At 46.1% G+C, this 57,671-nt stretch carries 46 protein-coding genes (2 of these 46 cut by a window edge); 15 read left to right on the top strand and 31 right to left on the bottom strand.

From position 1 onward, the window contains the following. The 6 genes from AC58QO_RS07495 to AC58QO_RS07470 all read right to left on the bottom strand — a co-directional run. Positions 1-1,332, bottom strand: the 5' portion of a protein-coding gene (locus AC58QO_RS07495) for an extracellular solute-binding protein (protein WP_497264675.1). Its footprint begins 240 nt before the window's first position; only the first 1,332 of its 1,572 coding nucleotides appear in the window; it begins with the start codon at positions 1,330-1,332; its stop codon lies beyond the left edge, outside the window. A gap of 44 nt (positions 1,333-1,376) precedes the next feature. Continuing rightward, positions 1,377-2,249: a carbohydrate ABC transporter permease gene (locus AC58QO_RS07490; RefSeq protein ID WP_497264674.1), complete on the bottom strand. Its 873-nt coding sequence runs from the start codon at positions 2,247-2,249 to the stop codon at positions 1,377-1,379. 17 nt (positions 2,250-2,266) lie between these two features. Continuing rightward, positions 2,267-3,229 carry an ABC transporter permease gene (locus AC58QO_RS07485; RefSeq protein ID WP_497264673.1) on the bottom strand — a complete coding sequence of 321 codons (963 nt, stop codon included), beginning with the start codon at positions 3,227-3,229 and terminating at the stop codon, positions 2,267-2,269. Positions 3,230-3,446: 217 nt separating this feature from the next. Continuing rightward, entirely contained in the window at positions 3,447-4,508 is a 1,062-nt protein-coding gene (locus AC58QO_RS07480; protein WP_497264672.1) for a response regulator transcription factor, read from the bottom strand. A 14-nt stretch (positions 4,509-4,522) separates the two neighbouring features. Beyond that, positions 4,523-6,319 carry a sensor histidine kinase gene (locus AC58QO_RS07475; protein ID WP_497264671.1) on the bottom strand — a complete coding sequence of 599 codons (1,797 nt, stop codon included), beginning with the start codon at positions 6,317-6,319 and terminating at the stop codon, positions 4,523-4,525. Between the two features lie 157 nt (positions 6,320-6,476). After that, on the bottom strand, positions 6,477-9,764 hold the full coding sequence (locus tag AC58QO_RS07470) for a family 78 glycoside hydrolase catalytic domain (protein WP_497264670.1): 3,288 nt from the start codon (positions 9,762-9,764) through the stop codon (positions 6,477-6,479). A 125-nt stretch (positions 9,765-9,889) separates the two neighbouring features. On the opposite strand from AC58QO_RS07470, the gene AC58QO_RS07465 reads away from it, so the two are divergent. Continuing rightward, on the top strand, positions 9,890-10,882 hold the full coding sequence (locus tag AC58QO_RS07465) for an AraC family transcriptional regulator (RefSeq protein WP_497264669.1): 993 nt from the start codon (positions 9,890-9,892) through the stop codon (positions 10,880-10,882). Positions 10,883-11,062: 180 nt separating this feature from the next. On the opposite strand, the gene AC58QO_RS07460 is transcribed toward AC58QO_RS07465, so the two are convergent. Then, the gene (locus AC58QO_RS07460) at positions 11,063-12,022 is read right to left on the bottom strand and encodes an aldo/keto reductase (RefSeq protein WP_497264668.1); all 960 of its coding nucleotides are present in this window, start codon (positions 12,020-12,022) and stop codon (positions 11,063-11,065) included. Between the two features lie 32 nt (positions 12,023-12,054). Further along, positions 12,055-14,757: a UxaA family hydrolase gene (locus AC58QO_RS07455; RefSeq protein WP_497264667.1), complete on the bottom strand. Its 2,703-nt coding sequence runs from the start codon at positions 14,755-14,757 to the stop codon at positions 12,055-12,057. A gap of 220 nt (positions 14,758-14,977) precedes the next feature. On the opposite strand from AC58QO_RS07455, the gene AC58QO_RS07450 reads away from it, so the two are divergent. The 6 genes from AC58QO_RS07450 to AC58QO_RS07425 all read left to right on the top strand — a co-directional run bounded on the left by AC58QO_RS07450 (position 14,978) and on the right by AC58QO_RS07425 (position 21,276). Then, positions 14,978-15,880, top strand: coding sequence for a helix-turn-helix domain-containing protein (locus AC58QO_RS07450; RefSeq protein WP_497264666.1), 903 nt, complete (start codon positions 14,978-14,980; stop codon positions 15,878-15,880). A 480-nt stretch (positions 15,881-16,360) separates the two neighbouring features. Beyond that, positions 16,361-16,942: a TetR/AcrR family transcriptional regulator gene (locus tag AC58QO_RS07445; protein WP_497264665.1), complete on the top strand. Its 582-nt coding sequence runs from the start codon at positions 16,361-16,363 to the stop codon at positions 16,940-16,942. Between the two features lie 251 nt (positions 16,943-17,193). Next, positions 17,194-18,048 carry an alpha/beta fold hydrolase gene (locus AC58QO_RS07440; RefSeq protein ID WP_497264664.1) on the top strand — a complete coding sequence of 285 codons (855 nt, stop codon included), beginning with the start codon at positions 17,194-17,196 and terminating at the stop codon, positions 18,046-18,048. Positions 18,049-18,461: 413 nt separating this feature from the next. After that, positions 18,462-19,481, top strand: a complete 1,020-nt coding sequence (locus tag AC58QO_RS07435; protein ID WP_497264663.1) for a GntR family transcriptional regulator — start codon at positions 18,462-18,464, stop codon at positions 19,479-19,481. A 16-nt stretch (positions 19,482-19,497) separates the two neighbouring features. Continuing rightward, positions 19,498-20,976 (top strand): alpha-N-arabinofuranosidase, encoded by a 1,479-nt coding sequence (locus tag AC58QO_RS07430; RefSeq protein ID WP_497264662.1) that lies wholly within the window; start codon positions 19,498-19,500, stop codon positions 20,974-20,976. Positions 20,977-20,988: 12 nt separating this feature from the next. Then, the gene (locus AC58QO_RS07425; protein WP_497264661.1) at positions 20,989-21,276 is read left to right on the top strand and encodes a DUF6171 family protein; all 288 of its coding nucleotides are present in this window, start codon (positions 20,989-20,991) and stop codon (positions 21,274-21,276) included. 67 nt (positions 21,277-21,343) lie between these two features. Here the strand turns inward: AC58QO_RS07425 and AC58QO_RS07420 are convergent, their stop codons facing one another. Continuing rightward, positions 21,344-22,186: a phytanoyl-CoA dioxygenase family protein gene (locus tag AC58QO_RS07420; RefSeq protein WP_497264660.1), complete on the bottom strand. Its 843-nt coding sequence runs from the start codon at positions 22,184-22,186 to the stop codon at positions 21,344-21,346. Positions 22,187-22,382: 196 nt separating this feature from the next. On the opposite strand from AC58QO_RS07420, the gene AC58QO_RS07415 reads away from it, so the two are divergent. Then, positions 22,383-23,261: a helix-turn-helix domain-containing protein gene (locus AC58QO_RS07415; RefSeq protein ID WP_497264659.1), complete on the top strand. Its 879-nt coding sequence runs from the start codon at positions 22,383-22,385 to the stop codon at positions 23,259-23,261. Positions 23,262-23,330: 69 nt separating this feature from the next. Here AC58QO_RS07415 and AC58QO_RS07410 read toward each other — a convergent pair whose 3' ends face one another. The 4 genes from AC58QO_RS07410 to AC58QO_RS07395 form a co-directional block, all read right to left on the bottom strand. Further along, entirely contained in the window at positions 23,331-24,413 is a 1,083-nt protein-coding gene (locus tag AC58QO_RS07410; RefSeq protein ID WP_497264658.1) for a Gfo/Idh/MocA family protein, read from the bottom strand. Between the two features lie 191 nt (positions 24,414-24,604). Further along, complete coding sequence (locus AC58QO_RS07405) at positions 24,605-25,321, bottom strand: response regulator transcription factor (RefSeq protein ID WP_497264657.1); 717 nt, start codon at positions 25,319-25,321, stop codon at positions 24,605-24,607. Between the two features lie 119 nt (positions 25,322-25,440). Next, the gene (gene pnpS, locus AC58QO_RS07400; RefSeq protein ID WP_497264656.1) at positions 25,441-27,237 is read right to left on the bottom strand and encodes a two-component system histidine kinase PnpS; all 1,797 of its coding nucleotides are present in this window, start codon (positions 27,235-27,237) and stop codon (positions 25,441-25,443) included. Between the two features lie 144 nt (positions 27,238-27,381). Then, a complete protein-coding gene (locus AC58QO_RS07395; protein WP_497264655.1) occupies positions 27,382-28,932 on the bottom strand; it encodes a fumarate hydratase in 1,551 nt (516 codons plus the stop codon). Positions 28,933-29,049: 117 nt separating this feature from the next. On the opposite strand from AC58QO_RS07395, the gene AC58QO_RS07390 reads away from it, so the two are divergent. Both AC58QO_RS07390 and yfbR read left to right on the top strand, forming a co-directional pair. Then, positions 29,050-30,186: a polysaccharide deacetylase family protein gene (locus AC58QO_RS07390; RefSeq protein ID WP_497264654.1), complete on the top strand. Its 1,137-nt coding sequence runs from the start codon at positions 29,050-29,052 to the stop codon at positions 30,184-30,186. 575 nt (positions 30,187-30,761) lie between these two features. Continuing rightward, positions 30,762-31,358, top strand: coding sequence for a 5'-deoxynucleotidase (yfbR, locus tag AC58QO_RS07385; protein WP_497264653.1), 597 nt, complete (start codon positions 30,762-30,764; stop codon positions 31,356-31,358). A 107-nt stretch (positions 31,359-31,465) separates the two neighbouring features. On the opposite strand, the gene AC58QO_RS07380 is transcribed toward yfbR, so the two are convergent. From AC58QO_RS07380 to citZ, 5 genes are all read right to left on the bottom strand, one after another. Next, complete coding sequence (locus tag AC58QO_RS07380; protein ID WP_497264652.1) at positions 31,466-31,900, bottom strand: hypothetical protein; 435 nt, start codon at positions 31,898-31,900, stop codon at positions 31,466-31,468. A 194-nt stretch (positions 31,901-32,094) separates the two neighbouring features. Next, positions 32,095-33,669, bottom strand: a complete 1,575-nt coding sequence (locus AC58QO_RS07375) for a DNA-binding protein (protein WP_497264651.1) — start codon at positions 33,667-33,669, stop codon at positions 32,095-32,097. Between the two features lie 182 nt (positions 33,670-33,851). Next, positions 33,852-34,793, bottom strand: a complete 942-nt coding sequence (gene mdh, locus AC58QO_RS07370; protein ID WP_497264650.1) for a malate dehydrogenase — start codon at positions 34,791-34,793, stop codon at positions 33,852-33,854. 51 nt (positions 34,794-34,844) lie between these two features. Beyond that, a complete protein-coding gene (icd, locus tag AC58QO_RS07365; RefSeq protein WP_497264649.1) occupies positions 34,845-36,143 on the bottom strand; it encodes an NADP-dependent isocitrate dehydrogenase in 1,299 nt (432 codons plus the stop codon). Positions 36,144-36,294: 151 nt separating this feature from the next. Further along, on the bottom strand, positions 36,295-37,407 hold the full coding sequence (gene citZ, locus AC58QO_RS07360) for a citrate synthase (protein ID WP_497264648.1): 1,113 nt from the start codon (positions 37,405-37,407) through the stop codon (positions 36,295-36,297). A gap of 300 nt (positions 37,408-37,707) precedes the next feature. Here citZ and AC58QO_RS07355 point away from each other — a divergent pair, with 300 nt between their 5' ends. Then, positions 37,708-39,246: a Ppx/GppA phosphatase family protein gene (locus AC58QO_RS07355; RefSeq protein ID WP_497264647.1), complete on the top strand. Its 1,539-nt coding sequence runs from the start codon at positions 37,708-37,710 to the stop codon at positions 39,244-39,246. Here the strand turns inward: AC58QO_RS07355 and ppk1 are convergent. Beyond that, entirely contained in the window at positions 39,212-41,353 is a 2,142-nt protein-coding gene (gene ppk1, locus AC58QO_RS07350) for a polyphosphate kinase 1 (RefSeq protein ID WP_497264646.1), read from the bottom strand. The two genes, AC58QO_RS07355 and ppk1, sit on opposite strands and share 35 nt — an antisense overlap. A gap of 237 nt (positions 41,354-41,590) precedes the next feature. Between ppk1 and ytvI the strand changes: the two genes are divergently transcribed. Further along, positions 41,591-42,676: a sporulation integral membrane protein YtvI gene (gene ytvI, locus AC58QO_RS07345; RefSeq protein WP_497264644.1), complete on the top strand. Its 1,086-nt coding sequence runs from the start codon at positions 41,591-41,593 to the stop codon at positions 42,674-42,676. A 39-nt stretch (positions 42,677-42,715) separates the two neighbouring features. On the opposite strand, the gene AC58QO_RS07340 is transcribed toward ytvI, so the two are convergent. The 8 genes from AC58QO_RS07340 to AC58QO_RS07305 form a co-directional block, all read right to left on the bottom strand. Further along, the gene (locus tag AC58QO_RS07340) at positions 42,716-43,111 is read right to left on the bottom strand and encodes an FxsA family protein (RefSeq protein WP_497264643.1); all 396 of its coding nucleotides are present in this window, start codon (positions 43,109-43,111) and stop codon (positions 42,716-42,718) included. A gap of 4 nt (positions 43,112-43,115) precedes the next feature. After that, positions 43,116-43,556 (bottom strand): acyl-CoA thioesterase, encoded by a 441-nt coding sequence (locus AC58QO_RS07335; protein ID WP_497264642.1) that lies wholly within the window; start codon positions 43,554-43,556, stop codon positions 43,116-43,118. Between the two features lie 423 nt (positions 43,557-43,979). After that, positions 43,980-45,734: a pyruvate kinase gene (gene pyk, locus AC58QO_RS07330; RefSeq protein WP_497264641.1), complete on the bottom strand. Its 1,755-nt coding sequence runs from the start codon at positions 45,732-45,734 to the stop codon at positions 43,980-43,982. Beyond that, the gene (locus AC58QO_RS07325) at positions 45,727-46,707 is read right to left on the bottom strand and encodes an acetyl-CoA carboxylase carboxyltransferase subunit alpha (protein ID WP_497264640.1); all 981 of its coding nucleotides are present in this window, start codon (positions 46,705-46,707) and stop codon (positions 45,727-45,729) included. Before AC58QO_RS07325 ends, pyk begins: the two co-directional genes overlap by 8 nt. Then, positions 46,697-47,563 (bottom strand): acetyl-CoA carboxylase, carboxyltransferase subunit beta, encoded by an 867-nt coding sequence (gene accD / locus AC58QO_RS07320; RefSeq protein WP_497264639.1) that lies wholly within the window; start codon positions 47,561-47,563, stop codon positions 46,697-46,699. The genes AC58QO_RS07325 and accD overlap by 11 nt, the downstream gene beginning before the upstream one ends. Positions 47,564-47,629: 66 nt before the next feature. Then, complete coding sequence (locus AC58QO_RS07315) at positions 47,630-47,818, bottom strand: hypothetical protein (protein ID WP_028554922.1); 189 nt, start codon at positions 47,816-47,818, stop codon at positions 47,630-47,632. 169 nt (positions 47,819-47,987) lie between these two features. Then, complete coding sequence (locus AC58QO_RS07310; RefSeq protein WP_497264638.1) at positions 47,988-48,488, bottom strand: phosphatidylglycerophosphatase A family protein; 501 nt, start codon at positions 48,486-48,488, stop codon at positions 47,988-47,990. Between the two features lie 113 nt (positions 48,489-48,601). Continuing rightward, positions 48,602-52,201, bottom strand: a complete 3,600-nt coding sequence (locus AC58QO_RS07305; RefSeq protein WP_497264637.1) for a DNA polymerase III subunit alpha — start codon at positions 52,199-52,201, stop codon at positions 48,602-48,604. 124 nt (positions 52,202-52,325) lie between these two features. Here AC58QO_RS07305 and AC58QO_RS07300 point away from each other — a divergent pair, with 124 nt between their 5' ends. Genes AC58QO_RS07300 through AC58QO_RS07290 form a run of 3 tightly spaced genes read left to right on the top strand, consistent with a single transcriptional unit; the run spans position 52,326 to position 53,524 of the window. Next, the gene (locus AC58QO_RS07300) at positions 52,326-52,658 is read left to right on the top strand and encodes a YtrH family sporulation protein (protein WP_477590243.1); all 333 of its coding nucleotides are present in this window, start codon (positions 52,326-52,328) and stop codon (positions 52,656-52,658) included. Continuing rightward, positions 52,655-53,146 carry a sporulation membrane protein YtrI gene (locus AC58QO_RS07295; RefSeq protein ID WP_497264636.1) on the top strand — a complete coding sequence of 164 codons (492 nt, stop codon included), beginning with the start codon at positions 52,655-52,657 and terminating at the stop codon, positions 53,144-53,146. Before AC58QO_RS07300 ends, AC58QO_RS07295 begins: the two co-directional genes overlap by 4 nt. 18 nt (positions 53,147-53,164) lie before the next feature. Next, positions 53,165-53,524 (top strand): YtpI family protein, encoded by a 360-nt coding sequence (locus tag AC58QO_RS07290; RefSeq protein WP_497264635.1) that lies wholly within the window; start codon positions 53,165-53,167, stop codon positions 53,522-53,524. On the opposite strand, the gene AC58QO_RS07285 is transcribed toward AC58QO_RS07290, so the two are convergent. From AC58QO_RS07285 to AC58QO_RS07270, 4 genes are all read right to left on the bottom strand, one after another. Next, entirely contained in the window at positions 53,521-54,849 is a 1,329-nt protein-coding gene (locus AC58QO_RS07285; protein ID WP_497264634.1) for a DRTGG domain-containing protein, read from the bottom strand. The two genes, AC58QO_RS07290 and AC58QO_RS07285, sit on opposite strands and share 4 nt — an antisense overlap. Before the next feature lie 177 nt (positions 54,850-55,026). After that, on the bottom strand, positions 55,027-55,314 hold the full coding sequence (locus AC58QO_RS07280; protein ID WP_497264633.1) for a hypothetical protein: 288 nt from the start codon (positions 55,312-55,314) through the stop codon (positions 55,027-55,029). Positions 55,315-55,412: 98 nt separating this feature from the next. Then, positions 55,413-56,141 carry an oxygen-insensitive NADPH nitroreductase gene (nfsA, locus tag AC58QO_RS07275; RefSeq protein WP_497264632.1) on the bottom strand — a complete coding sequence of 243 codons (729 nt, stop codon included), beginning with the start codon at positions 56,139-56,141 and terminating at the stop codon, positions 55,413-55,415. 670 nt (positions 56,142-56,811) lie between these two features. After that, positions 56,812-57,671 carry the 3' portion of an acyltransferase gene (locus tag AC58QO_RS07270; RefSeq protein WP_497264631.1) on the bottom strand. 196 nt of this gene lie beyond the right edge of the window, so 860 of the gene's 1,056 nt are visible here — the last part of the coding sequence; the start codon falls outside the window, past its right edge; its stop codon occupies positions 56,812-56,814.

The following is a 57,671-nucleotide window of genomic DNA, read 5'->3' as shown; positions in this document are numbered from 1 at the left end:
TGCTTTAAGCACCAAATCCCCAGCAGGACGATTTTTCATAAATTCTGTATCCGACAAGTGAAGAGGACCTACCATACGCAACCAAGTCAGATGCATTTCTTCACGGTAAATGTCTTCTTGCTTCGCCGGATAGTTGTACTTAATTTTGCCGCCATCCATCGTATAGTCTTTGCCTTCAATGCCATAAGTAAGGAATTTCTGTGCTTCGTCACTATAGAACCAATCTAAAAACTTGATGATATTTTCTGGATTCTTAGTCGTTTTAGGAATAACCCATACATTATTTCCTACCGTCGACCCAATACTATGACCACCTTTGCCATCTGGACCGACAGGGGCTGGAATGATCTCAAGTTGAGCACTGGCCGATCCTGCCTTGATCTCGTTTGACCATTTGTCAGCTAGACGCGGAGCATGTATCCATAAACCTCCAATACCTTGAGCTTTGATTTTAGCATCCCATACTGGCCCTTTTTGTACAAACACCTCATTATCTAAAAGCTTTTCCTCATACAGCTTTCGGTAAGTTGATAGAGCCTGCTTCATCTGTGGACGAATGAGGTTAGGAATTAATTGACCATTCTCCAGCTTCCAATCGGCAGGGATCGCGTCATAGGCGCCAAAGAACGCTTCCGTAAACGCTAGCTTTTCACGCCCGGTGAAAGGAATTTCGTCCTTTTTACCATTACCGTTAGGATCCTTATCACGGAATGCCCGCAACATATCCGTGTATTCGTCGATTGTTTTTGGTGCCTTTAATCCCACTTTATCCAACCAATCCTTGCGAACCATCATGACAAGGCCGTTTGGCGTCGCGTTGACAGAAGGGATCCCGTAGATTTTTCCATCTTTACTAACGCTTGCGAAATCCCAAGCTTCTTTAGAAATATTTTTCTTCAGGTTCGGACCATATTTGTCAATCAGGTCGTTAAGCGGAATAATGACTCCCGTATCTACAGCAGGTGCTACTTCCGGTTTATTAATCCCGTGAGTTTGCAAGAGATCCGGCAGATCACCGCCCGCAAAAAGTAACGTTAACTTCTGATCAAATTCAGCGTGTGGAATAAGTTCGAGTGTGACATCTGTTTTAGAAATTTCACGAAGCTTTTTCGTATATTCATCCTCGTTGATGTTCGGAGATCCCTGGATGTACTGCAAACCTTCCGTACCAATACCTACTTTAAACTTCGCTGGTACAGTCGCACTCTTCGTTGGTGCACTCGAACTCTTCGTTGGACTTTGTGTCGATGTTGCGCTGTCGTTCGAAGAGCAGCCTACAAGAGTACCTGCAACTGTTACTGCTAGTGCTGCCGTTGTCCATTTTTTGTTCATTTGACCTTCTCCTTTTAATTTAATTTTTGTCTTTGTTTCTATGATTAACCTTTCACCGAACCAAGCATCGCACCTTTGATAAAATGCTTCTGGACGAAAGGGTAGACAAACAAGATGGGCAGTGTGGCGACCATGATGGTAGCCATTTTGACGCCCTCCGCTGATTGCAAAGTGAGGCTGACGCTTTGGGTGACGCCTTGCGTATCGCCCTCAACTAATAACTGCCTCAATTTTACTTGCAAGGGGTACAACCCGGGGTCCCGGATGTACATGATGGCACTAAAGTAACCATTCCAGTGCCCGACTGCGTAAAATAACCCAACCGTGCTTAGCGAAGACATAGATAAGGGAAGCACGACACTCCACCAAGTGCGATATTCGCCGGCTCCATCGATTTTGGCGGCATCCACCAAACTCTCAGGAATTTGACGAAAAAACGAAACCATGATGATCAGATTAAACGCGCTGATCGTCCCCGGGATAATGAGTGCCCATAGCGAATTGAGCATGCCTAATGATTTTACAAGCAAATATCCCGGTATCATAGGCACTTGAAAAATCATTGTAAAAACAACAAGAAGTAAGATGAAAGAGCGACCTTTCAGCTCGTTTTTGGCCAAGGCGTACGCCATCAACGAAGTTAGGAACAAATTGAAGGCCGTACCCCCTACCGTTAGCAGCAGTGTAACGCCGAAGGATTTCCAAATTGCCATATTTTTAAGAACGCCAATATAGTTAATCCATGTAAAATCTACAGGGAATATAGAGACCTTTCCTTGCGAAAGCGCAGTTCCTGAGCTTAAGGATCCAGCCACGATATGTAGAAATGGCAGAAGCATGGCGCAGCTTGTTAAGATGAGTATCGTATAGTTAAGGACAGCGAATACTTCTCGCGAGAAAGTTGGTTTTTTGGTCATTGAAGAGCCTCCTTCCTTTAATAAATCGAATTGCCGGTCGTTTTTTTACTGAGCTGATTCGCTCCTACGACTAAAATGAAACCAATAACGGATTTGAACAGCCCGATTGCTGTTGTATAGCTATATTGGCCACCAAGCAAGCCAATCCGATAAATATAGGTATCAATAATCTCTCCTGTAGAAGTGACGAGCGGATTCATGAGCATGTAAACCTGCTCAAAGCCGAGATCGAGAATGTTACCAATTCTAAGCAAGAGCAGCACCATGATCGTAGGCAGTATTGACGGTAGGGTAATACTGAACACTTGTACCCACTTACTCGCGCCATCCACCTCAGCAGATTCATATAACTCTGGGTTAATGCCTGCTAGTGCGGCCAGATAAATAATGGTCCCCCAGCCCACTTCTTTCCATATCCCCGAGGACACGACAATTGTGCGAAAATAGTTAGGCTCTTGCATGAAGAAGATCGGTTCTCTGCCCATCATGTGAAGCACATCATTCAGCATGCCTGTCGTCGGTGACAGGAAGTTAATGACAAGCCCACCAACAATGACCCAGGATAGAAAGTGAGGCAGGTACAGCACGGTTTGGATGATTTTTTTGAAAAACATCTTTCTTATTTCATTCATGAGAAGTGCCAGAATGATGGGAGCCGGAAATCCGATGACAAGCTGATAGATGCTGATTAAGAAGGTATTCTTTATCACCCTCAGAAACTCCGGATACGTAAACAGGTTAATAAAATGTTTCATGCCGACGAATTTGCTGCCCAAAATCCCAGTGAACACGCTATAATCCTGAAAGGCAATGACAATGCCTGCTAAAGGTACGTATTTGAATAAAATAAAGAAAAAAAGTCCAGGGAGTACCATCGTATAGATCTGCCAATATTTAACGACATACAGCTTAGGTTTTACTGACGGCCGTGCCGTTCGCCCAGCTGCTTCTGCCGCAATTTTCTCTTCACTGACATTCATTGCTTTATTTCTCCTCTCCATAATCTTGTGTTAGCCCATCTGTTAGGCTTTTTATTTTGCCTTAGTTGCAACTTTATTGTATACGGTTACATGTTAATTCGACCATGTGATCTCTTGCGAAAGTTGTGTTTTTATATTGCAATTGGTTGCGTTTTCAAATGAAAAGGACCATTCAGTTAAGAACGGTCCCCTATTGTTCGGTTAGTTAACCAATTAGCTAGGAGCTAATTTCTCTTTTTTTGTATTCATTAGGCGACAAGCCAAAATATTTTTTGAATGTTTTCGCAAAATGCGGATAATCCTCATAGCCAACCGCTAGAGCGGCCTCCGAGGTTTTTATGCCTGGAGCCTTCAGCAGTTCCATCACCTTCTCCATACGCAGCTTTATAACAAAATCAGTGAAGCTGAGCCCTAGCTCATCTTTAAAACAGCGACTGAAATAAGAGAGTGACATCCCTGACTTATCCGCAGCTTTCTGCAAGGAGATATCCTCATTGGCATAATTCTGAACAATAAATGCAATCGCCTTCGCAATCGATTGACGCTGCCCCCAATTCCTGGAAGCTCTAACCTTATCCGCCAAGGCTTGCAGGCAGCCTCTTGCTTGAGCGAGCCATCCCTCCAGCGGCATGTCATTGCCCCCTGTCAGAAAGGGCTTGCTCAACTCTGACATCCCGCCGCCTGAGCGATGCTGGAGTTCCGCCTCGACCATGGTCAGCAGATCTTCCGTACAGCTTCGAATGACCTCATTGGAAGCACCTTCTTCCCTAAGCTTTTGAACCATATCGCCCATAAGCCGCAGTGCCTCTTCTTCGTTTAACCCCCATAATTGCTCCGATACGGCTTCACTTCGCGCTTTGGATTGCTTTACCCATCGGCTTCTGCCTGTAGCTAATTTATTTTTTTCCTTGAATTTGCTGTCAATGCTTGCAAGCAGTTCATATAGCTGCTCCTCTTTAAGTGGCTTGAGCAGGTAATCCGTAACGTCCTGCCGTAGTGCTTGTTGCGCATAAGCAAAGTCATCATATCCGGAAATGATAATGGTATCCATGTCCCATTTCCTCCTACGCACCTCGCGAATTAGCTCCAACCCATCCATAACGGGCATCGAGATATCGGTAATCAGCAGATCAGGACGCAGCCTCTCACACAGTGCCAGCGCTTCCATGCCATCATCAGCTTCAGCGATTACTTCGAAATCGTAGGGACTTTCGGCGATAAGTTTAGCTAAACTGCGTTTAATCATAATCTCATCGTCTACAATGAGCACCTTATACATGTTCGGCCTCCTAATTAGTGAGTTGCGTATTTAAGCATCAGCTCTATGATGGTTCCCGTCTCATCCGACTTGACGATGTAAAGACCAAATGGCGATCCAAAGGAGAGGCGAATTCGCTGATGCACATTCCAAAGTCCGATCGACTCTGAGGAGCCATCTGTTAGTACGTCCGATTCTTTATGAGAATTCATCTCATTGCTATTAAATGCTTGATTATACTCATTTTTCAGCTTATTGTCCATGCCTTTGCCCTCATCTACAATCCGAAGCAAATAACCATTCTCTGAGTGTTCACCTGTAATACCAATATACGTAGGCTTGATTCGATGATGACCATAACCGTGCTTGAAGGCGTTCTCCACAATGGGTTGAATCATGAGGCGAAGCGCTAATACATTGTGGATATCCTCATCATGCAGCTTTAGTTCTACGCGTAGCGATTTAAATCTCTCCTGCTGAATTTCAAGGTAGGTGCTAATATAACGAAGCTCCTCCTTCAGTGTCACCGATTGCTGGGGATGGCCAATACTATACCGGAAAATATCGGCTAAGGAAGTTGCCATTCGACTAATCGGTTTAACACCCTCAATAATGGCATACGAATTTATAATTTCCAATGTGTTGTATAGGAAATGGGGATTGATCTGCGATTGCATGACGAGAAGTGCCGATTCTCGTTGACGCAGTTCCATCTCAATCTCTTTTTGCCTAGAATGCTGGATCTCACCAATCAATCTTTGGATTTCTTCAACCATTCGGTTAAAGCTTCGGTTTAAGCCCCCTATTTCATCGTTGCGTTTCTCTGGCGCGCGGATATGCAAGTCGCCTTCTTCCGCTCGGCGCATCAATCGCCGCAAATGCGACAGCGATTGCGTAAGATACACAGAGAAACCTCCCACCAAAAATAAGGCCAAGCTTACCAGCAACAACCCTATCCAAACCGTTACATTACGCCAGCGAACAAGATCGCCATTAAGCTCATTGAGCGGCACTTCTGAAACAAGTGTCCACCCGGTCAAAGGAGAACGGTCGGCAAGGATCAACTTCTTGGTACCGTTAATCTTGACGACAGAGTACCCATTTGGCTCATCTTGCGTTAACGGTATGTTCTGCAGGTTGACGGGCTCTCCCCACTTTGCCTTATCGGGATGATATACGACCTTACCGTCTTGGTCCATAATCCATACAAAACCGCTCTTTCCGAGTTTAATTTTTTCGCATATTTTAATAATTTCGTTCAATCTTAAATGGACAACCAACAGTCCTGTCGACTGATAAGACAATGTATCCACAAATTTTCGGATAATGGTCAGCACCGTTGTATACTCTAGCTCTGACAAACCCGCAATCCTGTAATTCTGGTCGCCTGTCAGCATATCCTTATACTGATCATAGCTAGCCTTGGCAGCAATCGCATTATTATTGGTGGTCACCATACCGTTCATGGACACGATGGATACTCCATAAATATCCGTACGACCAAAAACGATCGTAGGGAACAACTCATCGGATATTTGTTTATTATTTGCAAAACGTTCATATTGATTATTAGGATCCAGCTTCATGAACGTTTGGATTTGAGGATGCAGCAGTAACGGATAGGTCACACGCTGCAAATCCCCAAAATAAGAATCAAGCTGCCCATTAATTTGCCGCACCAGTTGATCACTGTAACCTATTGCATTCTTTTCAATACTCTCGGTTGAGCTTGAATACCACAAGGTTCCAAAGGCGAGTAAAGGAACGCATAGAAAAAATAGTATAATGCATACAAGCTTCGCATTAATTGTTAGCGCTTTCCGTTTTAACATGGGACTCACAGCTCCAGACCGATAATAACTTCTTTCCCTAGTTGTATACGATTTAGTTCATAATTTCAATGATAAATGTTTTAGTCCGTTTTTTGGGGCTCAATTTGAAAAGGCCAAACTGAGTAATCAGCTTGGCTTTAGCTTGCTAACATGGATGTTACAGGTAAAATATATGACTTCCACTCCCTATTTCCTCTGTGATCCCAGGAAGAACCACTGTGGCTGTCGTATTAGCGGGTACCGTACAACGATAGGTAGCTTTGTGTTCTTCAACGTTATAACTGCTTTCAATCCGGCCATACGGGGTGTCAAATCCTCCATTTGCTTTTCTAAAGCCCGACATATCAGGCCTCAGAGTGAAATGACCATAGCCTGGATGCCTCTCATCCCTCTGAATGCCAAGTACATACTCATAGAGCCAGCCCACCACAGATCCCAAGGAGTAATGGTTAAAGCTATTCATCGCATTTCGTTTGCCAAAACCCTTTTGGGCGGTATAGCTATCCCAATGCTCCCAAATTGTCGTCGCTCCTTGCGTTACTGGATAAAGCCAGCTTGGGTATTCGGTTTGGGTGATCATGGCATAGGCTAGTTCCGAATAACCGCCCTCACTCAACATCGGATTTAGTGGACCTGTCCCGAAAAAACCAGTGGATACGGTACATCCCATTTCCTTCGTTTTTCTTGCCAGATTATCAAAAGCCTTCTGCCTAACTGTCTCATCAAACATATGGTAATTCAACCCAATGGCATATCCGCCTTGCGTATCATTCACTGTGCCATCCAAATGCAAGGTTTTTCCTGTTGCAGCATCGACAAAAGTCTGGTTCCAGTAAATCTTCGCCTCATCTGCCTTCAACCTATAGTAGGATACGTCGTCCTGTTTTCCTAATAGCTCAGCATAAACAGACATCAGATAAACATCTCTACCGTAGAAAGCATTCCATACCAGGTTACTATCCGTTTTCTGTGGAGCAAGCCAGTCATCGATAGGTCCCATAAAGACCTCGCCTGGCATCCCTTTATTTTCTAAATAAGTTGTGTAGCGTTTCATGGCTTCATAATTTTCTACGATAACACGCTTATCCCCATATTGTTGGTACATGTCCCACACAATCAAGTGAAGTCCACTGCCATAAGTGATTCCACCGAATCCACCTCCTACAGGTGCAATATTGGGAATATTTCCATCTGGCAATTGAACATCACGAATGGCTTCGAGATAGCGCAGATAAAAAGTTCGCACATCCCCTTGGTAAGATGAGGTACGGAAGAATACATGTGCGTCACCAATCCAGCCCATTCGTTCATTTCGCTGCGGGCAGTCTGTAGGCACACTGATGAAGTTCCCGAGCTGGCTGTACTTCACATTGGATACTAGCTTGTTTACCAATTCATGATCTACTTCCACCTTACCACGCATCGTTGAAAGACTAGAAAGCAGGTAGCTCTGCACGTCTTCTAATTCAGGAGCGTAATCGAGTCCAGTAATTTCAATATAGCGGTAGCCATGAAAGGTAAATTTCGGTATGTACGTTTCACCATCTGCATCACCGCGAAGCATATAAATATCGGTGCTAGAAGCGTCCCTTAGATTTACTTGAAGCATTCTCCCACCCAGTTCCCCATACACATCGAGATTTGGATACAGCATTTCCCCATAACGAATGCGTACTTCAGTTCCTTTTTTACCTCTGAATGTAAGTACAGGAACCCCAGCTATCTCTTGCTCTAAATCATAAATATATAAACCAGGAGCAGGCTCAATCATACTTTTAGCTACAAATGTTTCTACATTCCTGATCGGTGCTTGATAATGACCAATGAGTTCTGGCTCGCTTTCATTAACTGCTGGCCAAGGTAAGAATAATTCAGGCCTGGAATCGAATTCGGCGATGGGGACAGCTTCTACGATCTCAGGTGTTTTCATGCCGTCTATAACAAATCCTGGTTTTGAATAATCCTCATAAATATAAGCCAAATTGGCATCGAAATGTTCCCCTTGGAAAAAGCCAGCGAAGCGGTAAGGACCTTCCCCGTAATACTGCCATTCGTCTTCATTGGTTACGTAAAGATCCGATGATCCATCTTCGTAAGTCAGCACCAATTGTGCCAGCAGGCTTTCTTTATCACCCCAGTAGTTATAGTTCTGCAGAACGAAAGTCTGAGAACCGTTCCACCAGCCCGAAGACAAGGTAAAACCAATGCCATTAACCCCTGCAGACAAAAAGTCCGTAACATCATAAGTCTGATACATCAGGTGTTTGTCAAACTGGCTCCAACCTGGTGCAAAATACTGATTGCTAATCGCTCTTCCATTGATCATGCAGTCATAAATCCCTCTAGCTGTCGCATAAAGTCTCGCTTTCTTAAGCGGTCCTTTGACCGAGAAATCCCTGCGCAGCATGGGGAGTGCATGGCAATCCGGACTTTTGGTAACTCGTAAATCAGTTCCATCTCCATCTAAATCAATTCCGCATTCGGTATCCATTTCAAAGAACTGATTAGACGGATGTCGCAAAAAGCTTAAGCGAATACCATCAAAGTGCGCGCTTGTTCCCGCCCCAACCAAATAACCAATTTCATTTAGTCGCGGGAAGGTTGTGATGTCGTTATCCCCAAGTGGGTTTAATTGTCTCGTAATTAGCCTCGTTCCTATAGATTTAGGATTTAACATGGCATCAACGAGTACGCCATCTACATAAGCGTAAGCCCCATTACCCACAACATCGATCTTGATTTCATGAGGATCGTATTGATTGGCTTCCGTAATCAACTGAACTTTCTCCTCACCCTCAAAGTTGACGATGGGTACTGAAGCAAAAGGAACATTTTTGTTATCATCTTTGTGATAGCCTACCCGATAAATATCCAAAGTTGCTGGCTGATTGCTTATGTTGATTTCATAAGAAATATAGTTTTCACCTTCTAAGAAGGATTCATTTCTTTCCCTGTTTAAGAGTCTGGCATCATTAGCACCAAAAACAAGCCCTGCCCTAGTTCCACCTGATGCTATAGTAATTGAACTTCTCAAAGAGAAAATTCCCATGGAATCGCTGCAGACGTAATATTCCGGCGCACCGATCCACTTCGCCCCGTTCCAGGCATCTAATTTCGGATTCATCAAGCCCGTTTCAAATTTGGTTGAAGCTACAGCTATTTCCGATGTTTGGTTCATCGTTATCACCGTAACATAATATTCCGTACATGGCTGCAAAGCTCTTCCTGCATAAGCAGTTCCTATTGAACAGTCCTTATTCATCCAACCACTGTCCCACATATCAAGACCCGCAGGTTTCTCCCCTACGGTAATCCTTACATCCGTTTGCTTCATGTTCTTCTCATTTGAAATAAATTTCCAAGCAAATACCGGTTTCTTCTCATCCAAACCCATAGGCTCAATTTCATTCATCACAGTAATTTCAGATATAATATAACTGGTCATTTTCCATTTGCTCCCTATGCATTGTATTTAATTTACATGATAATGAAATAAAAGAGTAAAATCATTAGCATCATTCACCTTCAAAAGTTTACATTTTATGTTCTTTTATATGGAGGCTAAGTACATTGAACCTAGTTGAATTGGATACAATGCTTAAGGCGTATTCGGAAGAAGAGTTATTTTATCGTAAGTATTATGATGCCAAAAAGGATCGCAATACGTTTCAAGTTTTTATGGATAACTTGGACATGGATCTAATAAAGGAACTCAAAGAAGAAGACTATTTTTCTTCGAGCGATCGTACAGACATTATCATTCTAAAACACAAAAGATTTACACCCGTTTTCAAACATCGGCATGCGTTTTTCGAATTGATTTACGTATATGCAGGTCATTGCGTCCAGAAAATTAATGGAGAAGTTATTCAGCTAAGTGAATGTGATTTATGTATCATCCCACCCAAGGTGGAACATACCATTGAGGTATTTGATGATAGCATTATCTTAAATGTATTGATAAAGAGAAGTACTTTTAATGAAACATTTCTAGAAATGCTTAAACATGAAACCGTTCTCTCCTCATTCTTTATGAAAGTCCTGTATACAGAGGAATACAATAATTACATTATTTTTCGAACAAATCGAGATCCCAACCTGAAAGAAATTCTCTCCAAGTTATTTATTGAACAGCATGATAACAAAAAATATACCGCGAATATTCTATATAACCTGCTCATGTTATTTTTCAGCTATTTGCTGAGAGAATATGAAAGTCAAGTCGAATTACCCAAAAGTTTAACCAAGAATGATAAGTTGCTTTCGATCTTAGCCTATATGCAGGATCATTATAAAACAGTAACCTTAGGAGAATTATCAAGTACATTTCATTTCACCGAATCATACTTAAGCAAGCTAATTAAAGCTGCCTCTGGCCAAACTTTTCTAGCTATCATCCAAACAATAAAATTAAATAAAGCCATTGAACTACTTACCTCTTCTGATTTAAAGGTTCAAAACATTAGTGAATCGATTGGCTTTGAAAATAACACACATTTTATTAGGACCTTCAAAAAAGTGTATGGCATTTCACCTAATCAGTTCAGAAAAAATAGCAAATAGAGGCGGCTTATGCCCGATGACATTATTATCCTACAACAAAAAAAAAGGAACACGATAGCCCCATTGGGTTCGTGTTCCTTTGCTCTTAGGGACGAGATTATTGTTCCAATTCAATGAATCACCCGAGCAGTTCGGTCACGAATCGATCTAGATGACCATGATTTCCCCTACCCACTAAGCTTATCGATTCTCTTCGGGATCATCCATATCATAGCCAAAGGCATCAAGCGCCTGCCATAGCTCGGGGGCAATCGGGTAATTCGCGAGCTCCAACGTCTGGGCTATCCGTTCCGGTTTACTCATGCCGACGACCGTGCTGGCGATCCGCGGGTCGCGAAGCGAGAATTGAAGCGCTGCTGCGGCTAGTGGCACATCGTATTCCTGACAAACTTTAGCGAACATACGTGCTCTTTCCACTACGATTGGCGAAGCATCGCTATAGGCATACCGAGCGTATGCTTCCGGACCTTTAGCTAATATGCCGCTGCCATAAGGAGCGGCGTTAATGACGGCGACGCCCATGCTACTCGCGACATCAAGCAATGGTTCGGCAGCTCGATTGAGCAGCGTATATCGATTGTGGGTTTCAACCGCACTGAACGCTCTCGTTTCGACATAACGAATGAGCATATCGATCGGTCCGCCGGAGATGCCTATGTGTTCAATGACTCCTTGCTCTTGAAACTTTTGAAGTACTTCTAAAGGTCCGCCGGGTCCCATCACATTTTCGAAGGTGGTATGTTCAGGATCGTGGATGTAAACGTATTGCAGACGATCAAGTCCTAATCGTTCGAGACTTCCTTCAATGGAACGTTTGATCTGTTCGCCGCTGAAGTCGCCGGTCTTGAAGTCGCGGTCGGCTTTGGTTGCCAACACGTAACCTGCGGGAAGACCACCATTTACATGAATAGCCTTACCAATTCGCCGTTCGCTCTCGCCTTCTCCGTATGCTGCAGCCGTATCTATAAAGTTGATCGGGCTTTCGAAGGCTGTGCGCAACGTCACCAATGCCTGTTCTTCTGACGTGCTATATTGAAAGGTCTCCGGCATATCCCCGAGCGGTGCGGCTCCAATACATAGCGGTGATATGAGTAGGCCAGTACTGCCAAGCGGCCGTAGGGATAATAATGCGTTCGTCATGGAGTTTACCTCGCTTTCTGATATTGTCTGCATTATAACGACACCCCCAAAAAGCCCCGTGTCATTTGAAAATCGATATTACCTTGCTGATAGAGACGCGGTACATAAGTATGTTCCAAAATTTCTTTGCTACGCTCGAGTATATGATCCACCCATAAGCTCGGGTTGCCCTCAAGTCCCAAATCGATATCTTGCTTATGGTTATGCAGCACGTCCTGACTCGACGTCACTTGCAGCATGGGGACGAAAGGATGCGCCTGCATTGGACGATCACCGATTAGCACGATTATTAATTCCACACCTGTGGCGGCGAGTCCTGTAATCGTCTCTACCCCATGCGTTGTTGGAGTCTCCATAATGTGGAAGCCGTTTCGGCGGACGTGTTCCCCATAGGCGATAGACGGCCCAACTGGATGAGCACTAAAAAGCTGTTGACTGAACGCTTCCTCGGCAAGCAATTCGCTGTTCTCGGGAACGACGACCATGCCTCCAGCACCGACAATTATCTTGGTCATTGCCCCAAGCTGCTTGCCGGCATCTTTGTTAATGGCACCGACGCTTACGATTCCGATGCGCAGCCCTTCCAAACCGACCGTCACCTTCTCCGCAGGATCGGAAGCAACCACTCGATCGGCGAACCAGGCCTCAACCTTCTCGCTAACCTTGGCAATTCCGCCGTCGAGCTGGATGCTGGCATAACCAAGACGGCTCGCATCAACGCCCATCACATCCATCTGATGGCGCATGTAGTCGTTATGTGTTTTCTCGCAGCCATGCTCCAGCAGCAAACAATGCTCCACCATCGGATGCGTAATATAGCCGATCATCGTGCGGGCAAACAGCGATTCGGCTGGCCCCCCCGAGGTGCCGCAACCTTCCGTGTGGGCCAATGTGACAAAACGCGAGAGCTCAGGCTGCCCTGCTCCTTGCTCGTTCAGGCGTCTTGTGATCATGCCCGCTACCTGTCCGGCACAAAGACTGGTCGGCACGATCAAGCCGATATTGTCACTAGACTGCCGATTGCGATGTCGAGTAAAGGAAAATTGGATCGGGTTAGCCTTCATTATAGCATCATCTTCAATTTCTATCGGCTCTCCTGTCGGTACAGGAGTGTGAAGCAGCGTCTTTAGCTGACTCGCATCGTTCTGCTGCCAGTTGCGCCAAATTTGTACTTGGGCATGGCCCGCCTTCTCTCCGACGCTTCGCTGACCAGAGGCAATTTGGAGCGCCAACTCGAATACCTCTTGGCCCAGCTCATCCATGGACTTGCCTTCCAGATACTGCCCCGCGTTCACATCCATATCGTTCGAAAGCAATTGGAAGCGGCGAGTTGTCGTGACCACCTTGATCGTAGGCACATATGGAAAGTTGGTGATCGAACCATTTCCCGTAGTAAAGAAGATCATGTTGCAGCCTGCGGCTACCTGTCCGGCTATGCTCTCCAGGTCATTGCCAGGGCTATCCATGAAATAGTAGCCGCCATCCTTCATGAGCTCCCCGTACTCAGTTGCATAATCAATCCGCGTTGTCGGATCTTTCTTCATAGCAGCGCCTATAGATTTAAGATAGATGTTGTACAAGCCGCGATACATGTTGCCGCCTGACGGGTTACCTTCCGCACTGGTGCCGTGCCAGGACGTGCGCTCCTTAAATCGGTTCACAAGTTCCAGAAATTTGCGCGCGGTTTCCACGTTGCGTACTTTCGAGAGGATATATGGCTCCGCGCCAATCAACTCATCCGTTTCGGCTATACTAGCCCCTCCGCCGTAACGCACCAATTGCTCCGAAACCCAGCCGAGCAGCGGATTCGCGGATACGCCGGAAAATGCGTCCGACCCGCCGCATTGCAAGCCGATTCGCAAGTGGCTGATGGATTCAGGCGTTCGCTGCATCGTGTTGACCGCCCCCAGCCATTCGCGTACTAACGCTTCACCATTAACCAGCTCCTCTTCGAAGCTTCCTGTGAGCGACACGAACTTATGCAGGACTTCATCAATCGGATAGCTATGCTCACGTGCATAAGCCTCCACCATCTTGTTCGTGACCGATTCATTGCCATAATCGACAACCAATACCGCTCCGACGTTCGGGTTGACCATGAAACCTGCCAGCGTCCGCAGCAGCAAGTCCACATTATTCGGCTTCTCTGTGCCGCCCTCCGTGTGAGCGACGGGAACGATCCCGTCTATATTCGAATCGTTCTTCCATTCGCCTTGCAGACGAGCGGCAAGCTCATTCACGTAGCTCCCCGTGTGCGAGGTGGTGCCGAGCAGTACGATGTAGTTCCGGGTGCCAACCCCGCGATCTTTATGGCGGCGATATCCCATGAAAGTGCGCGTATCCGTAAAAGCTGGCGATGCCTGAGCCGGCTGGAAGTTCTCCTCGTCAAGGATATAAGGAGAAACTTGATCCGCGAAATTGGGCTCCGCCGGCACCGCGAATGTCAACTGGCGCACACTGAGCGCTTTTCGTACTGTTTCGTTGATCACATAGTGGCCGGGCTGAATCGGCTTAAGCGCCACTCCGAAAGGCAACTGCCACGAAAGTAGATCTTCGCCAGCAGCAATCGCTTTCACCGCAAATCGATGGCCTTCCATAACTGTGAAATCCAAGGTGAGGATTTGGCCTTCATACTGAATGGCGGTACCAGAGTTCAATTGGTGAATCGCAACGGCACAGTTATCCCCTGGTAAGGGAAGTCTAGCTACTTCTTCAAATTGGTAAACGACGTCCATCGATGACTGGCTCCTTTAATGAGATTTTCCGAACAATCCAAATACTAAGTTGGCCTATGATAGAATAAATTAAATTTCATCCAATGTTGGTGCTACTTAATCATATTGTACCAAGATTATGGCATTTGTTAATTCTTTACCTTTGCAAAAACATACTCTATTTTGATATTCTATAAATAAGTCAAATAATGAAGTGTGTTGATCTGGGGAGGCTCGCAAAATGCAAAAACCGCTTATAAAGAACTTTACTAACGACGACCTCCTGCCATTTAACATTGTATTTAAGGACAAAAAGACACCAATTCGAGAACTTCCAGAACATCTTCATGATCGCTTTGAATTGGTTTATGTTTATAGTGGAAAAGGTACGTTTTTCTTAAACCAAATGCTCTATGAGATGAATGAAGGAGACCTCTTCATCATTCCTGGCAATACTATTCATCAGGCATTACCAGATTCTGAATCTCCTATTACGGCCACTGCTGTCTTTTTTGATCCGCAACTGATCGGACATTATTCAGCAGGTGATTCCTTTACGAATATGCAAGTTTTTGAGCGAGCACGAAAATATAAGAGCTATAAGCTTGTTGTCCCAGCAGACATGCGCCCTCATCTTGAAGAAAAACTCAAACAAATGCATGATGAATTGGAACGACACGAAGCTGGTTTTAGATACGCAGTTCAACTACTTTTAAATAGCCTTCTAATCAGCATTAATCGTTTGATATTAAAAGAATCCCATCATCAACTGGCCGAATCCGATGTCGGACCCTCCTGGTTACTAAACATACTTCAACACTTAGATCAGTATCACACTGACCAAATCGTTGGGCTTTCGTATTTGGCTAAGCAGACTTCAGTCTCTGCCGCTCATTTATCTAGGGTGTTTAAACAATTAACCGGGATGAATATCACCGACTATGTGAATGCCAAGCGAATTTCAACTGCAAAAGAGCAGCTTTTAACTACCGACTTAGGTATTGATACGATCGCCCACAATTGCGGTTATGAGAGTTTACCTTATTTTCATAAGTTATTTAAGAAGTTTACTGGCGTTACCCCAGGCCTATATCGAAAAAAAGTAATTAAAGAAATTAGCTTTCATATAGACAACATGAATTAATAATGTGAACGTATTTTTTCACAATTCTTGAGAAACCCTCTAGCAGGAAATGCATAATTATACATTCCCCCCCCAAGAGCGAAGCGTGCGCCAAGATCGGAAGTTTCGTATAAGATGTGAAGGGGCATATATTTCAAGCCTTGAGGAATGTACGCACAACGAAATCAGAAAACGATCGGTGGAGAGCATCAATTACATCGAAGCAATTTTCGCTAACTGCTTTCAGTCATCTGTCTTGCTACCGTGGTGGCCAACTTTGTTAAATGAATTGATTAATCTTGCGTGTTGTCACTTAACCCTTATGTTTGCCGTTTTGGCATGCTTATGCTTCCAATCATTACGCCGAAGCCGCCGGCGACGATCGAGTGGGAATATGCGAAAAATGACACCTTTGCGGGTGGCATTTTTTTATGATTGACTTTCAAGATGCGGGCGTTATAGTAAATTTAATATCGATCAGTACAGTATGGAGGTTCTTTCATGGCGAGAACAAAAGAATTCGACGAAAAGGTAGCTTTGAAGGCCGCAATACGTGTGTTTTGGGAGAAAGGTTATGAAGCCACATCCCTTAGCGATCTCACGACGACGATGGGGATCCAGCGGCCAAGCATTTATTCGACGTACGGAGATAAAAAGGAATTGTTCGCGGCTTCGCTGGTCAAATATTCCGAATCCATGATCCGCTACTTCGAACATAAACTTGGACAAGAAATGCGGGTAACGGAAGCCATTCGATCCTGTTTTCAAGATATCATCGATTCGGCGTACAAATCGGATCCGATCCGCGGCTGTTTTTCCGTCAATACGATGGCAGAACTTGCGCCTCATGAGCCGAGATTCGCTCAAATGACGGGCGAGCACCAGAAGAAATTGGTCGAAATTTTTCAAGAGGCCTTAGACAAAGGCATCCGTTCTGGTGAATTTAAACCAGATCTGAATGCCGCAGACGTAGCGAAATCGCTCGTCGTGTTCATGACGGGTCTCTTTGTTACCTTAAAAGCGAAACCTGAACGTAAGTTCGTCGAGGATACCCTTGAGGGGATCCTTCGCTTGTTGAAATAAATATGAGCCCTTGCAGAACGAATACGGGAAAATGAAGATGTCCATTCCGCACGCAGACTTGGCGTGCTTTTTTGTCGTTCAGTGAATAATCGTGCTCACCCGTGCAAAGAATGAGTGTGGAAATGATTCTGAGATAATTCAAATCGGAATTTTCAAATTTTGCATCTTGATAACATACCGATCGGTATGTTATTCTTTTTTTGTTCGATAGTTATGAAGCATTTGAACAACAAACTTTAGGAGGAAATGAAATGACCAATACAATCTCATCTGTCGAGGCGACCGCGGAAACAGTAGAAACTTCGTATTTAGAAGCGGATGGCATTCGGTTCGCTTATCGGACTTTTGGTAAGCCATCGGATGTTCCGCTCGTTTTCTGCCAACGTTTCAGAGGCACGATAGACGATTGGGATCCTGCTCTCATCAATGCACTGGCAAGAGAACGGACGATCATCCTGTTCGATAGCGCAGGCATAGGATTGTCATCGGGAGAGACACCGGATTCGTTCTTTGGAACGGCGAAATACGCTTATGCTTTCATTCGAGCGTTAGGACTTAAACAAGTCGACTTGTTGGGTTTTTCTATGGGCGGTTACATTGCTCAAATCGTGGCGTTAGAGCATCCGGATTTGGTCCGTCGCTTGATTTTGGCAGGTACGGGGGGAGGAACCGGGGAAGGCACGGAAGCCGGAAAACCGGAAGTATTTCAAGTTGCGTTCAAGCCGGTTAACGATGCCGAGGATTTCCTGTACTTGTTCTTTGAGCAAACCGAGACGAGCAGAGCGGCAGGCTTAGCGTATTTAGAGCGTCTTGCCAGAAGAAAAGATTCAAGAGCGCCACTTGTAAAACCGGAATCGGTGCAAGCCCAAATCAAAGGTGCCGGGGCATGGAGAACGATTTCAACATTCGACCGACTGGGAGAAATCAAGCAGCCCGTGCTTGTGGCCAACGGAAATCACGATGTCATGATTCCTACCGTTAATTCTTATATCATCTCTCAAAAAGTTCCGAATGCTCAACTGATTATTTATCCGGATTCCGGCCATGGCTTCTTATTTCAATACCCGGAGTTGTTTGCCGAGCACGTATTGATGTTTCTGAGATAATTCAAATCGTAAATCAAAAAAGACCCCTTTCGGGGTCTTTTTTCAGAAGCGAAGCTTCGCTCAATGGTTTTGTAGCGTAGTCGATACAGATATTTACCTGATCTACTTCTGCCGTTGGCACTGACCCATTCATAAGTTGATACATGTACTCTATGGGCATAACTAAATACACTTTCTGATGGTTTAGGTACCACTCTACGCCCGATACAAGAGTATACAATTTTCTCACGAATTTTGACAACAGGTCTCACAAATAATGATAACAGTCTCAAGAATATTGATAACACACAACACAACAACAACAACAACAACAACAACAACAAATAATTATAGACTCCCACACACCCTACGTGGTATCTTATTGGTATTACATAGATTTTAAATGGTATTACCCAGAATGGTGGTTTGGTCTCATGGAGAAATCTCCACTTATTAAAGAAAGACTCATCGAACAACTTCGTGTGCAAATTCAGTCTTTACAGAAGGATCAGCTCGTTAAGATTCCCTCTGAACGAGATTTGGCTGAGAACTTCGAAGCTAGTCGGGTAAGTGTTCGCGCTGCGATCAAAACTTTGGTCCAAGAAGGCTTGCTCGTTCAATTGCAAGGCAAAGGTACCTACATTGTTCCAGCTGTGCTCTTAGACACCCTATACGTCATGTGTTCACCCGATATCAAAGCGAATGACCCCTACTACACGAACTTCCTTGTTGAAATTACAAATTTATCTGCAAAGCAAGCCATCAAAATTTCTATGCTCCACCACGAACAGTCAACTGAAGCTTCACTTCCGAGCCCACTCATTCTCATCGGACAGATGGATGACGCACAGCTAGATCGACTCCATACAGCGTCTGGTCAGCTCTTCGCAATACAGCGCTACGCACACCGTGAGGATATCATCCAAATATATTTCGATGATTATCGGATTGGGAGTAAAGCAGCCAAAACGCTTTACGATGCAGGACATCGGACCTTCACCCTGCTTGCAGGGCCTGATAAATACGATTCCTCCCGGCTGCGTAAGCAAGGCTTTCTCGCGTACTGCCAAGGCCAGAACGCCCCAGTCCACGTCATTACGGAGAAAATGAACTGGGAAGGCGGCCGCCGAGCAGCGGACCTTTTGCTTACAGCCGAGCTGCCGAATGCCATTTTCGCAGTTAATGATTGGATGGCTGCTGGTTGTATACAAGGCCTTCGAGAGAATGGCCGCTCCGTTCCGGGCGATGTTTCCATCATTGGCTGTGACGATATTCCCCTTGCTGCACAAATATCACCAAGGCTGACAACGTTCAGCTTGGATGCCAAGCATCTCGTCGAGGAACTGCTTTCCGCGATCCATCGGCACCACGCGCAAGCGTCTATCACCAAGGAACAAATCATTCTTTCGGCTGCTCTAATCAGTCGGGAGTCGGTTACCAATATGAATTCATAAGGAGTAGATACCTTTCATGGCTAAGCTGACGATTCATTCGGATTCACCTCAACACACGATTAACCGTAATATTTATGGACATTTCTCTGAGCATCTGGGACGCTGTATCTATGAGGGTATCTGGGTTGGACTCGACTCTCCGATCCCAAACACAGAAGGCATGCGGAACGATGTGCTTGACGCGCTGAAAAAGCTGCAAATTCCAGTTCTTCGTTGGCCTGGCGGCTGCTTCGCGGACGAATATCATTGGAAAGATGGCGTAGGTCCCGCTGAAAAACGCAAACGCATGATCAATACGCACTGGGGCGGTGTTGTTGAGAATAACCACTTCGGGACGCATGAGTTTCTACGATTATGCGAATTGATCGGCGCTGAGCCCTACATTAGCGGCAATGTTGGAAGCGGTACCGTCGCGGAAATGTCGGAGTGGGTAGAGTATATGACCTTCGACGGAGAGTCACCGATGGCGAATTGGCGCCAAGAGAATGGCCGCGAGAAGCCGTGGAAGCTCACCTATTTTGGCGTGGGCAACGAGAATTGGGGCTGCGGCGGGGATATGCGTCCTGAATACTATGCGGATTTGTATCGCAGATACGCTTGCTATGTAAGGAACTATGGGGATAATAAGATTTTCAAAATCGCCTGCGGCGCCAACAGCGCTGATTACAATTGGACCGAAGTCTTGATGCGCGAAGCAACGAAATACATGGACGGCATCAGTCTTCATTACTACACATTGCCTACAGGGGTTTGGAAAGACAAAGGCTCCGCAACGGATTTCAATGAACAAGAATGGTTTGCAACCCTTGAGAAAACACTTTACATGGATGAACTCATCACACGGCATTCTGCCATTATGAATACGTACGATCCTGACAAAAGAGTCGCCTTAATCGTGGATGAATGGGGCACTTGGTACAATGTAGAGCCTGGCACGAATCCTGGCTTCCTCTATCAGCAGAATACGATCCGCGACGCGCTCGTCGCTGGTATTAATTTAAACCTTTTCCATCAACATAGTGATCGTGTTCGCATGGCTAATATTGCGCAGGTCGTCAATGTGTTGCAATCTGTTATTCTAACGGAAGGTGCTGACATGCTGCTTACACCTACTTATCATGTTTTCGACATGTACAAGGTGCATCAAGATGCGAGCCACATTGCAGTTGAAGCGGACAGCCCTACGTATGCGATGGATGGCAAGCAAATCAACCAACTCAGCGCATCAGCTTCATTAAACGCGGATAATCAATTGCATGTGTCCCTCTGTAATTTGCATCATGAAGAGCCGCTTGTGGTTCAATGCGATATGAAAGGAGCTCCTCGCGGAACAATCTCAGGTTCTGTCATTACGTCCGATACGATGTATGCACACAATACCTTCGAGGAACCAGATGCAGTGAAATCACAACCTTTTACCGATTATCGAATCGAAAATGACGTGCTTATCGTTACCCTGCCTGCTCGTTCCGTTGTCACACTATGCCTCACGTAGGAGTGTAATACGATGGATAATCCAGTTGGAACGAGAGATGAAGTTGGATCCGATTGCAAAGGCTGTTCAGCCTCCGTGCACGTAACACCTGAAGAAATCGCCAAGCTTTTCGGCGAAACGCTCCGCGTTCGTAACCTGAAGCTGACCACCGAAGCTGAATATGACCGTCGCATCGCCGTCTGCACGAGCTGCAGCGATTATCAGTTCGGTACAACATGCCGTCACTGCGGTTGCTTGATGGGCGTGAAAGCCAAGCTCAGCAGCGCTCGATGCCCTTCACCGTATGGGAGCAAATGGTGACCTAGCTGCTTTGAATGAAAAAAGATCGCCTTCCTCACTAATTATAGTAGGAAAGCGATCTTTTCTATTATTTTCGGCTATACAATAATGGATTCAGCTCAGAAGCAGCTAGCTCCCCCGCTTTCTGGCCAGGAAACCATCGCTTCAAATCACTCTCGCGTGCTTTGCTGTCTGGCTCAGCAATCTGCAAACCATCTGCATAATAAATGACGGTCATGACTTTGCGCATCGTATCCGTCGGATTGCCAGGAGCACTATGCAGCGTCCATCCAGCATGGAACGTAGCGTCCCCTGCAGCCATCGCGCCGTGCGACTTGGTCTCAAAGCCCTTACCCTCGATATACCCTGCCAACGTACGATGGGATTCATCGGAAATAACCATTTTATTGATGTAACCCATGAGATGGGATTGGGAAGCAAAGGTCATCGAACCTACCGCTTCAGAGATCGGGACAAGCGGCATCCACATCGTAATCGTTTTATCTGTATCCAGCGGCCAATAAATTTGATCTTGATGCCAAGGAGTATGACCGCCATGAGGCTCTTTATACAAGGCTTGGTCATGATACATGCGCACGCCGTCTACACCCATTAAATCAGCGGCAATTTTGGCAAAACGCTTCGCAAACACAAAGCGGCGGATTTCTTCACTATGCTCCCACAAATTCGAAATCTGGATAAACGCCTTCCCATACGTATCACGCTGATCCAGTGGTTTATCTTGATTATTTAATGATTTCACCAAGTTCGAAATGATTGGCTCATAGGCATTAATTTCTTCTGCACTTGCGACTTCGCGAAGAACGATATGGCCATCCCGCTGATAGCTCTCTTTTTGCACCTGTGATAACTCATAGCTGTCATCGATTGTAGGTAGTTCATTGATTTGATTAGCTTCTTGATTACTCATATGCTATACACCTCAATTTGTCTATTTATAGCTTTATTATACGACCCACTTGCCTAAGAATCTTTGTCAAACATGGTTATTGATTTGTCAAAAACAACTGGCATTCAAGCATCATCATGTACTACAATAAGTGGTAATAGGCGTCAGCTGATGTCAGTCATACAACCTTTCGAGTAACAGAAAGAGAGGCTCTTCCATGCAACAAGAAATTTGGAAGTCCGCACCGATTGTCCCTTATATCAGAGAGTGTGATTATGCTGTTCGCAAGCCATGGAACTATCCAGAGCGAAGACTATTGGACTACTTATTGGTGTACATCCAAGATGGGACCTGTTGTTTCTGGGTCGATCATCAGAAATATATGTTCTATCCTGGCCAATTTTGCCTAGTCCAACCTGGGAGCCTGCTTTCCTTAGAAGGATTAACGAACACAGTTACGCCTTATTTACATTTTGATATTGCCTACAATAGTGAACGAGAAGACAGCTTCCCAACGCGCCCAGGCCAAATTGACCTATCCGCATACAGCCATCTGATACAGCCTACCATGCAAGACCTGTTCCAGATTCGAGTTCCTGTAGACTTTCAGCCGCAGAATCCATCTCTGTTAAAAGAAAAGCTCTTACAAACCATTGAGCTGATTACGATGCAAGATCCGCTCACGCAGCTAAGAACTCAGCATCTCATGTTAGAGATCATCCTATCTATTTTAGAATCCTATCAGCGCGAAGTCCCCACATCAACTCCAACCTTGAACTGGATCACCTCGTATTTCTCCAATCATTTAAGTGATCCCATCTCTGTGGAGGACATGGCCGAGCGCGCGAATCTCTCTGTTTCAAGGTTCAGCTACCTCTTCAAACAACGCTACGGGACTTCTCCGCACCAGTACTTATTACAGATGCGCATCCATCATGCGAAGGAATTACTTACGAACACAGACCTCAGCCATGAGTCCATCTCCGACTACTGCGGCTTTGCTGATTTACATCATTTTTCTAAAATATTCAAACAACGTACAGGCGTAGCTCCCGGCGAGCACCGAAAAAACACGAAAAATCCCTCCAACCGATAAGTGTATCTTATCCGAAGGGGGATTTTTCCCGTCTTTAACTATTTCCCAGGCATGGGGGACATCAATGATTTAGTCGAAATAAACAGCCTTACCTGTTCTCGCTGACTCGTAAATAGCTTCTAGAATCTCAGAAACCACACATGCTTGCTCTGGTGTAACGACTGGATCTGTATCATTCTCAATCGCTTGAATCCATAGCTTCATCTCTAAATCGGAGGCAACTTCTGCTTTACCGTCGTAGAAAGCAACTCCGCCCGCGTTCAGTTCTACTTCCGTCGTGAACAAACGGCTGTGCTTCTCACCGTTAATACGAAGACCGCCTTTCATATCAGCGCCGCCTTCCGTACCGGAAAGCGTACATTTCGCTTCGTCCACTTCAAGCGTATTTAACGCCCAGCTGGATTCAAGAATAATCGTAGCGCCATTTTTCATCGTAATCATGCCAAATGCTGAGTCTTCTACCGTGAACTTGGCAGGATCCCAAGGACCCCAAGCATTCGCCGCGTTCTCTCGCTGAGATAGCTTGTGATAAGAAGTACCCAAAACAACCGCTGGCTCATAGTTGTTCATCATCCACATCGTCAAATCTAGAGCATGCGTACCGATATCGATCAACGGGCCTCCGCCTTGTTTCTCTTCATCGAGGAACACGCCCCAAGTCGGAACCGCGCGGCGACGAATCGCATGTGCCTTAGCAAAATAAATTTCGCCTAGCTCGCCTTCCGAGCAAAGCTTATGCAAATGTTGGCTATCGCCACGAAAACGATTGTTATAGCCGACAGTTAGCTTTTTGCCAGTACGCTTCGCTGCTTCAACCATTCGTCTAGCGTCGGCTGCTGTTTTCGCCATAGGCTTCTCTGACATAACATGCTTCCCAGCTTCCAAAGCCGCAATTGTAATCTCCGCGTGGGAATCATTCGGTGTACACACATGAACGATATCGATGGAACCATCTTTCAAAACCTCGCGATAATCTTCATAAACGCGCGCTTCTTCCTTACCGAACTTCGCGGCAGCTTCCTGCGCTCTCTCCGAAACGATATCACAAAATGCTACCATTTCTACATTGTCCAATTTGCTTAAGCTAGGCATGTGTTTGCCATTGGCAATCCCTCCACACCCAATAATTGCGATTCGATACTTCGTTGACATGATGTTCCTCCTCTATAATGATCCTGCAAATTTTTCTAAAGACAGTTATGTATACATTAATTATACCCAATACCACCGCTAAAAAAATTCCCGATTTTGCGAAGATTGTATGCGATTGTGTTATTGGCTCCAAAATCAAGCCTAATCATAGAAAAAAAGCATGGCCGCTGCCTAACCAGCTTCCATGCTCCTTACTTTTTAATCATTGTTGCTACCAGCTTGTACCCAACGCCGCGAATTGAATCAATCTGAACGGATTGCTGATTCATTTCCAGCTTCTTGCGCAAGGAACTCACATGCACATCGACTGTACGCTGACCCCCGATATAGTCAAAACCCCAAACGATGTTCATCAAATCATCTCGAGTGACAACCACACCTGGCCGCTGCACAAGGTATAGCAGTACTTCAAATTCTTTCGGTCGAAGTGGAATCGACTCTCCATTCAACACGACTTCATATTTCTCAGGATAAATACGAAGCTCACCAGCCTGAATGACTTTCTCATTCGATTTGGCTATATCTGCAGCCGCTTCATCCGACTGAGTACGTCGTAGAACAGCAGCTACACGCGCAAGCAGCTCAGCCACGCCAAATGGCTTCGTGATATAATCATCAGCTCCGTGCTTCAAGCCCTGTACGACCTCATCCTCGGCATTGCGCGCCGTTAGAATAATGACAGGCGTTCGATTTCCCTTCTGTCTAAGCTTTGCCAATACCTCAAAGCCGCTCAGACCTGGGAGCATAATATCCAAAATGATTAAATCATACGACTGCTGAAGCGCCTCCTGCAGGCCATCTCCACCATGATCAATCACCTTTGTGTCATAGCCTTCCTGCGAAAGATTATAAGATAGTAACCGAGCCAATGTCGGCTCATCTTCAATAACCAGTATCTTTTGTGCCATGGGATCCCCCGCATTTACAGTTTATTAACATTGCACAACTTCAGTGTATCACACAAATGTAAAGGCATTGTAAAGTCTTCATCATCGTGGTGTAAATCCGCAATAATATCCAACCCAAATTAATGTATCACAGGTAACTCAATAATAAATTTCGTCCCTACCCCAACTTCGCTTTCGACGCGAATCGTTCCTTTATGCAGCTCCACGAGATGCTTGACGATCGATAAGCCGAGTCCTGTTCCGCCTGAACTTCGAGATCGTGCTTTATCCACCCGATAAAACCGTTCAAAAATCCGAGGTAAATCCTTCTTAGGAATACCCATTCCCGTATCCGAAACTATCACTCGCAGTCGTTCATAGTCTCCGTCGGCATTCGTCTCTAGAGGCTCTACACGCAATTTAACTTTGCCACCCTCCTGCGTATACGCGATACCATTGGATAACAAATTAATAATAATTTGGCGCAAGCGATCTTCATCCGCTTCAATATACATATCATCTTCAACCGTCATGCTGAGCTCAATATGCTTCTTCTCCGCTTCTTTCCGCAATACACTTAGCGATCTATCTAGGAATTCCGGCAAATAAATAGGCGAGAAATTCATCGGAATCCGCTTCGATTCGATCTTGGAAAGCTCTAGAATATCCCCGATCAATCGATTCAACCGCTCACTTTCATCAAAAATGATTTGTAGAAACGAAACTGCCGTTTCCTTATCATTCAGCGCGCCAGCGAGCAGCGTCTCTGCAAAGCCCTTGACTGCCGCAATCGGCGTCTTCAATTCGTGCGAAACATTCGCCACGAACTCGCTGCGCATTCGCTCTAGTCTTCGAACCGCCGTGATATCGTGCAGCACGATCAGCACACCTGACCATTCTTCATCCTCATGTGCAATGGGACTCAGATGGATATCTAGAATACGTTCTGCTGGATAATAGAACATCATCTCGTCTGAAATCGGTTCCTGAAGCTCGATGCATTCTTGGATCATTTTCGTAAAATCATATTGCTGCTTCGCTTCATTATATTTCTTCCCTAGCAGCTCTTGAGAGGAGAAACCCAGAATCGCTTCTGCAGAAGGATTGAGCAGCATAATCCGCTCTTCACGGTCAATCATCATGATGCCGCTCATCATATTTTCCATGACACCTTGCAGTCTGCGTTCGTTCTCCTGAATTCGCGCCATTTGTCCCTGCAAGCTTTCAGACATGCGATTAATCGCCTGCCCAAGCTGCCCAACCTCATCATTCCGATAAGCGGGAACACGAGATTCATAATTCAAATTCGTGATTTGCTGCGCGACCTTAGTCATACGCTCAATTGGCCTTGTAATTCCTTTGGCAATGCGATAACTAACGATACCTGCAATGACAAATAGGATCACAAGTCCAGAGAAGAGGAAGTACCATAGACTGCGTATGGATTTATCGACTTGCTCTAAGCTCATTGATATTCGTAAAAAACCGATGGTCGCTTTCGCTTCATTTTTAACGGGAATGGCAGCATACAGCATCTTCTCTCTCAACGTATCGCTGAAACGCGTCGTATATCCGACCCCATTTTTCGCTGCTGCTGCAATTTCTGGTCGTGATAAATGATTGTCCATTTGCTCTGGCGGTTGATCGGAGTCTCCTAGTACTTTACCGTCTACCCGTACATAGGTCAACCGCTCACCCGTTGTATCCTTCAACCGATGAGCCTGAGTCGAATAATACTTGAATAGCTCGGCATCCGTCCCTTGATAATCCCATTCTCCGCTAGACACAATGATATGCAGCTCACGCTCCATATTTTCTTGTAAAGACTTCACATGAGAGCTCTCAAGGACCTTCGCCATGAAAATACCGGCAACCAACATCGAGCATCCAATTAATAAGATTAAAATCAGGGTTAGCTTTGCACGAAATTTGGTCATGGATGTGAAAACCTCCAACAGGGTTGTGTGCCGATTTGTTCCATCAATAAGAAAAAGGGCTACTCTAAATAGTAACCCTAATTTCTAATGTTAATCCAGTATTTTTTTTGTAAATATGCAGGGCGCACTTTAAGACAAGAGAACTTATTTAAACACAGGCTCTTTCAGCGCTGCCAGTTTTTCTAATGAATTCTTTTCTACATCTGCATGCAGACTGTTGCCGTGTGAATCCATCGTTACAATCGCAGCGAAGCCTTCCGTCTCCAAATGCCACATCGCTTCTGGAATACCGAATTCCAGATAATCAACACCTTCAACCTTTTTGAAGCACTGTGCATAGTACTGTGCCGCTCCGCCAATGGCATTCAAGTATACACCGCCGTGCTCTTTCAGGGCTGCAAGCGTCTTGGAACCCATTCCGCCTTTACCGATAACTGCGCGGATACCGAACTTTTTAATAATATCGCCTTGGTAAGGCTCCTCACGAATACTCGTTGTCGGTCCAGCTGCCTTCACATGCCATTCACCAGCATCATCTTTGGCCATAACTGGTCCGCAGTGATAAATTGCCGCTCCATTCAGATCGATTGGCGCATCGTGATCCATCAAATATTTGTGCAGGGCATCGCGTCCTGTGTGCATCGTCCCGTTAATGACGACCACATCACCGACCTTCAAGCTGCGAATTTGCTCTTCTGAAATCGGAGTCGTCAACACGATTTCACGACGCTCTTCTTGTGGCGTATTTCTTGCTTCTTCCGCACTTGCTTCGAAAGCCTCTTGGAAAGAAACTTCCGAACCTCTTGGATACGACCAGCCGTTAATTTCGCCAGTCTCCGCATTCAGAATCACGCCTTGACGACGGAACGCCCAACAGTTATAAGCTACGGATACGAAGAAGCTAGCCGGCAGACGGTTCATAACGCCAACTTTACAACCAAGCAAGGTCACTTGACCGCCAAAGCCCATCGTACCAATTCCTAGCGTGTTCGCGTGCTCCATCACGTATTCTTCGACTTTACGAAGGTCCGGATGCGGGTTCACATCGTCAACATGGCGGAACAATTGATGCTTCGCAAGCTCATAGCCGCTTGTCCGATCTCCGCCGATGCCAACACCGATAAAGCCTGCACTGCAGCCTTGACCTTGTGCTTGATACACGGCATGCATGAGGCATTTGCGAATGCCATCGAGGTCACGACCCGCTTTTCCTAAACCTTCGAGGTCTGCTGGCAGACTGTATTGAATATTTTTATTCTCGCAGCCGCCGCCTTTGAGAATGAGCTTCACTTCAACATCCTCACGTTCCCATTGCTCGAAATGGATAACAGGTGTTCCTGGACCGAGGTTATCCCCGCTATTAGCACCCGTAAGCGAATCTACGGAATTCGTACGTAATTTAGAAGCTTTCGTCGCATTTGCAACCGCTTCAAGGATGTGTTTCTTCATAACAAGTTGGTTTGCTCCAACCGGACAGTGTATAATAAACGTTGGCATTCCTGTATCCTGACAAATCGGGGATACATTCGTCTCCGCCATATGAATGTTATCGGCAATTCGGGATAGGGATAACGCTGAACGCGTGCCATTATCCTCTCTTACTTGAGCAGCCTGTACCGCACGGCGGACATCACCCGGTAAATTCGTGGATGTTTCTACAATGAGATCATAAACGCTTTGATAAAAATGTTGCATAATACTGTCTAGCTCCTCTCAATTACCCGCATAATCGTAAAGAATATAAACTATTATACCATACCTCATAGGAACTGTTCGACGGTTCTTGTGAGCAAAACAAGGAGATTCGCTGACATGTATAAAAGAATCGTCATTTCGATTCTCGTTAGTCTGATTGGGCTCACGCTCTTACTGACACCCCTGCAGGCTGAACGATCCGAGACTATCTACTATCAAGATCAGGTTGCCGTCCTGATGTATCATCACATCCATGACACTGATACGAGCTCAAGCACAATCACAAGTGCCTTGTTTCAAAATCAGTTAACTACACTGCTCAGCAAAGGCTATCATTTCATTTCTTTAGATGAGTTTAAAATGTACATGGCAGGTGCAACGGTTCCATCGAACGCGGTGTTGGTCACTTTTGATGATGGGTATCAAAGCTTTTTTACAGGAGCTTATCCTATTCTCAAAAGCTTGCGCATACCCGCTGTCAACTTCGTCATCACCAAGGATTTAGCGACTCCCTTGGCCTCTTACATTCCATCGATGTCGAGTGAGCAGGTCAGTGAAATGACGCATGCGACGAATTTCATCGATATTGGCTGCCATACGGATAGCCTCCACAATAAGCTTCCTAGTGGAGAAGCAGCGCTTGTGGGCAGGCTCGACGGCGAGAACGCGGATGCTTATCAGCAGCGCGTGTTCCAAGACACGCAAGCCTGCGTAGGCAAGCTCGCGGGGCTAACGGATAAGCCGCTAGACGCGATGGCGTACCCGTTCGGCATCACGTCGCCTGCGGCGACGGAGGAAGTGAAGAAGGCGGGCATCCGCTACGCCTTCACGATCTCGCCCGAGATGGCGACGCGCAGCGCCGATCACATGTTGATCCCGCGGATCAACGCGGGCAGCCCGAACATCACGCCGGAGCTGCTGCAGCGCTCGATCCAGCGCCGGGTTACGGCGCAGCGTGACAGCGCGCCGCTGCGCGTGGACGCGGCCGCTGCTGCCGCGCAGCTCGGCGGCAGCGCAACGGCTGAGGGCGGAGAGCTTCGCCTCCGCCTCGGGCAAGAGGCATTCACCCTGCAGGTGAATGCGAAGACCGCGACGCGCGGCGAAGCGCGCGTCCGGCTGCGGCAGCCCGTGCTGCGCGAGCACGGGCAGGTCACGATCGCGCTTGACGATCTGCAAGCGCTGATCGGGCAGTCGCTCGTCTACACCCCGGCCACCGGCAAGGTGGCTGTGCGGGTGGCGCCGAGCGTGAAATAAAAAAGGCAACACGGTCACTCGTGTTGCCTTTTTTGGCTACTTACACTCCTACCACCACTAGCTCACCCCTGATACTCCAATTTATCAACTACCTCCACCTTAACCAATCCTTCCCCTGCAAGCAGTTGGAATTTACCGAACTAATCCCGCTTCCCACGACATCTTTTCATGATGAATAGTCCTAATTTGCCGAACTAAATCGCCCTTAACAACCCCCACCTTCAAAAAATGGGCAAATAGCTCGGCAGAATCAGACTAATTGCTCTTTTCTAACTGATATCCTCGATTTAGTTCGGCGATTTTGAACTAACACGGACATCATCCTAATCCATCCACCACCACCACCCATTAGTCTCTGGTAGACCCTTATTTGGAATCGCATGTGACCGTACCTTTGTAAAGGGAGACAACCCCCACATACGGGCTGCCGCTAAAGTGAATTAGCGTTCCATTCCTTTGATATACGGCTCTGCCCTTCCCTCATGTTTATTGACTTCAAATAGGCGAAGTGATATACCTGTTAGGGGACAATAAATTACGGAATGCATGCGCTCCGTTTTCGGGAGGAACATACAATGAATCATCACTTTTTTGCCTACTTATATCGTCTCAAATATATTGACCGCTGGAGTCTAATGTGGAACATGCGCCGCGAGAATGTAGCCGAGCACTCCTTCTACGTAGCTTCGATTGCGCATATGCTTTGCACCATCTCCAACGAAGTTTATAGCGGAAATGTACCCACCGACCGTGTCGTATCCATCGCTTTGTTTCACGATGCTTCCGAGGTGCTGACGGGTGACATTCCTCAACCAGTTAAACATAACAACGAGCAAATTCTGCGGAATTTCCGTGAAATTGAAGACGTCGCCGTTGAACGATTGATCGGCACGATCCCCCCAGCGCTAAGCAGCATTTACCGCGGCTTAATTCAAGATCCTGATCCTGAGCTCTACCGCTGGGTCAAGGCCGCAGATTTGATCGAGGCTTATATCAAATGTTTAACTGAGCTCTCCACAGGCAACCGCGAGTTCGTCGTTGCCAAGCAGCAAGTCCTCGAAAGCTTGAAGAAGATGCAGATGCCGGAAGTCGATTACTTCTTGGAGCATATGAGCGCTTCCTTCGAGAAAACGTTGGATGAGATCACGCTAGATATCGCGGACCCTAGCTAGTTCCAGCTAATCCCCAGTACCAAATATCCATCCAACCCTGACCAAGCAAAGAACCTCTTAAACCGCATGATCCATGCGATTTAAGAGGTTCTTCATTTATATATCGCTTACGCCAAAATTTGAGGATTTGTCATAATTAAAATAGCAAGGATTACAGCTATAGAAGCGATCCAGCTAAATGTTTTGATTTTTGCAGCATCAGCAGCAGTACTTTTCCCTGCAGCGCTGTTCGCTTTTAATTTTTTGATGCGACCACCGATCATGCCTGTAACAGCCCCAACAATGACTAAAAGAATAGTAGCAATCGCCATCCACAATGCAGACGGCATAGGGTCGATTTGACTAACCATTGCCCCGCCGGAAAGGAAGGTAACGATCAATGAAAATTGACCAACACGGTTAATCGTAGATAACAATCCCATGAAGCTTTCTTGTCCCGCACCGGATAAGCTAGCAGCTCGTCCCACAATGAAAGGGAAAACAACATAAGAGCCCAGCATTAGCGCGCTAATGACATGTAAAAAAATCATAACCTGATACATTGAGTCGACCTCCGCAATTTTATTTAGAATCGTTCTCTTTTAGTATACAAAATCGGATTGAACCTAACAAGAAAGCGATGTCATATTAGGAGCAAATTCACCATATCTCCATAAAATGTGACTAAATACGCAGAAAACAACCCCAGCTCCCCAAGTTTTGAAACCTAGCTTGGGCTGGGGTTGTAATAGAATCCCTATGGCAGCGGCACTACAGGCACATTCGCAATCGTCACTGCTTCCGTGAACTTATTCGTTGTGTTCTGTCTAATTCGCATACTCGCTGCACCAGAAGCAGTCGTATTGATTTGGACATTCACGATTTTCTCTGCATGACCACTCGCGTTAGCTGTCATCGAGAAACTCGTACTGTATCCATACGCTGCCGGCCATGTGCCGTCACTGTTCTGAACTTTGGCGACTTGGGTACCTGAGCCATTATAGATACCCAAATTATAGCCTGTAGTCGTCGAGTTTGCGGCTAACCCGTTCATAATAATTTTTACTTGAAACACATATTGATTCGGCAATTGAGCTTGATGCACGAAAGCAAAAGGGTCTGTTGTATTCGTGGATGACGGAACGCCGTATGATCCCGGTTTAAACGTTGTCGCATCATACCATTTGTAACCCGCTGCTGGTGTCGCCCATGGTTCTGCCTGTGGCTCTGTCGTATTCGCTGGCTGTTCCCACGTAAAGAGGGTCGTCGCTGTATCTAGGGTCAGACCTGCTACCTGCGTCAAGCTAGTATAGCTTTCCTTTGTGGCTAACCAATTGACCATATTGACTAGCAAGGTTGCGTCATTCTGCTCCTGGAAGCCCGCATACGTCGTCTTAGCTCCACCTGTTTCTTCCTTCAAATATTTAGGCGTTGCATCCTCAACAGGCGAGGAGTCGCCAATGAAGCCTGCTTTACCCGCGCTTACTTTGGAAACGGCTACGAATGGACCCTCCGCTACGCCTCCGCCATTATATACCCCTTGATCCACCGCACTTGACCATTTGGTCGTTGTAGCTGGAAGATACACAATTCCCTTCGCTTTGTTAGGGTTTGTAATGGCTAACGTCGAACCCGCATGCATGGCAACTGTGGATACACCGCTCGTAATCCCAAATCCTTGCGCTCCCGTCACGATATTGTTAGCCGTAATATCACCTAGCGCATTGTAACGGAAACGTACGCCAAAATTCGTCGATAACCAATCTGAGCTTGCTACGCCTGACATCGCTGCCGATGTTGCTTCTGCGGTACTCATCCCTAATGCAGGATTTGTCCACGCCCCGCGACGATAGCCATTGAATACTTCGGATGCATCCCAACGGTTCTTATTCCGATCCGCATTGTAATGATCTCCGATGAAGAAAATACTTCCCCCAGCCTGTACATATTGCAGCATTGCGCTCTGTTCCGAAGTTTTATAGGGGATATTAGCTTCCCCAAGGACGAATACATCATAAGCAGATAAGTCCGATAGTGTTATTGCTGTACTTTTGCGTAACTCTTTTACGTAGTAACCGGCATTTCCAAGCGCATTCGCGAAATCAGAGAACGCACCGTCAATAACCCAATCGGCAGCTCCAGCTGTTTGTCCATGGGTATTGTCAAACAATACCTTTTTTCCATTCGGGGATGCAGGGGTAATCGATGGGGCTGGGTCATTTGGTCCTTCAGCCCATGCTTGCGGTACGACGCTTAACAAGGTACTAGATATTGCCGCGATAACAAAAAATCTTCGCCAGCCTTTCTTGCCAAACCAACTTCTTCTTAACATCAATTCCCACCATCCTTTGGAATATTTAACCAATGTTTTTGGCTATACACATCGTATCATAGGCCATGCTCATGGGGGAGGTTAAGGTAATTAATTTACAAAAACAACAACCTTTTGTGCATCCATACAAAAAAAGATCAACCTCCTAATACTTAGGAGATTGATCTTGCATTTCTTTTAGATTAACCCGATACAACTTTAATTACGTTGCGTACGGAATCTGCTGTTTTATCCAAGGCTGTTTTCTCAGCATCGGTCAATTCGATATCCATGATTTTCTCGATACCATTAGCGCCTAGTACCGTCAGAACACCCATGAATAGATTATCATAGCCATACTCGCCTTCAAGAAGAGCGATTGTAGGGATGATACGTTTTTTATCTTTAAGGATTGCTTCTGTCATTTGCACAAGAGAAGCTGCAGGTGCGTAGTATGCACTACCGTTACCAAGCAAGTTGACAATTTCACCGCCGCCAGTGCGCGTACGTTGCACGATCGCTTCAATACGATCAGCTGAGATCAGCTTTTCGATTGGCACGCCGCCAGCGTAAGTGTAACGTACTAGTGGAACCATGTCATCGCCGTGTCCGCCGATAACAACACCTTTCACATCCTCAACGGATACGTTTAACTCTTGGGAGATAAATGTCAGATAACGCGCGGTATCAAGCACACCGGATTGACCGATTACGCGATTTTTGGGAAAACCAAGCGCTTGATAAGCGACGTACGTCATGGCATCGACGGGATTACTTAAGATGATAACGATGGAATCAGGTGCAACTTCTCTCACATTCTCACAAACGGATTTCACGATACCGGCATTCGTATTTACGAGATCATCGCGGCTCATACCCGGCTTACGAGCGATACCTGCAGTGATAATTACGATATCGGAACCAACTGCATCAGCGTAGTTGGATGTACCTGTGATTTGTGCATCAAAGCCTTGAACAGGACCTGCTTCAAGCATGTCAAGCGCCTTACCCTTAGTAGGGTTTTCCAGTTGCGGAATGTCGAGAAGAACGATGTCACCAAGTTCTTTTTGAGCTAGCATCAGAGCAGTTGTAGCACCAGTGAAACCCGCGCCAACAACGGTAATCTTATTACGACGAATAGCCATGTGAGATTTACCTCCTACTTTTTTGTAGTCAAACAAATCCTCTTTTGCAAATTAAGCCATGTTTTTGATGATTTCGTTTGCGAACTCGGAGCACTTAATTTCAGTTGCGCCTTCCATCAAACGTGCGAAGTCATAAGTAACTGTTTTGTTGTTGATCGATGTTTCCAAACCTTTGTAGATCAGCTCAGCCGCTTCCAACCAACCAAGGTGCTCAAGCAACATTACGCCGGAAAGGATAACGGAACCTGGGTTAACAACATCAAGACCAGCATATTTAGGAGCTGTACCATGTGTTGCTTCGAAGATTGCGTGACCAGTCAAGTAGTTGATGTTAGCTCCTGGAGCGATACCGATACCGCCAACTTGTGCAGCTAGGGCATCAGACAGGTAGTCACCGTTAAGGTTCAATGTAGCGATTACGTCAAAATCAGTTGGACGTGTCAATACTTGTTGAAGAGCGATGTCAGCAATCGCATCTTTTACGATGATTTTGCCAGCAGCTTCAGCGTCTTTTTGAGCTTTGTTCGCTGCTTCAGCGCCTTCTGCTTCTTTGATACGATCGTATTGTGCCCATGTGAATGTTTTATCAGCATATTCACGCTCAGCCAACTCATAACCCCAGTTTTTGAACGCGCCTTCTGTGAACTTCATGATGTTACCTTTGTGTACCAAAGTTAACGTTTTACGGCCATGTTTGATTGCGTACTCGATTGCAGCGCGAACCAAACGCTCTGTACCTTCGGAAGATACTGGTTTAACACCGATACCTGAAGTTTCTGGGAAACGGATTTTGTTAACACCCATTTCATTTTGCAAGAAGGAGATTACTTTCTTAACAGCTTCGGAACCAGCTTCCCACTCGATACCTGCGTAGATATCTTCTGTATTTTCACGGAAAATAACCATGTCAACCAACTCAGGACGTTTAACTGGGGATGGAACGCCATTGAAGTAACGAACTGGACGGGAACATACGTAAAGATCAAGCTCTTGACGAAGTGCCACGTTCAGGGAACGGATACCGCCACCGATAGGTGTAGTTAGAGGTCCTTTGATGGACACGATGTACTCACGCATAGCTGTCAAAGTATCGTTCGGCAACCAGTTGTTGAACTTGTTGAATGCTTTCTCACCAGCAAATACTTCGTACCAAGCGATTTTTTTCTCGCCTTTGTATGCTTTCTCAACCGCTGCATCTAGTACACGTACAGAAGCTGCCCAAATGTCAGGACCTGTTCCGTCACCTTCGATGAAAGGGATGATTGGGTTGTTAGGGACTTGAAGAACACCGTTTTCGATCGTAATTTTTTGACCTTCTGTTGGAAGTTCGTAAGCTTCGAATTGTGGCATGATAAATAGTTCCTCCTCTAATTTGTCTAAAATGGTTGTGCTATATGTTGTGCATAGCTAGGCACACAAAAAGTGACGGGAGTTACAGTACTCTCCCAGATGACCTGGACCCAGTACCGAACTGCCCGCACCTTGAGTTTACATCTATCAATTAGCGTTGGCTAATTGGAACATATTTTTGGTTTACTGGCCCCGTGTACTCAGCGCGAGGACGGATCAAGCGGTTGTTCTCGTACTGCTCAAGGATATGAGCGGCCCAACCGGAAGTACGGCTGATCGCAAAGATCGGCGTAAACAAATCACGAGGGATTTCCAACGTCGTGTATACGGATGCCGAGTAGAAGTCTACGTTTGGTTTCAAGCCTTTAAGACCTGTTACCAACTCGTCTGCTTTAATGGACATTTCGTACCATTTCAAGTTGCCAGTCAATTTACCAAGCTCATAAGACATTTTTTGCAGGTGCTTCGCGCGAGGATCTCCGTTTTTGTATACGCGGTGACCGAAGCCCATGATTTTGTCTTTACGCTCTAATTTACCGTTAATGTAAGGAACAACGTTCTCAACAGTACCGATCTCTTCCAGCATAACCATTACCGCTTCGTTCGCACCACCGTGAAGTGGCCCTTTAAGCGTTCCGATAGCGGAAGTAATACCGGAATAGATATCCGTCAATGTTGCAACAGTTACACGCGCTGCGAATGTGGAAGCATTCAATTCATGATCAGCATGAAGAACTAATGCTTTGTCCAAAGCTTCGATAGCTACTTTGTCTGGTTCTTTTCCTGTTAGTTGGAACAAGAAGTTAGCAGCTACGGATGAATATCCAGGTGAAGCAACTGGCTCTTTGCCTTCACGAATACGTGAGAAAGCTGCGATAATACCCGGAATTTGTGCTTGCAGCTTAATCGCTTTGCGCACATTGGATTCCATGCTAGCATCATTTGCCTCTTCATCATACAGGGCAAGTGCGGAAACCGCTGTACGAAGCGCCGCCATGGAGTTAACATCTTTCGGGAATGTACGAATAAGCTCAATTACCGCATCAGGTACTTTGCTGTATGCGTTCAGGTCGCTTTGCAATTTCTCAAGCTCAGCTTGAGTAGGCAATTTTCCGAACCAAAGCAGGTAGATTACTTCTTCAAAAGTCGCATTTTCTGCGAGGTCATCAATATCAATCCCGCGATACGTAAGCACACCATCTACAATGGAGCTGATCGACGAGGTTGTGGCTACAATTCCTTCTAAACCTTTGGTTGCAGACATGGGAATCTCTCCTTAGCTACTCTATTAGCAAATTATTGCTGTTTTCTTCTCTTAATAATAAAGTATTTTACTCGGTAAGTGAACAAATGGGGTCATAGAACTTCATTATCACTACCATAAGAATTCTTTTTGGCGGAATTTTCACACCATTTTTTCGTCCAGATCTTCCACACACACGATACAAGTTTTTGTTAATTTCCCTGAATTATTCAGTGTGCGAGGAAAAATTTGTAGACATAGTTCGAGATTGATACAATGTAACCAATGAATCTGTGAAATGAGTTATAAAGGAGCGACACTATGAGCAACCATGCAACTAGGATTGGCATCATCGATATCGGATCCAACTCCATCCGACTTGTCATTTATGAAATAAATGCCCAAGGAGCTTATCGTATCGTCAGTGAGCATAAAGATTCCGCAAGACTTAGTGAGCGCATGGGTCAAGATGGCATTTTACATAACAAAGATATCCTTTCCATCGTTCCCATCTTAACCCACTATGCCCTATTATGCCAGTCACAATTTGTCACGACCGTTCGAGCCGTTGCAACAGCCGCTGTTCGGAACGCTTCTAACACCGCAGAGATCATACGCGTTCTTGAGGAGCAGACCGGGCTCCGCATCGAGGTTTTGAGCGGGTTTGAAGAGGCTCGTTTCGGTTATCTCGGCGTCATTAACTCGATGGATATTCGCGATGGCATGATCATAGACATCGGCGGTGGAAGCACGGAAGTCTCTTTAGTCAAGGATAGGGAATTGGTACACAGCGTATCTTTTCCATTCGGTGCAGTGAATACCACTCGCCAGCATATGAAAGGCGCAAATCTAACGGATCAAGAGATTGCCGATATCCGCAAAATGATATATGAGGCGATTGCGTTACAGCCTTGGATTACGAAATCCCCTGATCTTCCAATGGTTGGACTCGGAGGAACGATCCGTACACTAGGTAAAATGAGCCGTAAGCGTAACAAATATCCACTCCAGCTTGCTCATAATTACGTTTTGAAGCCAGGCGAGCTGCAATCATTTTCACTTCTTTTATCCTCGATGCCTATTGAAAAAAGAAAAAAAGTCGATGGCCTCGCCAAAGAACGAGCCGATATTATGGTGCCAGGTTTACTCATTCTAGAGACGATCTTTGAAGCAGCGAAATCCTCAGCTTGCCTTATTAGTGGATCTGGCTTGCGTGATGGACTTTTCTTCGAAACCTTTAGTCCAAAGCAGCCCATTAAGCCCAATGTTCTAGAAGCAAGTATCCAAAATGTACTAACTCTCCACTCTAATGCATCTGTCAAACATGTCCGTCATATCGATAAATTTGCCCTGCAGATGTACGATGCCCTTGCTCCATCAGGTGATTTAGAGGCTCGCGGCAGACTGTTGCTGCACACAGCTGCACTATTGTACCGCATTGGAGTAAGTGTTCATTACTACCAATTCCTCAAACACACGGAATACATGATCCAAGAAGCTCATATTGACGGCTTAAGCCATAGAGAGATTGTCATTACTTCCCTTATCGCGACATTCAAAACAAAAAATCGGACCCTACAGCAAGCTCTTGCGTACAAGGACCTGCTGCTGGAATCCGATACAGCCTTAATTATTAAGCTAGGTGCCATCTTGAAGCTTGCCATTGCCCTGGATGTTAGTGAAATACAACCTATTCAAGAACTGAATATCCAACGCAGTGAAACATCGATAAGTCTCAAGCTGCTTTGTGTGCACAGCCCTTATTTGGAGCTTAAAGAGCTTAACGCATTCACCAAAGATTTCGAGAAAATCTGGGGACTTAAGCTTACGACTCACGCCGGAGTTTCTTCCATGAAGTAATTCGCATCGCCTCGAACTGGCTCCGATAAGGGGTCAGTTCATTTTTTATGCGCGCATACATCCCGTTAGGCATAAGCTCTCTTGCTTTGACATTATCATGGAGCGTCACGTTCAAGATTTGGATCATCATTTTCTTCATTTCATGGTCCAGAACTGGACACATCAATTCAATTCGCCGAGTTAAATTACGCGTCATCCAATCTGCCGAAGACAGATAAACATCGACATGCCCACCATTTTCAAAATAGTAGATGCGTGAATGCTCCAGAAAACGGTCTACAACAGACCGTACCGTAATATTCTCACTAAGACCAGGTACACCCGGACGCAAGCAGCAAACGCCGCGAATAATGAGTTCGATCTTCACGCCAGCTTGTGACGCCGCGTATAACGCATCCACCATCTCTTGATTAGACAAAGAGTTCATTTTCGCAATAATCTGCGCGGGCCGGCCTGCTCTGGCATGCTCAGATTCACGAGCGATGAGCTCGAACAACTTATCTTTCAAGTCCGTTGGAGCTACCGCGAAGGATTGCCAATCATGCGGTGCTGAATACCCTGTAATTTCATTGAAAAGCGCCGATGCATCTTCTCCAATGACACTGTTCGATGTGAACAAACCAACGTCGGTATATAACCGAGCCGTACTGTCATTGTAGTTGCCTGTTCCGACATGAACATAACGACGAAGCGTATGCTCCTCTTGCCTTACGACAAGCGTGATTTTAGCATGTGTTTTGAGTCCTACTAGCCCGTATACGACGTGACAGCCTGATTTTTCAAGCATTCTAGCCCAAGCAATATTCCGCTCTTCATCGAACCTAGCCTTCAGCTCGACAACTACGGTCACCTGTTTACCCGATTCTGCCGCTCTAGCCAGTGCCTGAATAATCGGCGATTTACCACTCGCTCTGTAGAGCGTCATCTTGATAGCCAATACGTGCGGATCATACGCGGCATGGACAATAAAGTCCGTGACTGCGTCAAACGTCTCATACGGATGATGCACGAGTACATCCTTCGTTTTAAGAATATTGAAAAAATCGGCCGAGTCCGCTGAATCCTCAAATTCAATCGGATATTTGGCTGTTATGCGCGGATAGCGCAGATTATCAAAGCCATTCAACGTATTAGCGAGCTTCATAAAGTAGGTGATGTCCAGGGGGCCGTCAATCTCAAAAATTTGTTCTTCAATCTCAAATTCATCTTGTAATTGCGCCAAAGCGTAGGGATGTATCCCTTCTTGGACCTCCAGCCTCACAGGAGAGCCCCAGCGTCTGCGCCTAAGCTCTTTTTCGATCTCTTCCAGTAAATCCTCCGCTCCCTCTTCATTGAGCGTTAAATCCGCATTACGCGTCACTCTGAAGCCATGTACGGAAATCGGTATGTATCCACTGAATAACGATTGTATATGGTGCTCTATGAGCTCCTCAAGTAAAATGAACTCGGTCTTTTTACTATTGGAACGGGTAGGAACAGGAATACAGCGTGATAAGTTGCTTGGAATTTGAACAATGGCGAAAAAAGGCTCCTCATCCAGATCTTCACCCTCACGCACAAGCAGCACAGCCAAATATAACGATTGATTATGTACGAGTGGAAACGGACGACTCTGATCAACAGCCATCGGAGTGAGCACGGGGAAAATAATATCATGGTAGTAAGCATCCATGGCTTTCTTCTGGGACGTATTCAGATCTTCGTATTCAGTGAAAACGATGCCTTCTTTGGTTAATAGCCGAGATACTTCACGATATGTTTTGTACTGCTCCATCACCATCTTCGCTGTACGTTTCATAATACGTTTAATAAGTCCTGCCGGCGTGTAGCCGGTAAAATCCTTTTTGGTATAGCCAGCCTTAATTTGATCCTTGAGTCCTGCGACACGAACACTCATGAATTCATCGAGGTTGCTTGACACGATTGACAGAAATTTCACACGCTCTAGCAGTGGTGTACTCGCATCTTGCGCTTCCTCAAGCACACGCCAATTGAACTCGATCCAGCTCAAATCACGATTTAAGTACTTGGTTGAAATCTCTTTGACTTCTTTGAGTTCCTTCAGTTCTTTTACTTCCTTCAGCTCTGGTTCGCGCGCAATACTCATAAATCCTCCAGTATTTTTCCTTTTTTGGTGTTCTATTATCTTCATTGTACTATGGGTCTTTAGGGGGCGACAATCTAAATCCCTGTATTTCAATATATTAAGATTTTGTAAATATCATGATATTTCCGTATTTATCCATGTTCATGTTACAATGTTATTGACTTGAAACAAGGAGTGATTCCTACCATGGGTATCCTAAATCCGCGATTGGTTCACCAAATTTTCAGGGGCATCTGGGTGGCAATAATTGTCTTTCTCGTGGCCCTTGCCTTTTACTATATCATTCCACTCATTTATCCCTTTATTTTCGGTTGGATCATCGCACTTATGCTCAACCCGCTTGTTAACTTTTTCCACTTTAAATTAAAACTGCCCAGGTGGCTGTCTGTCACATTATCCATGCTTTTGTTCCTTGGTGCGATGGTCACGATCATCACTTTACTGGTAGCCAATATCGTCGTAGAGCTAGGTTCCCTGGCGGATACGATTCAACTTCAAATCAACCGGTGGGTAGAGGAATTTAATGTGTTCATTAATTCGGTCACCTTCCAGCAATGGATCGAGCGTGTGAACGATTTTTTTGAAAATAATCCGAAATATCAGGAGACGGTTAACACCAATCTCTCTTCGACAGCAGGCTCAATTGCCGATGTCAGTAAATTAGTTATTACCTATATCTTTGCTGCGCTCAAAGCATTCTTGACCTCGCTCCCTAATATCGCGACAATCACCATCATCGTCATGCTGGCCACCTTCTTTATCAGTAAGGATTGGTATGGATTGATCAAACGATATAAAGGCATCTTCTCGGACATGATTGTTAAAACGACCAAGTTAATCCGCACGGATTTGCAAAAAGCCTTGTTTGGATATATGAGAGCTCAGCTAATCCTAGTTTCTCTTACTGCGTTAGTTGTGATCATCGGCTTGCTTGTGCTGCGAGTTGATTATGCCATCACCATTGGCTTGTTAACAGGGTTAGCTGATCTGATGCCTTATCTAGGAACAGGCGCTGTCATGGTGCCATGGATTCTCTACGTTTTCTTCGCACAAGGTAATATCGTGCTTGGCATTGGACTCAGTGTCTTATATGGAGTTATTGTGATCGCGCGGCAAATTATGGAGCCTAAGGTATTAGCTTCTTCAGTCGGGCTAGACCCACTAGCTACACTCATCGCCATGTTCGTTGGTTTAAAGCTATTCGGGCTACTAGGACTTATCGTTGGGCCTGTATCGCTTATCCTCATTACCGCCTTCTACCGAGCGAGAATTTTTCATGATATTGCAGCTTACATACATAAAGGCTCGGCACCTCCAAAATAGGAGGATGACCGAGCCTTTGGTTTGAACAGGTAGGCGAGCTTACCTGCGATTGATGATGTGCATGTTGCCTTTTCCGATTTGTTTGCGAATGATGGCCAGCAGCAGTACCTTGAATATCGGTCTTGTATACGGAAAGACGAGAAGGAAACCCAAAATATCCGTTATGAAGCCCGGTGTAATCAGCAAAATCCCTCCAAGGAAAATACATATCCCATCCAGAATTTGTTGCGCTGGCAGCTGACCCTGCGACCACTCAAACTTCGCATACTCCATCACCTTGCGCCCTTCGCGCTTAGCAAAGTAAGCACCCAAGAAGCCGCTCGCTATAATTAACAGGAAGGTCATCCAACCTCCGACTAGATGTCCAAGCATGATCAACATGGTAATTTCTATCGCAGGCACGAGAATAAAAATAGCAAGAATCCAACGAAACATAGGTTTAGCCTCCTTCAGAGTACTTCGCAATGAGCTGCCACAATTCTGGCGCTTCCTTATCTATACGTACGGGCCTCCAAGAAGGATTCACCCAAACATGACCAGATGTTCCTGTAACCAGCAATTCTTCGGACAAATCATCGTTTATTCTGCGAATTTCATAGGCAAATTGCAGACGAACGCTGCTCACTTGCGACACCCGTGTATAAATGCTTATTACATCGTCGTAGCGTGCGGGCTTTTTGAATTTGAGATCGGCTTCCGTCACAGGCAAAAGCAGGCCCATTTCCTCGATTTTACGATAGGGATACCCTAGAGATCGAATGAACTCTGTTCTTCCGATTTCAAACCAAGTCAAATAATTGGCATGGTACACAACCCCCATTTGATCCGTTTCCTGATACCGCACACGCAGCTGATGTTGATGCATCCGTTCCTGATTCATGATAAATCCTCCCGCAATGTCTTGTAATTTCATTATATCATAGGTGGGGGATGAGTCTTTAATGCTGCTGATGAGCGACCGCATTAAGAGGTAGGTACTAGCTACCTCTCCATCTCCTGAGAAATGCAATAGTGCAACCTTTCTCAATCAAATACACGATTTCAGCTAAAATTGATGCAAATAGGCAACAACTTCTTCATTTTCAGCTCTGGTTAGACATTTCCGACTCCAAAAGATGCCTTTTTTGCATTTATTTAAATCTTTGAAGTGAATCCCCCTAAAAGGATGCTCTTTTGCATTTTTGCAACCTGTGAAAAGAACATGAATAAGGGTAAGCTTCGCTTACCCCATAAACTTATACTTTCTATTATCGCAAAAAAGAGTGAAGCAAGATTGAACTCTCGCTTCACTCTTCGTTATAACTTACAGAACGCTCGCTTGACCGGAGTAGATCACGCCTACTTCTGGGTAGATCGAAACTTCTGTGCCGTCTTTGATTAATTCTACTGCATTTTCCACGCCTACGATGACTGGAATGCCAAGGCTAAGTGCAACAACTGCCGCGTGAGACGTAATGCCGCCCACTTCGGTAATCAACGCTGATGCTCTTTGAATAGCCGGCATGTACTCTCTATCCGTTGATACCGTTACAAGTACAGCACCGTCTACCATTTTCGCATTCGCTTCTTCTGGTGTGCGTGCCGTTACGACAGTACCCGTAGCTGTTTGCATGCCGATGCCTGTCCCTTTAGCGATCATCTCACCAACATGATGAACCTTGATCAAGTTCGTTGTTCCAGAGCGGCCAACAGGCACGCCTGCTGTAATTACAACGATATCGCCAAGGGAAACGATACCTGTTTTGATGGAGCTGTCCACCGCTAGGTTGAATAGCTCATCTGTTGTTTTCGCTTGTGTACCCAACACCGGAATAACACCCCATACAAGGGATAAACGGCGAATGACTTGCTCACTTGGTGTAACAGCGATAATCGGGGATTTCGGACGGTATTTGGATACCATACGCGCTGTGTAGCCACTTTCTGTAGCAGTCAGGATCGCTTTTGCGCCCAATTCCAATGCGGAGTTAGCAACAGCTTGCGAAATCGCTTCTGTAACAGTAACCTGTTGCGCTTGTGCTTGGCGTAGGAAAATTTCTTTGTATTCCAAAGCCGCTTCTGCGCGCTCAGCAATACGAGCCATTGTTTCAACGGATTCAACTGGGTATTTCCCAGCTGCTGTCTCTCCAGACAACATCACTGCATCCGTGCCGTCAAATACCGCATTCGCTACGTCACTTGCTTCCGCACGTGTAGGACGCGGGTTACGCTGCATGGAATCCAACATCATTGTAGCGGTAATAACCGGTTTACCTACGATGTTACATTTTTTGATCATTTGCTTTTGAACAACAGGAACATCCTCAGCCGGAATCTCAACACCAAGATCTCCACGAGCAACCATCAGACCATCGGAAACTTCAAGAATTTCGTCAAGGTTATCGACGCCCTCTTGGTTTTCGATTTTACTAATGATTTGGATGTGAGAAGCATTGTGACGCTCCAACAACTCACGAATTTCCATCACGTCGCTTGCTTTACGTACGAAAGAAGCTGCGATGAAATCTACACCTTGTTCGATACCGAACACGATATCATTCGCATCTTTTTCTGTAATACCTGGCAGGCTGATTTTCACGCCTGGTACGTTAACGCCTTTTTTACTTTTGATCGTTCCGCCATTGACGATACGGCACTCGATCTCTGTTCCACGAATATCAACAACCGTAAGACCGATCAAGCCATCATCAATCAAAATCGTGGATCCGATTTCAACGTCACGCGGCAGGTCCGAATACGTTACAGAGATACGATCTGCATCCCCAAGAATTTCTTCTGTAGTCAAAACAATGTGCTTGTCCTGAACAAGCTCAATTGGCTCTTCTTTTAGCTTACCTGTACGGATTTCTGGACCTTTAGTATCTAGCAAAATAGCAGCTACTTTGCCTGTCTCAGCGGATGCAGCGCGAAGGTTGCGGATACGTGCGCCGTGCTCTTCAAAATCTCCGTGGGAGAAGTTAAGACGAGCTACGTTCATGCCCGCTAGTAGAAGCTTTTTAAGATTTTCTTGTGATTCGCTTGCTGGTCCAATGGTACAGACAATTTTCGTTTTACGCATGGTTACTGTTACCCTCCTGAGTGAATGTGAACCTACCGATATCTCTAAATTTACGGTAACGATCCTCGAGCAGCTCCTGTTCGTTCAAACTCAGCAGTTGCTGAAGCTGTTCCCAGATCGCTGATTTAATATGTTCGGCTTGTGTTGCTAGATCCCGGTGAGCGCCGCCCTTGGGCTCTGGAATAATACCATCGATTACCCCAAGTTCAAGGATATGATCGGCCGTAATTTTCATTGCTTCTGCTGCGTGCAATGCTTTAGAAGCATCTTTATAAAGAATTGAAGCCGCGCCTTCAGGACTAATAACCGAATAGATCGCATTCTCCAACATTAACACCTTATTCCCTAAACCTAACGCCAAGGCACCGCCGCTGCCGCCTTCACCGATGACAATACAGATGATCGGCACACGAAAAGAGGCCATTTCCAGCAGATTTCTGGCAATCGCTTCTCCTTGACCGCGCTCTTCTGCAGCATTCCCAGGGAATGCTCCCTTCGTGTCAATAAATGTCACGATAGGACGCTTGAATTTATTCGCTTGACGCATCAAACGCAGCGCTTTACGAAACCCTTCCGGATGTGGACATCCGAAATTCCGCGCAATATTATCCTTCGTATCTTTCCCTTTTTGATGACCAACCACGGTAACAGGAACACCGTTAAGCTTCGCTAGTCCACCAACAATGGCAAGATCATCGCCATATAAGCGATCCCCATGGAATTCAATGAAATCCGTGAAAATCGTGTTGATATAATCGATCGTGGTCGGTCTTTGCGGATGGCGAGCCAGCTGCATTTTCTCCGCTGACGTCATTGTGGTATATAGTTCATCCTCAAGCTGAGTATATCTTTCTTCCAAACGGCGAATTTCCTCTGAAAAGTCGATTTGCTTCTCTGCTCCAAATTTACGCAACTCGGCAATTTTACTTTTCAGTTCCGCCAGTGGCTGTTCAAACGGCATTTCACCCGCCATAAGTCGGTTCCTCCTTCGTTCCGTGCATGTCGAGCAGCTTAATTAACGTCGGTCTCATATCCTTACGGCAGACGACCTTGTCGAGCTGACCATGCTCGAGATTGAATTCAGATGTTTGGAAATTGTCAGGCAGCTTCTGCTTTATCGTTTGCTCGATAACACGGCGGCCCGTAAAACCAAACGATGCGTCGGGCTCAGCAATAATAATATCACCAAGCATCGCAAAGCTTGCCGAAACCCCGCCGAAAGTCGGATCTGTAATAATTGAAATGAATAGTCCGCCTTCCTCGCTAAGCTTGGACAATGCTGCGCTGGTCTTGGCCATTTGCATAAGACTGAGAATACTTTCTTGCATACGTGCGCCACCAGATGTGGAATAAATGAGAATCGGAAGCTTTTTCTCAATCGCAATTTCGACAGCTCTCGTCATTTTCTCACCGACAACGGAACCTAGCGAGCCCCCCATAAAATCAAAGCTCATCGCAGCAATGATAACCGGGTATCCGCCAATTGTTCCTTGCCCCGTCAGAATCGCATCCTGAAGCTTCGTTGCGTTCTTGGCTTTGTCCAATTTCTCGACATAATCAGGAAACTGCAAAGGATCTTCAGAAATCATGTCTGTATCAAATTCAACAAATTGACCTTCATCGAGCGTAAGTTGGATCCTTTCGGATGCGCTTAATCGATAATGATATCCGCAAGACGTACACACTTTAAGATTCTTCTCAAGCTCTTTGCTTGTCTGAATCGTGCCACACTTCGGACATTTATTCATTAAACCCTCAGGAATCTCTCTTTTCGTTCTCTCGGAAGGAATCGTTGCATATTTTCGCTTTTGAAATAAATCCTTTAGCACATTTCCACCTCTACTTGGCTATGACCTATATTTCTTGACACGCCACGATTCTTAGTTCTACTTTTACTATCTATGTAAAATAGAATTGAGCACTTCTTGTACCTCTTCCAACTCCCCTTCGGGAACAACAATTTCGAATTGATTTTTGGATAAAGAGATGCCTCGCACTTGAACGAGAAAACCTTCTTCCGTCAGCCTCTGTTTAATCCGCTCTGCAATTTTCGCAGTAGGAGCTATATAGATCACCGTCCACATGAATAAACCTCCTATGACGTACAACTACAACCACTAAGGCAACTAAGCAATGACGATACAACATCCTTTATACGCATAGGAACACACAATGCAATAATGATAGCATAATTTCACTTTTGCCCGCAACAGAGCACATCGATATAAAAAGTAAAGCCTGAACTATTTAGGCTTAGTCCAGACGGTGTTTACTGCTATAATCAGGCGCATGCTCATTTTGATGAGCAATTCTAGCTGAAGCTGCTGCGGCTAATCCGCATACTAAATCATCAAGAAAAACATGCACAGCGCTGCGGTCATCGTTCAATGCGCGAATGATTCCTATTTTTTCCTTATCTAAGTAGCCAAAGCTGGTTAAGCCAATCATACCGTAAACATGAACAATACCAAGTGCTAAGGTCTCGTCGACCCCGTAAAGAGGTTCATCCGCCTCAAGAATCGATTGCAGCGGCTCTGGCAGCAGTTTCTTCTCTGCTAATTCATCCAATGCGATCCCCGTATAGAGGGTATATTGCACTTCGCGCTTCGAAAGCACAGCCATTACACTGTCTGCACATTCTTCAATCGTGAGCTGATCATTATACGGCTTCTGCAGCTTGTATACGATTTCTGAGACTTGATCCACGGACACGCCGCGTTTCTGGAGCAGCTGGATCATGTGTTGTTCGGTCATAAATCCTCCTCCTAGCATTGGGATGCCTATATGAAATAGAAAAGCCGGGTTCCTATTCATATGCGGAGGAAGCTGAATTTACCACAAGAGAAAAACCACGATTGCGATTTTTCTCATTTCACTCGGACGGAATATTTGCCCATAATCGTCTCGATCATGCGCATCAGATCCTTGGTCGGATCGACCCGATACTGGTCGCTCAAGGCCAAGAGCTTGTTGCTGCTTTCATAGAAAAGCGCAACCGCGAGCTGGCCCTTATGCAGCTTCAGCAGCGCCTTCAGCTGCAGGAGCTTATCCGGCTGCTCGCAGTCAGCTGTGATCTTGACGAACACGCGCTGCGGCTTCGCCTCAGCAGCGGGGATGGCCCGCGCTGGCTCTGCGCCAGCGCGGGTGGTTGGAGCGGCGCTGCGTGCGCCGCTCTGTGGGGCAGCCACGCGCGGCGCACGATCCCTGACGTCGTCAGGGGATCGTCGCTGTGCCGCAGGCTGCCTGCGAAGCCGCTGGACGGCCTCCGGGTCGTCCAGTGCGACGAGCTGCTCCGCGAGCAGCTTGGGCGGGTCCTCGTCCTGAAGCTGCAGCTTCGCGCGGATGAGGACGAGCCTGCCCTTCTGCACGAGCGGAGCCGACTTCTTCCAGGTCTCGGGGAACAAGACCACCTCGACCTTATCGATGCGATCCTCAAGCTCCATGAACGCCATGGGATCGCCTTTTTTGGTGACGATCGTCTTGTTCGAGAGGATCATCCCGGCCACTAGGACATCGCTATGATCTGGCAGTTCGGTTAGCTGATGCATCATCACGGCATCCAGTTCTGCCAACTGCTCGGAATAAGCATCCAGCGGATGGCCAGATATATACATGCCTAGAAGCTCTTTCTCCAGCTCAAGCTGCTTGGATGGCGGCATCGGAGGGATGTTCGGCACTTCAACCTCCCAGTTCGGCTCTTCGACAAATCCGAAAAGGTGAAGCTGCAAATCATCCCGCTCTTTGCGCCATTTCGTAGCAGAGGCAATCGTCTCATCGAGGATCGCGAGATGTTGAGCGCGATGCCCACCGAGCGAATCGAATGCGCCCCCTTGGATGAGGGATTCAATCACTCGCTTGTTACAGACGCGGAGGTCGACCCTGCGGCAGAAATCAAGCAAGCTCTCAAAAGGAGCTTTTTTTCTTTCGCTAAGAATGGCATCTATGGCTTGTGTTCCTACATTTTTGATGGCAGCCAATCCGAAACGGATGGCTCCTGCACTCGAATCGGGTGTAAACACCGTTCCGCTGCCATTCACATCCGGCGGCAGGACAGCGAGCTTCACACGTCGACATTCATCTACATACTCAGCAACTTTACGATGATTCCCCATAACCGCGGTTAACATCGAAGCCATGAAATAAATCGGATAATGCGCTTTAAGGTACGCCGTTTGGAATGCCAGCACCCCATAGGCCGTCGCATGCGCACGCGGGAAGCCATAATCAGCAAAACGCACAATCATATCATACACATGGTTCGCCTCATCCGCGTTAAAGCCTTGGCGTAAGCTCCCTGAGACGAAATGCGTACGTTCTTCATCGAGTACTTCCCGCTTCTTTTTGGAAACGGCTCTACGCAATAGATCCGCTTCTCCTAAGCTGAAGCCTGCCATCGATGAGGCAATCTGCATGATTTGCTCTTGGTACACGATGATCCCATAGGTATCGCGAAGAATAGGCTCCAGTGTTGGATGCGGATAAACAACCTCCACCTGACCATGCTTACCGGCAATATATTTCGGGATAAATTCCATCGGGCCGGGACGATACAAAGCTAAGACGGAAATAATATCTTCAAATTCCGAGGGCTTCAAATCCTTCAGAACCTTACGACAACCTGTTGACTCCAATTGAAAAACGCCTGTTGTTTCCCCTCTGCTGAGCATCTCATACGTGATATCATCCGAATCCATGTTCAGGAGATCAAAATTAATCTGAACCTCTTCTATTTGGGCGAGCCAATCCACGGTTCTTTCAATGATCGAAAGGGTCCGTAGACCCAGGAAATCCATCTTGAGAAGCCCGATCGCCTCCAAATGCTCCATCGTATACTGTGTAAGCGCCGTCTGTGTCGTGCCTTCTTGCAAGGGAACATAATGCGTAAGGGGCTCACGCGAAATAACTACCCCGGCAGCATGCGTAGAGGCATGGCGCGGCATCCCTTCAACGCGCATCGCCATCTCGAGTAGTTCTGCGGTCTTAGGCTGTCTGGCAACCATTCCTTTCAAATCAGAGCTCACCTGAAGAGCTTCCTTCAGTGTCATGCCTAACTGATTAGGAATCGCTTTAGCCGCTCGATCCACATCACCGTAAGGTACGCCCAGGACACGCCCTACATCCCGAACTGCGGCCTTAGCAGCCATCGTTCCAAAGGTAATAATTTGTGCAACATGTTCATGACCATATTTGGCCACGACATAATCAATGACTTCATCACGTCGCTCATCGCTAAAATCAATATCGATATCCGGCATGGATATCCGTTCCGGGTTCAAAAATCGTTCAAATAGCAGCTTATATTGCAGCGGATCGACATTCGTAATGCGCAGCACATAAGCAACTAAGCTTCCTGCAGAGGAGCCCCGCCCTGGACCTGTCATGATCCGTTTCTCGTGCGCGAAACGAATAAAATCCCATACGATTAGGAAGTAATCAGAGAAGCCCATGTTCGCAATGACACCGAGTTCATAGGCAAGGCGCTCTTCCGCCTGTTGCCTCATGGGATGACTCGGATCTCGCCATTCTGGCTTACTGCCATAACGCTGTTCCAATCCTTGCCTGCACAGCTCTTGCAAATATTCGCCTGCCGTCAAATGCTCTGGAATCGGCCTGAAGCTTGGCAGAATCGATTTCCCGAACGTCAGTTCGAGATCACAGCGCGAAGCTACCACAGCTGTATTCGCAAGCGCTTCAGGAACATGGACGAATAAGCGTCGCATCTCCTCTTCGCTTTTCAAGTACATCTGACTCGTACCCATTTTGAGCCGATCCGTGTCCTCAACGGTTTTGCCAGTGCCAATACAGATAAGGATATCCTGCATCACATGATCTGGCTCTGTTACGTAATGCACATCATTTGTTGCGATTAATGGAATGCCGGTTTCTTTGCTCAATTCGATCATGGAAACCATCACTTTTTTCTGCTCAATCATGCCGTGATCTTGAATTTCCAGAAAGAAATCGTCGCCGAAAATATCGCGATAACGCTCTGCCGCTTTGCGAGCCTCATCATATCGGTTATGGAGCAAATGCTGGGAAACCTCACTGCCTAAGCATGAGCTAAGGCAAATCAGCCCCTCCGAGTGCTGGGACAAATGTTCTAAATCAATACGCGGTTTATAGTGAAAGCCCTGTAGATGTGCAATCGACGTGAGCTTCATAAGGTTCTGATAGCCTTTAAAATTCTTCGCAAGCAAAATAAGATGATAAATCGGCTGCTCCTGCCGCGTCCCTTTATCACGAATGGAACCCGCAGTGAAGTACACTTCACATCCAATAATTGGTTTGATGCCACGCTGTTTGCAAGCTTTGTAGAACGCGATCGCTCCATACATGACACCATGATCCGTCAAGGCCAGAGAGGTCATGCCAAGATTAGCCGCTTGTGAAACAAGCTCCTCCATCCGTGCCGCACCGTCTAATAAACTATATTCACTATGCACATGCAGATGTACAAACGAACTCATCCGCTGGTTCCCCCCTTCTTTCGTGATTTATTCCTTATATTTTATCATATTGGAGCTAGCCAGTCCCATACAGTAGTAAAGAGAGTTTGTCCTCCCAACTCAGTAGAAAGGAAGCGATTGGTACATGGCTGGCTTTTGGGCAAGTATTATCATGTATTTCTGCATTGCATTCGGGGTCGTATTCGGAGGCAGTATGTTAAGCGGCATCGCAGCCGTATTAACGTTGCAATCTCCCACGGAAAAAATGTTGACCATCTCGGAAAATATTAAGATTTGGGCTATGGTCGCTGCGGTTGGCGGTACCATTGATCCAATCCGTTATATTGAAAGTCATGTGGCCATCGGCCATCTCAATCCGGCAATCAAACAGATTGTCTATATCATCGTTGCTTTTACAGGGGCACAATTCGGAACTGCACTCATTCAAATGATCTGTAAAGGAGGGCATCAGCCTTGAGAGTCCCTCCTTTTGCAAGGTACCAACGACTGCTGGCCAGCTTTGGACTGCTGTTGTCGGGTGCGATCATTGGGAGCGCCGTGTATATGAGCATTCATCAGCACACCTATAATGAGTTATACGTGCAATTGCATAAGGTTTTACAGGAGAATTATGATCTCCAAGATGATATCGCTAACTTGAATAAGACGAAGAACAATCAAACTTTAGTGAATGTTATCAATGTTCATCTGCTTCCCAAGAATCAAGATGATCTGATCAGTGAGGATATTCAAAAGGAAATCGAAGGCGATGTGAAAGGTGAGCTCAAGCTCGTCATTGGGCAAAAAGCAACTTTTGTACGCGATTCCCAGCCTCTCTACGAGCGATTGATCACGCAAAGAACGTATTTCCTGCACGATAAAAAATATGTCGTCGAGGTTAAATCCATTGTGTTAATTCAAACCGAATTGACCATCTGGATTACGGCGCAAGAGAAAAAAACATAACGTGAATGGCGGCCCATATTGCAATCCTATCTCAAAATCGCTAAAGTTAAGGGTAAATTCAACGATAAGGGACGGATTATCGCTATGCACGCCATACAATTGACGTTATTCATTCTTATTTGCCTCTTGCTCGGGCTTACCTTGTTCTATAGCATTCGTTCCAGGCGCGAGTCAGATGCCGCCAAACGAGGTTTGTATACAGCCCGTATGAACATTGCCATGGGATTGATGCTGGTGCTTATTGCTGTTACGCAGATCTTTTTCTTCAGCGAATCCAGCTTCCGCCGCATCTTCGGCACCGTACTTGTACTGATCGGTGTTTTCAACGTTTTCGTAGGTATCCGCAATCACGGACACTTCGATCGCTTGCTGCGCTAGATCACTTGGGCGGTTAACATCGCCTTGGAAACCAGGGCTCCCGCATGATAAATTTCTACATCAATCTTGCCAAATTTACGGCTCACCTCAATGATGGTGGGTCGTATTTCTATTTTGGAATCAATTTGCAGCGGTTTTAAAAAATAGGTCGACATATTATCCATCACGAGGTCACCCTTCTTGTGCTCTTGCACAATGCGGTAAGCCGCCTGTGTCATTAGTGTCGTAAGAACCCCCTCGGATACGGTACCCAAATGATTCGTCATCTGCGGCGTGATAACACCAAGAAACCGCAGTTTGCCTTTCTCATCTCTCACTTCTTCCATCCCCGACCAGATCAAATCCTCGAAGGTTTCGCCATTCTGCGGCTGCTTCTGAATCGATTGCATGGCCTTCAGGATATCGCTGCGATTCAGCACACCTACCATTTTCCGGTTCGTATCCACGACCGGCAGAAGCTCAATCCCTTCCCACACCATCATATGTGCAGCCGATGCGACTGACGTCTGAGGCGAAACCGTCAGTGGATTTCGCGTCATCAATTTCTCAACGGATTGCTGCGCGCTTGCGCCGACCATATCCTTGGACGTCACAACACCGATAATGCGATTCCACTCATCAACAACAGGAAAACGGCTGTAGCCCGTATCCTCGGACATACGCTGCCAATCCTTCAAAGTGCTGTTCGCCTTCAGTGCGAAGAGCGCTGCGCCAGAGGCGAGAATATCCTCCACGAGCATGATTTTCTTTTTGATTAAACGATCATAAATCGCTCTGTTAATCATGGATGCGACGGTAAAAGTATCATAGCTGCTTGAAATAATCGGCAGCTCCAACTCATCCGCCAGCACTTTAACCTCCGTACTCGTTTTGAAGCCACCTGTAATTAAGACACCAGCGCCTTGCTCTAAGGCACACAGGTGCGCCAGATTCCGGTTCCCTACAATCAGTAGACTGCCGGCCTCAATGTAGCGCATCATCGCATCTTGTTCCATAGCGCCGATGACAAACTTGTGAAGCGTCTTATGAAGCCCTTTCGCCCCGCCAAGCACCTGACCATCCACCATATTCACAACCTCGGCAAAGGTCAGCTTATCGATATTCTGACGCAGCTTCTTCTCCACGCGAACGGTTCCGATCCGCTCTTTGGTCGAAACGAGTCCCTGATTCTCCGCTTCTTTAATCGCACGATACGCTGTGCCTTCGCTGACTTCCATATTTTTGGCGATTTTACGCACAGAAATCCGACTGCCCAACTTCAAGTCTTCAATATGCCGCAAAATCTGCTCATGTTTCGTTAATGTATCGACGGAATGTGTATCCAACTGTTACACCTCATTCACTAGATCCTGTATTAGTCTGTACTACTAGTATAATCGTTCTAGCGGGTAAGAACAACGAGGCATTGAAAGATGGAAAAGCATCCAACCCTATTGGATTGGATGCTCCTTAATCATTATACCAAACATACGTTCGATGTCAAAGATTAGCTCATTCTCGGCTTACTTGCGGAATTGCAAAAGCTTCCGTCTGCCCTGAACGAGCTGCTCCATCTGCCATTTTTTCATCCGATTAATCCGGAGCTGCTGTTTGCGTTTCTCTTCATCGACACCAAGGATTTGGTGTAAATGTGCGGCAATGATGAGCAGGGCCATCACAAGCCAGATGACGCTAAAAATCATTGGCAAGGAACCCACCTCACGAAATTGTAATTGTGGGATGGAATAAAATAACATACCGACTGCCAAGCTCATGTACACGACATTTTTGAAACCTTTCAATCGAATCACACCTTTCGTTCAAAATAACTTCAAACCGTTCTCTACCTACTTCCATTGTATGAGACAAGTTCTAGTTATATGAACGTATAGGCGCGTGATCGCCACGCTTATTCCACTTCGAAGCCTTGGCTGCTCAGGAAAGCTTTCATATGCTTTCTTGGACGCTGCGCTTTCGCAGCCATTTCTTTGGACCAGGTCGTATTAACTTTGCCTCCGGTACGCACGTTCATGTAGTCGCGGATCGTCTCGTCGTACGCCTCGACCGCGCTGCTGTTAGGCGTATACCGATTCTCGTGGTATACGGCTTGTAAAGGGAGCCGCGGGCGATGCAGCGGCTCTTGCTCCGGCATGCCGATGCACATGCCGAAGATCGGGTACACGAGCTGGGGCAGGCCCAGCAGCTCGGATACTTCAGCGGGCTTATTGCGCAGCCCGCCGATATAGCAGACGCCGAGACCGAGTGACTCGGCGGCAATGGCTGCATTTTGCGCAGCTAATGCAGCGTCGACCGTGGCAATGATGAGATTCTCAGCATTGCCGGTAACCGGCGTGTCCACGTGGAGGTGGACCGCCTCCGCGTAGCGGTGCAGGTCTGCGCACCACACGAGGAAGAGCGGGCACTCGCTGACGTAAGCTTGATTGCCGGCTAGCTCGGCTAGCTGGCTCTTGAGGTCTGCATTCGTCACATGGATCACGCTGAAAGCTTGCATATTACTAGAAGTGGATGCAGCCTGTGCTGCCTTGAGAATCGCTGTACGTTGTTCAGCGCTAATGGGCTCACTCGTAAATTTGCGGATGGAGCGATGATTTTGTAGAAGCTCAATGATGGCATTCATTATCTGGTCCACGTCCTTTATCTATTTTCTCTCAGTATCCCTGAAATAAGGCGGATTTTCAAATCCTGCTAGTGGCTGGGCGCAGGTAGACAACGAGGGATAGCTCTAAGGTTACTGGTGGGTGGCGGGAGGTGAATACATGGGATACGGTTGGTAATAAGGTAGTGCCGAGATAGATGCAGCTGATGTGGTTGGTACTAGTGTGGGCCGAGTGGATACAGGGGATACGGTTGGTTCTAGGGTGGGGCCGAGTGGATACAGGGGATACGGTTGGTTCTAGGGTGGGGCGAAGGGGATGCTGGGGATTGAGCTGATACTCGTGCCGAGGCTGATGCGGGCGATGGGGCGGGAGCGTAGATCAAAAATGCAAATGTGCATCTTTTTTCCACATTTCATCCTTAATACTTGAAAATTAGTGCAAAAATACAACCTTTTCCCATGAAAACCCTCTGAATACTAAAAATAACCTAAAATAAGTGCCTATTTGCACGCATTCCCTATCTCCACGAAAGAAATCCCCCAAAAGATGCCTTTTCGCATTTTTGGGGGATTTGGGTGTGATTTACTTTATGGGAAGCTCGGTGTGATTTACTTTATGGGTGAGCTAGTGTGATTTAGCTTTCTGGTTCTCATCAATTTTCGTCTCTGTAAGTCAGAGGTTCCGCCAACTTTACTTCAACAACACTTTTCTCACCTTGCGATACAACAAAGTCAATGTCCAAGGTATACCCACAATCAATACAAACACGATGACATTATAGACATTAAATAGGATGATTGAACCTGGCATCTGAACCTTGTATTTCCACAAGGATAATAACGCAGGATGCATCAAGTAAACACCGAAGGACACCAACCCGAGGGAGACGAAAAACTTACCAATCCGTTTCCATCTTAGCAGAAGCTCCTTAGCCATCCAGATCATGCTTACGCCAATGCCCAGATTGTACAACAGCCACGTGATCTCATACCAGGTATTTTCAAAGGAATATCCTCTAGATGCTAATAAATAAAGCCCCGTGTACGCCAAACCACTCACGATAGACGCTGGAATCACCCATCCTTTATTGCGATCCAACCAGGCACGGAAATTCCCATAATTCATCCCAATGGCACCACCGACGAGGAAGTAACCGAAATACGTGATACATAGTTCAGGCTTATGACTTATCGTGCCAAACCAGTGACTATAGATGTAGACTCCCGCCTGAATCGCTAAGCCCCAAAGCGCCAGCGTTTTACGAAACCACGCCGCATTTCTAACAGCCCAAACAAGCAGCGGAAACAACAGGTAGAACTGCACGATAATGATCATGAAATATAGATGATAACCCGAATCTGCCCATTTTAACTGCCCAAGAAAGACTCGTAGATCTATTTTTATTGGATGCCCAGGTGTCCACAGCCATGGATTATATATATAGTAGAAAAAAGACCAGACGATATAAGGGACAAGCACTTGCCGAACGCGTTTCCAATAGAAAATACCTGCTTGTTTTGCGCTCCAATTATCCGCATAAATATAGAACA

Source organism: Paenibacillus sp. J31R30 (assembly GCF_059692115.1).
Note: the sequence above shows the minus strand (reverse complement) of the source record. Positions and strands in the feature narration are given on the sequence as shown.

Coding starts and splice junctions, on each gene's coding strand:
- AC58QO_RS07490 (WP_497264674.1), bottom strand. CDS start 2,249: ATGACCAAAAAACCAACTTTCTCGCGAGAAGTATTCGCTGTCCTTAAC.
- AC58QO_RS07485 (WP_497264673.1), bottom strand. CDS start 3,229: ATGAATGTCAGTGAAGAGAAAATTGCGGCAGAAGCAGCTGGGCGAACG.
- AC58QO_RS07480 (WP_497264672.1), bottom strand. CDS start 4,508: ATGTATAAGGTGCTCATTGTAGACGATGAGATTATGATTAAACGCAGT.
- AC58QO_RS07475 (WP_497264671.1), bottom strand. CDS start 6,319: ATGTTAAAACGGAAAGCGCTAACAATTAATGCGAAGCTTGTATGCATT.
- AC58QO_RS07470 (WP_497264670.1), bottom strand. CDS start 9,764: ATGACCAGTTATATTATATCTGAAATTACTGTGATGAATGAAATTGAG.
- AC58QO_RS07460 (WP_497264668.1), bottom strand. CDS start 12,022: ATGACGAACGCATTATTATCCCTACGGCCGCTTGGCAGTACTGGCCTA.
- AC58QO_RS07455 (WP_497264667.1), bottom strand. CDS start 14,757: ATGGACGTCGTTTACCAATTTGAAGAAGTAGCTAGACTTCCCTTACCA.
- AC58QO_RS07450 (WP_497264666.1), top strand. CDS start 14,978: ATGCAAAAACCGCTTATAAAGAACTTTACTAACGACGACCTCCTGCCA.
- AC58QO_RS07445 (WP_497264665.1), top strand. CDS start 16,361: ATGGCGAGAACAAAAGAATTCGACGAAAAGGTAGCTTTGAAGGCCGCA.
- AC58QO_RS07440 (WP_497264664.1), top strand. CDS start 17,194: ATGACCAATACAATCTCATCTGTCGAGGCGACCGCGGAAACAGTAGAA.
- AC58QO_RS07435 (WP_497264663.1), top strand. CDS start 18,462: ATGGAGAAATCTCCACTTATTAAAGAAAGACTCATCGAACAACTTCGT.
- AC58QO_RS07430 (WP_497264662.1), top strand. CDS start 19,498: ATGGCTAAGCTGACGATTCATTCGGATTCACCTCAACACACGATTAAC.
- AC58QO_RS07425 (WP_497264661.1), top strand. CDS start 20,989: ATGGATAATCCAGTTGGAACGAGAGATGAAGTTGGATCCGATTGCAAA.
- AC58QO_RS07420 (WP_497264660.1), bottom strand. CDS start 22,186: ATGAGTAATCAAGAAGCTAATCAAATCAATGAACTACCTACAATCGAT.
- AC58QO_RS07415 (WP_497264659.1), top strand. CDS start 22,383: ATGCAACAAGAAATTTGGAAGTCCGCACCGATTGTCCCTTATATCAGA.
- AC58QO_RS07410 (WP_497264658.1), bottom strand. CDS start 24,413: ATGTCAACGAAGTATCGAATCGCAATTATTGGGTGTGGAGGGATTGCC.
- AC58QO_RS07405 (WP_497264657.1), bottom strand. CDS start 25,321: ATGGCACAAAAGATACTGGTTATTGAAGATGAGCCGACATTGGCTCGG.
- pnpS (WP_497264656.1), bottom strand. CDS start 27,237: ATGACCAAATTTCGTGCAAAGCTAACCCTGATTTTAATCTTATTAATT.
- AC58QO_RS07395 (WP_497264655.1), bottom strand. CDS start 28,932: ATGCAACATTTTTATCAAAGCGTTTATGATCTCATTGTAGAAACATCC.
- AC58QO_RS07390 (WP_497264654.1), top strand. CDS start 29,050: ATGTATAAAAGAATCGTCATTTCGATTCTCGTTAGTCTGATTGGGCTC.
- yfbR (WP_497264653.1), top strand. CDS start 30,762: ATGAATCATCACTTTTTTGCCTACTTATATCGTCTCAAATATATTGAC.
- AC58QO_RS07380 (WP_497264652.1), bottom strand. CDS start 31,900: ATGTATCAGGTTATGATTTTTTTACATGTCATTAGCGCGCTAATGCTG.
- AC58QO_RS07375 (WP_497264651.1), bottom strand. CDS start 33,669: ATGTTAAGAAGAAGTTGGTTTGGCAAGAAAGGCTGGCGAAGATTTTTT.
- mdh (WP_497264650.1), bottom strand. CDS start 34,793: ATGGCTATTCGTCGTAATAAGATTACCGTTGTTGGCGCGGGTTTCACT.
- icd (WP_497264649.1), bottom strand. CDS start 36,143: ATGCCACAATTCGAAGCTTACGAACTTCCAACAGAAGGTCAAAAAATT.
- citZ (WP_497264648.1), bottom strand. CDS start 37,407: ATGTCTGCAACCAAAGGTTTAGAAGGAATTGTAGCCACAACCTCGTCG.
- AC58QO_RS07355 (WP_497264647.1), top strand. CDS start 37,708: ATGAGCAACCATGCAACTAGGATTGGCATCATCGATATCGGATCCAAC.
- ppk1 (WP_497264646.1), bottom strand. CDS start 41,353: ATGAGTATTGCGCGCGAACCAGAGCTGAAGGAAGTAAAAGAACTGAAG.
- AC58QO_RS07340 (WP_497264643.1), bottom strand. CDS start 43,111: ATGTTTCGTTGGATTCTTGCTATTTTTATTCTCGTGCCTGCGATAGAA.
- AC58QO_RS07335 (WP_497264642.1), bottom strand. CDS start 43,556: ATGAATCAGGAACGGATGCATCAACATCAGCTGCGTGTGCGGTATCAG.
- pyk (WP_497264641.1), bottom strand. CDS start 45,734: ATGCGTAAAACGAAAATTGTCTGTACCATTGGACCAGCAAGCGAATCA.
- AC58QO_RS07325 (WP_497264640.1), bottom strand. CDS start 46,707: ATGGCGGGTGAAATGCCGTTTGAACAGCCACTGGCGGAACTGAAAAGT.
- AC58QO_RS07315 (WP_028554922.1), bottom strand. CDS start 47,818: ATGTGGACGGTGATCTATATAGCTCCTACTGCGAAAATTGCAGAGCGG.
- AC58QO_RS07310 (WP_497264638.1), bottom strand. CDS start 48,488: ATGACCGAACAACACATGATCCAGCTGCTCCAGAAACGCGGCGTGTCC.
- AC58QO_RS07305 (WP_497264637.1), bottom strand. CDS start 52,201: ATGAGTTCGTTTGTACATCTGCATGTGCATAGTGAATATAGTTTATTA.
- AC58QO_RS07300 (WP_477590243.1), top strand. CDS start 52,326: ATGGCTGGCTTTTGGGCAAGTATTATCATGTATTTCTGCATTGCATTC.
- nfsA (WP_497264632.1), bottom strand. CDS start 56,141: ATGAATGCCATCATTGAGCTTCTACAAAATCATCGCTCCATCCGCAAA.